49 protein-coding genes, 5 tRNA genes and 3 riboswitches (1 of these 57 only partly in view) are annotated in these 57,671 nt (G+C 31.6%); of the genes, 8 read left to right on the top strand and 46 right to left on the bottom strand.

What is annotated here, in order from left to right; translation table 11 throughout:
• A protein-coding gene (locus OREMA_RS0111920) for a S1C family serine protease (protein WP_018249491.1) crosses the window boundary here: on the bottom strand, positions 1-477 show its beginning. 711 nt of this gene lie to the left of the window's left edge; only the first 477 of its 1,188 coding nucleotides appear in the window; its start codon is at positions 475-477; the stop codon falls past the left edge of the window.
• A gap of 20 nt (positions 478-497) precedes the next feature.
• Positions 498-1,301, bottom strand: a complete 804-nt coding sequence (locus OREMA_RS0111915; RefSeq protein ID WP_018249490.1) for an MBL fold metallo-hydrolase — start codon at positions 1,299-1,301, stop codon at positions 498-500.
• Between the two features lie 170 nt (positions 1,302-1,471).
• Between OREMA_RS0111915 and OREMA_RS0111910 the strand changes: the two genes are divergently transcribed.
• Positions 1,472-2,245 (top strand): CheR family methyltransferase, encoded by a 774-nt coding sequence (locus OREMA_RS0111910; RefSeq protein WP_018249489.1) that lies wholly within the window; start codon positions 1,472-1,474, stop codon positions 2,243-2,245.
• Between the two features lie 37 nt (positions 2,246-2,282).
• On the opposite strand, the gene OREMA_RS18430 is transcribed toward OREMA_RS0111910, so the two are convergent.
• Together OREMA_RS18430 and OREMA_RS0111900 are read right to left on the bottom strand one after the other, a co-directional pair.
• A complete protein-coding gene (locus OREMA_RS18430; protein WP_018249488.1) occupies positions 2,283-3,959 on the bottom strand; it encodes a methyl-accepting chemotaxis protein in 1,677 nt (558 codons plus the stop codon).
• A 362-nt stretch (positions 3,960-4,321) separates the two neighbouring features.
• Entirely contained in the window at positions 4,322-4,945 is a 624-nt protein-coding gene (locus OREMA_RS0111900) for a redox-sensing transcriptional repressor Rex (RefSeq protein WP_018249487.1), read from the bottom strand.
• Positions 4,946-5,125: 180 nt separating this feature from the next.
• Between OREMA_RS0111900 and lgt the strand changes: the two genes are divergently transcribed.
• On the top strand, positions 5,126-5,908 hold the full coding sequence (lgt, locus tag OREMA_RS0111895; protein WP_018249486.1) for a prolipoprotein diacylglyceryl transferase: 783 nt from the start codon (positions 5,126-5,128) through the stop codon (positions 5,906-5,908).
• A 79-nt stretch (positions 5,909-5,987) separates the two neighbouring features.
• Complete coding sequence (locus OREMA_RS0111890; RefSeq protein ID WP_018249485.1) at positions 5,988-6,905, top strand: P1 family peptidase; 918 nt, start codon at positions 5,988-5,990, stop codon at positions 6,903-6,905.
• On the opposite strand, the gene OREMA_RS0111885 is transcribed toward OREMA_RS0111890, so the two are convergent.
• From OREMA_RS0111885 to OREMA_RS0111830, 12 genes are all read right to left on the bottom strand, one after another.
• The gene (locus OREMA_RS0111885) at positions 6,902-7,504 is read right to left on the bottom strand and encodes a thymidine kinase (RefSeq protein ID WP_018249484.1); all 603 of its coding nucleotides are present in this window, start codon (positions 7,502-7,504) and stop codon (positions 6,902-6,904) included. The two genes, OREMA_RS0111890 and OREMA_RS0111885, sit on opposite strands and share 4 nt — an antisense overlap.
• 200 nt (positions 7,505-7,704) lie before the next feature.
• Positions 7,705-7,780: transfer RNA gene (locus OREMA_RS0111880), tRNA-Phe, on the bottom strand.
• Between the two features lie 31 nt (positions 7,781-7,811).
• Positions 7,812-7,889: transfer RNA gene (locus OREMA_RS0111875), tRNA-Asp, on the bottom strand.
• Between the two features lie 144 nt (positions 7,890-8,033).
• Positions 8,034-8,109, bottom strand: a tRNA-Val gene (locus OREMA_RS0111870).
• Positions 8,110-8,325: 216 nt separating this feature from the next.
• Positions 8,326-8,401 (bottom strand) — tRNA-Glu (locus tag OREMA_RS0111865).
• Positions 8,402-8,493: 92 nt separating this feature from the next.
• Positions 8,494-8,569: transfer RNA gene (locus tag OREMA_RS0111860), tRNA-Lys, on the bottom strand.
• 248 nt (positions 8,570-8,817) lie between these two features.
• Positions 8,818-9,660 carry a sugar ABC transporter permease gene (locus OREMA_RS0111855; protein ID WP_026188987.1) on the bottom strand — a complete coding sequence of 281 codons (843 nt, stop codon included), beginning with the start codon at positions 9,658-9,660 and terminating at the stop codon, positions 8,818-8,820.
• A gap of 11 nt (positions 9,661-9,671) precedes the next feature.
• A complete protein-coding gene (locus OREMA_RS0111850) occupies positions 9,672-10,976 on the bottom strand; it encodes a sugar ABC transporter permease (protein ID WP_018249482.1) in 1,305 nt (434 codons plus the stop codon).
• 87 nt (positions 10,977-11,063) lie between these two features.
• Positions 11,064-12,287 carry an extracellular solute-binding protein gene (locus OREMA_RS17740; RefSeq protein WP_018249481.1) on the bottom strand — a complete coding sequence of 408 codons (1,224 nt, stop codon included), beginning with the start codon at positions 12,285-12,287 and terminating at the stop codon, positions 11,064-11,066.
• A gap of 815 nt (positions 12,288-13,102) precedes the next feature.
• Positions 13,103-13,522: a ferritin-like domain-containing protein gene (locus OREMA_RS0111840; protein ID WP_018249480.1), complete on the bottom strand. Its 420-nt coding sequence runs from the start codon at positions 13,520-13,522 to the stop codon at positions 13,103-13,105.
• Positions 13,523-13,650: 128 nt separating this feature from the next.
• Complete coding sequence (locus OREMA_RS0111835; protein ID WP_018249479.1) at positions 13,651-14,913, bottom strand: patatin-like phospholipase family protein; 1,263 nt, start codon at positions 14,911-14,913, stop codon at positions 13,651-13,653.
• Positions 14,914-15,058: 145 nt separating this feature from the next.
• On the bottom strand, positions 15,059-18,838 hold the full coding sequence (locus OREMA_RS0111830) for a phosphoribosylformylglycinamidine synthase (protein WP_018249478.1): 3,780 nt from the start codon (positions 18,836-18,838) through the stop codon (positions 15,059-15,061).
• 385 nt (positions 18,839-19,223) lie between these two features.
• Here OREMA_RS0111830 and OREMA_RS0111825 point away from each other — a divergent pair, with 385 nt between their 5' ends.
• Positions 19,224-20,105: a LysR family transcriptional regulator gene (locus tag OREMA_RS0111825; RefSeq protein WP_018249477.1), complete on the top strand. Its 882-nt coding sequence runs from the start codon at positions 19,224-19,226 to the stop codon at positions 20,103-20,105.
• Between the two features lie 402 nt (positions 20,106-20,507).
• On the opposite strand, the gene OREMA_RS0111820 is transcribed toward OREMA_RS0111825, so the two are convergent.
• The 7 genes from OREMA_RS0111820 to OREMA_RS0111790 form a co-directional block, all read right to left on the bottom strand.
• Positions 20,508-21,491: an aldo/keto reductase gene (locus OREMA_RS0111820; RefSeq protein ID WP_018249476.1), complete on the bottom strand. Its 984-nt coding sequence runs from the start codon at positions 21,489-21,491 to the stop codon at positions 20,508-20,510.
• 24 nt (positions 21,492-21,515) lie between these two features.
• The gene (locus OREMA_RS0111815; RefSeq protein ID WP_018249475.1) at positions 21,516-22,298 is read right to left on the bottom strand and encodes an EFR1 family ferrodoxin; all 783 of its coding nucleotides are present in this window, start codon (positions 22,296-22,298) and stop codon (positions 21,516-21,518) included.
• Between the two features lie 18 nt (positions 22,299-22,316).
• Positions 22,317-22,997: a flavodoxin family protein gene (locus OREMA_RS18425; protein WP_018249474.1), complete on the bottom strand. Its 681-nt coding sequence runs from the start codon at positions 22,995-22,997 to the stop codon at positions 22,317-22,319.
• A gap of 141 nt (positions 22,998-23,138) precedes the next feature.
• Positions 23,139-23,570: a MarR family winged helix-turn-helix transcriptional regulator gene (locus OREMA_RS17730; RefSeq protein ID WP_018249473.1), complete on the bottom strand. Its 432-nt coding sequence runs from the start codon at positions 23,568-23,570 to the stop codon at positions 23,139-23,141.
• Between the two features lie 421 nt (positions 23,571-23,991).
• A complete protein-coding gene (locus OREMA_RS0111800; protein WP_018249472.1) occupies positions 23,992-24,249 on the bottom strand; it encodes a hypothetical protein in 258 nt (85 codons plus the stop codon).
• A 145-nt stretch (positions 24,250-24,394) separates the two neighbouring features.
• A complete protein-coding gene (locus tag OREMA_RS0111795; protein WP_018249471.1) occupies positions 24,395-24,655 on the bottom strand; it encodes a stage V sporulation protein S in 261 nt (86 codons plus the stop codon).
• A gap of 210 nt (positions 24,656-24,865) precedes the next feature.
• The gene (locus OREMA_RS0111790) at positions 24,866-25,060 is read right to left on the bottom strand and encodes a YwbE family protein (RefSeq protein WP_018249470.1); all 195 of its coding nucleotides are present in this window, start codon (positions 25,058-25,060) and stop codon (positions 24,866-24,868) included.
• Between the two features lie 222 nt (positions 25,061-25,282).
• Between OREMA_RS0111790 and OREMA_RS0111785 the strand changes: the two genes are divergently transcribed.
• Both OREMA_RS0111785 and OREMA_RS0111780 read left to right on the top strand, forming a co-directional pair.
• Positions 25,283-25,984 carry a TrmB family transcriptional regulator gene (locus OREMA_RS0111785; protein WP_018249469.1) on the top strand — a complete coding sequence of 234 codons (702 nt, stop codon included), beginning with the start codon at positions 25,283-25,285 and terminating at the stop codon, positions 25,982-25,984.
• A 1-nt stretch (position 25,985) separates the two neighbouring features.
• Positions 25,986-27,224, top strand: a complete 1,239-nt coding sequence (locus OREMA_RS0111780; protein ID WP_026188985.1) for a diaminopimelate decarboxylase — start codon at positions 25,986-25,988, stop codon at positions 27,222-27,224.
• A 49-nt stretch (positions 27,225-27,273) separates the two neighbouring features.
• On the opposite strand, the gene OREMA_RS0111775 is transcribed toward OREMA_RS0111780, so the two are convergent.
• From OREMA_RS0111775 to OREMA_RS0111760, 4 genes are all read right to left on the bottom strand, one after another.
• Positions 27,274-27,615: a DUF3024 domain-containing protein gene (locus OREMA_RS0111775; RefSeq protein WP_018249467.1), complete on the bottom strand. Its 342-nt coding sequence runs from the start codon at positions 27,613-27,615 to the stop codon at positions 27,274-27,276.
• A gap of 72 nt (positions 27,616-27,687) precedes the next feature.
• Positions 27,688-27,993: an AzlD domain-containing protein gene (locus OREMA_RS0111770; RefSeq protein ID WP_018249466.1), complete on the bottom strand. Its 306-nt coding sequence runs from the start codon at positions 27,991-27,993 to the stop codon at positions 27,688-27,690.
• A complete protein-coding gene (locus tag OREMA_RS0111765) occupies positions 27,990-28,709 on the bottom strand; it encodes an AzlC family ABC transporter permease (RefSeq protein WP_018249465.1) in 720 nt (239 codons plus the stop codon). The genes OREMA_RS0111770 and OREMA_RS0111765 overlap by 4 nt, the downstream gene beginning before the upstream one ends.
• Positions 28,710-28,832: 123 nt before the next feature.
• Positions 28,833-30,224: an ISLre2 family transposase gene (locus OREMA_RS0111760; RefSeq protein WP_018248361.1), complete on the bottom strand. Its 1,392-nt coding sequence runs from the start codon at positions 30,222-30,224 to the stop codon at positions 28,833-28,835.
• A gap of 254 nt (positions 30,225-30,478) precedes the next feature.
• Between OREMA_RS0111760 and OREMA_RS0111755 the strand changes: the two genes are divergently transcribed.
• Positions 30,479-31,291, top strand: coding sequence for a hypothetical protein (locus OREMA_RS0111755; RefSeq protein ID WP_018249464.1), 813 nt, complete (start codon positions 30,479-30,481; stop codon positions 31,289-31,291).
• Positions 31,292-31,828: 537 nt separating this feature from the next.
• Here the strand turns inward: OREMA_RS0111755 and purH are convergent.
• From purH to purB, 19 genes are all read right to left on the bottom strand, one after another.
• A complete protein-coding gene (gene purH, locus OREMA_RS0111745) occupies positions 31,829-33,397 on the bottom strand; it encodes a bifunctional phosphoribosylaminoimidazolecarboxamide formyltransferase/IMP cyclohydrolase (protein ID WP_018249463.1) in 1,569 nt (522 codons plus the stop codon).
• 255 nt (positions 33,398-33,652) lie between these two features.
• A complete protein-coding gene (purN, locus tag OREMA_RS0111740; RefSeq protein WP_018249462.1) occupies positions 33,653-34,261 on the bottom strand; it encodes a phosphoribosylglycinamide formyltransferase in 609 nt (202 codons plus the stop codon).
• A 95-nt stretch (positions 34,262-34,356) separates the two neighbouring features.
• Positions 34,357-35,394, bottom strand: a complete 1,038-nt coding sequence (gene purM / locus OREMA_RS0111735) for a phosphoribosylformylglycinamidine cyclo-ligase (protein ID WP_018249461.1) — start codon at positions 35,392-35,394, stop codon at positions 34,357-34,359.
• Between the two features lie 199 nt (positions 35,395-35,593).
• Positions 35,594-37,024, bottom strand: a complete 1,431-nt coding sequence (gene purF / locus OREMA_RS0111730; protein WP_018249460.1) for an amidophosphoribosyltransferase — start codon at positions 37,022-37,024, stop codon at positions 35,594-35,596.
• A gap of 113 nt (positions 37,025-37,137) precedes the next feature.
• The gene (purC, locus tag OREMA_RS0111725; RefSeq protein ID WP_018249459.1) at positions 37,138-37,854 is read right to left on the bottom strand and encodes a phosphoribosylaminoimidazolesuccinocarboxamide synthase; all 717 of its coding nucleotides are present in this window, start codon (positions 37,852-37,854) and stop codon (positions 37,138-37,140) included.
• Positions 37,855-37,884: 30 nt separating this feature from the next.
• Entirely contained in the window at positions 37,885-39,285 is a 1,401-nt protein-coding gene (locus tag OREMA_RS0111720; RefSeq protein ID WP_018249458.1) for a lyase family protein, read from the bottom strand.
• Between the two features lie 186 nt (positions 39,286-39,471).
• A riboswitch (purine riboswitch) is annotated at positions 39,472-39,574 on the bottom strand.
• 90 nt (positions 39,575-39,664) lie between these two features.
• A complete protein-coding gene (gene purE, locus OREMA_RS0111715) occupies positions 39,665-40,186 on the bottom strand; it encodes a 5-(carboxyamino)imidazole ribonucleotide mutase (RefSeq protein WP_018249457.1) in 522 nt (173 codons plus the stop codon).
• A gap of 121 nt (positions 40,187-40,307) precedes the next feature.
• A complete protein-coding gene (locus OREMA_RS0111710) occupies positions 40,308-41,465 on the bottom strand; it encodes a 5-(carboxyamino)imidazole ribonucleotide synthase (RefSeq protein WP_018249456.1) in 1,158 nt (385 codons plus the stop codon).
• A 111-nt stretch (positions 41,466-41,576) separates the two neighbouring features.
• The gene (gene purD, locus OREMA_RS0111705) at positions 41,577-42,842 is read right to left on the bottom strand and encodes a phosphoribosylamine--glycine ligase (RefSeq protein ID WP_018249455.1); all 1,266 of its coding nucleotides are present in this window, start codon (positions 42,840-42,842) and stop codon (positions 41,577-41,579) included.
• A gap of 326 nt (positions 42,843-43,168) precedes the next feature.
• A riboswitch (purine riboswitch) is annotated at positions 43,169-43,270 on the bottom strand.
• Between the two features lie 89 nt (positions 43,271-43,359).
• On the bottom strand, positions 43,360-43,890 hold the full coding sequence (locus OREMA_RS18420) for a tetratricopeptide repeat protein (protein ID WP_018249454.1): 531 nt from the start codon (positions 43,888-43,890) through the stop codon (positions 43,360-43,362).
• A gap of 106 nt (positions 43,891-43,996) precedes the next feature.
• Positions 43,997-44,527, bottom strand: coding sequence for a hypothetical protein (locus tag OREMA_RS17720; protein ID WP_018249453.1), 531 nt, complete (start codon positions 44,525-44,527; stop codon positions 43,997-43,999).
• A 55-nt stretch (positions 44,528-44,582) separates the two neighbouring features.
• A complete protein-coding gene (yidD, locus tag OREMA_RS17715) occupies positions 44,583-45,812 on the bottom strand; it encodes a membrane protein insertion efficiency factor YidD (protein WP_018249452.1) in 1,230 nt (409 codons plus the stop codon).
• 190 nt (positions 45,813-46,002) lie between these two features.
• Complete coding sequence (gdhA, locus tag OREMA_RS0111685; RefSeq protein WP_018249451.1) at positions 46,003-47,343, bottom strand: NADP-specific glutamate dehydrogenase; 1,341 nt, start codon at positions 47,341-47,343, stop codon at positions 46,003-46,005.
• 238 nt (positions 47,344-47,581) lie between these two features.
• Complete coding sequence (locus OREMA_RS0111680; protein ID WP_018249450.1) at positions 47,582-48,418, bottom strand: hypothetical protein; 837 nt, start codon at positions 48,416-48,418, stop codon at positions 47,582-47,584.
• Between the two features lie 106 nt (positions 48,419-48,524).
• Positions 48,525-49,259 (bottom strand): pyruvate formate-lyase-activating protein, encoded by a 735-nt coding sequence (gene pflA, locus OREMA_RS0111675; RefSeq protein WP_018249449.1) that lies wholly within the window; start codon positions 49,257-49,259, stop codon positions 48,525-48,527.
• 260 nt (positions 49,260-49,519) lie between these two features.
• Positions 49,520-51,736 carry a formate C-acetyltransferase gene (pflB, locus tag OREMA_RS0111670; protein ID WP_018249448.1) on the bottom strand — a complete coding sequence of 739 codons (2,217 nt, stop codon included), beginning with the start codon at positions 51,734-51,736 and terminating at the stop codon, positions 49,520-49,522.
• 603 nt (positions 51,737-52,339) lie between these two features.
• Positions 52,340-53,503 (bottom strand): group II intron reverse transcriptase/maturase, encoded by a 1,164-nt coding sequence (gene ltrA / locus OREMA_RS0111665; protein ID WP_018247545.1) that lies wholly within the window; start codon positions 53,501-53,503, stop codon positions 52,340-52,342.
• Positions 53,504-54,287: 784 nt separating this feature from the next.
• A riboswitch (ZMP/ZTP riboswitch) is annotated at positions 54,288-54,372 on the bottom strand.
• 69 nt (positions 54,373-54,441) lie between these two features.
• Entirely contained in the window at positions 54,442-55,731 is a 1,290-nt protein-coding gene (locus OREMA_RS0111660; RefSeq protein ID WP_018249447.1) for an adenylosuccinate synthase, read from the bottom strand.
• Between the two features lie 48 nt (positions 55,732-55,779).
• Positions 55,780-57,075: an adenylosuccinate lyase gene (gene purB, locus OREMA_RS0111655; RefSeq protein ID WP_018249446.1), complete on the bottom strand. Its 1,296-nt coding sequence runs from the start codon at positions 57,073-57,075 to the stop codon at positions 55,780-55,782.
• A gap of 413 nt (positions 57,076-57,488) precedes the next feature.
• On the opposite strand from purB, the gene OREMA_RS0111650 reads away from it, so the two are divergent.
• The coding region (locus OREMA_RS0111650; protein ID WP_018249445.1) for a helix-turn-helix domain-containing protein at positions 57,489-57,671 on the top strand (183 nt) is incomplete at its 3' end.

The following is a 57,671-nucleotide window of genomic DNA, read 5'->3' as shown; positions in this document are numbered from 1 at the left end:
CAAATATTCTTGATCATTTTTGGGAAGAATTACTTTAATCTTATTAGCACCTTCAACTACGTGATTATTAGTAATGATATACCCTTCTTGATTAAGAATAACTCCTGAACCTTCTCCTTCAACCTGCTGTTCAGTTTTACGGGCAAAAAAATCATAAATTATCCGTTCTCTCACAGTTTTTATTTTTACTATTCCAGGTCCAACTTTCTTTACCACGTCAATTACATTCAAATTCCCCTCTTTAGAAATTACTTCTTGTTGCTTAGGTAGATCTTGATTTGTTTCTTCCTTATCTTTTAAATTAGAATTTTGAATTACTTCTCCTAGTTCTTTTTCCTTTTCCATACTAGCAGTTGTCTGTTGAGAAAAAAAATAAATTAAGCTTACACCCAATAATATACCCATTATTGCAATAATAATATAGGATTTAATAGTAGATTTATGCTCATAATAATCATTTTGAGAGAATAATTCCATCATTTTCACCTCTTTTTAATTTAGCCAACTTGATAGAGAGGGCTAACCTTATCTTGTAAAGCAAAACCTAGCTTTATATCTTTGTCTAACTTAATACCTGCATCAACAAGCATATTTTTGATAGTCAGATAAGCCAATTCAGGCACATTATTATCTTTGCTTAAATGAGCTAATAATATACGAGAAACAGCATTTTGAGCTAATTCCACTACTGCAGCCCCTGCATCATCATTTGATAAATGACCTTTAACCCCCATCACTCTCTTCTTAAGTGACCAAGGGTAAGGACCTATCTTTAGCATTTCTAAATCATGGTTTGATTCTAATACAACTAAATCAGAATCAATAATTTGAGATTTTACTTCTTGGGTAATCTCACCCATATCAGTAGCTATAGCTACTTTAGCTTTTTCTGAAGTAATAGCATAACCAACAGGTTCCTTCGCATCATGAGAGATATTAAAAGGATTAATATAACAGTCGCCAATATCAAAACCATTAGTATCAATAATAAATTTATTCTTATCAGCTATGTTTCCTAACTTAGACTCAGCTTCTTCCCAAGTGCCTTTGCTTGCATAAATAGGCAAATCACATCTTCTAGACAGAACTCCTGCTCCTTGAATATGGTCATTATGTTCATGAGTGATTAAGATTGCATCTAACTCATTCACATTTAAATTAATTTCCTTCAATTTATTATTAATCCTCTTTCCACTTAACCCAGCATCAACTAATATTTTATTATTTTTAGAGCCTATATAGATAGCATTACCAGAGCTACCACTGGCTAAAGTACATACTTCTAAACTAATTACAATCATCTCCTTTAATATATATAAATTAAAATAACAATTTTGATTATTTCTCTATTAAAAAAAGGATTTAAAGAATTCAAAAGGAAACTATTAATATATCAAGTATATTAAATAAATAAAACAAAATAAACATAATATTATATCTGTTGTGACAAATATTACCAAGGAGGTTAATAATGAAATTCCCTGAATTTTTAGATAAAGCATCAAATAAAATCAAATTAGACCTTAATAGCTATAAAGAAAACCGAGTTAAAAGGCGAATTAATAATTTAATGAAAAAACACAATATAAAAGATTATAAAAGTTGCTTGAATAAACTTGGTAGTAATTCAGATTTTCAAGAAGCCTTTTTAGAGCATATGACAATTAATACATCTGAATTTTTCCGGAATCCAAAAAACTATGAATATTTACAAAATAAAATTTTCCCAGAATTATTTAATAAGAAGAATAAGATTAAGATTTGGAGCGCTGCAGCATCTAATGGTTGTGAGGCTTATACTTTAGCTATTATTCTTAATGAATTAGGTATCAAAGCAAACAGGTATCAAATTAAAGCGACAGACATTGATCCTAGTATATTAGCAGAAGCGAAAGCTGGAAAATATAAAGATAATGCCCTAAAAAAAGTACCAAAAGAGATTCTTAATAAGTATTTTACTAAAAAAGATGACCATTATCAACTAGATTCTAAAATTATGAGTAGAGTTCAATTTAGTAGACTTGATCTATTAAAAGACAGATATGATAATAACTTAGATCTTATCCTATGTAGAAATGTATTTATCTACTTTACAAAAGAAGTAAAGGATCAATTAACAACCAAACTAAGTAATTCTCTGGTAAATGACGGTATCTTGTTTTTGGGTAATACAGAATACCTTCTTAAACCAGATCAATTCAATTTAAACAAAGTATATAATTCATTTTATCAAAAGAAACAGTAAAAAAATGAGAAATTGGGTTCCCCCAATTTCTCATTTTTTAAACCTTAAATTGTGAAATCATATTTTCTAATTTTTCAGCTTTATTATCTAAATCAGTAGATGTATTTGAAATTGCCCTTGAAATCTCTTCTAAATCACCCACCACCTTAACTACTTCCCCAGCGCTAGCAGCTAATTCTTGAGTAGCTCTAGTAGTTTCATCCATCTGTATTGCTGTTTCATTTGTTGCCTCTTTAATACCTTCAAAAGCCTTACCAGCTCTACTAATAACCTTTTCACCATTTTCTACTTCTTCGGTTCCTTTTTGAATCGCTTCCACTGCCTTATCAGATTCATCCTGAGTTTCACCAATTAAGCCCTGTATCTTATCTGCTGCCCTGGCAGATTGACTTGCTAAATCTCTAATTTCATCTGCTACAACAGCAAATCCTTTTCCTGCCTCGCCTGCTCTAGCCGCCTCAATAGCAGCATTTAATGCTAATAAATTAGTCTGCTCAGAAATTGAAGTAATTAATTCTACAATTTCACCAATTTGCAATGATTTCTTATCTAGATTGCCAATTACCTCAACTGAATTCTCTACTGTCTGCTTTATCTTAGCCATCTGTTCTACAACAAGTTTAATTGCTTTGTTACCATCACCAACAATATCCTTAGTCTGTTCTGCCATTGAACCTACTTGTTCACTACTTGCTGATACCTGTTGAGTAGAAGCGGATATTTTATTAACCTGATCCAAAGTAGAGTTTACATCATGGGTAAAATCATCTAAAGTTACTGTTAACTCACTACTAGAAGAATTTAAACTATCTATAATGCCCTTGATATCATTAATCATCTTAGATTGTTGTTCACTCATCTTATTGAAACTAGTTGCTAACATACCTAATTCATCTTTGCGATCAATATCTAAAGTGGCTGTAAAATCACCCTTAGCCATTTTCTTCATACCTTCAACAGTCTTCTTAAGTGGATTAGATAATCTCTTTGCTAACCAAGCAGCAATCAAACCAACAACTAATATAGCAATAATCCCTAATAGAACAACAATATTTCTAACCTTATGAGCAGCAGCTACAATATCTTCTGTTTCTGCATCTACAACAACTGTCCAGTCTAAAGAAGCTATTTTAGCATATGCTGCTGTATATTCAATACCATTTTCACTTCTTTCAACATAGTCACTAGTTGATACCCTAGCTAAGCCTTTACTTTGATCCTCTGTATCATAAGTGATCTTATTTCTCTTATCTTCAGAAATAACTTTAAAGAATTCATTATCAGCATAACTTTCAACCTTATTATCTGAACGACTATGCATCAAAACCTTTCCATCTTTATCAAGAACAAATATATTTCCCTTTAAATTTAATGGTTCAAATACTTCACGGGTAATATTGGTCAACGTTTCTGTTAAATCAGTCATATTCATAAATAAAATCATAGCTGGCTTAATTTGATCTGCCCTCTTATTTCTCATTGAGTTTTCAACAATTCTATGCATATTAGAAGCCGTTGATCTAGCAATCATCATTAATTGCTTTTTAGATGTGTCTAATAAGGATCCTTTAAAATTAAAGTAGGAAAAAGAACCTATTAGAATAGTAATTATAAGAGTTATCCCTAATAAAATTGATAATAATTTATTAAAGATTGTATTTCCCTTAAAATGCTTCTTACTTTTAGCCCCAGATTTATTAAACAGTTGAATCACCCCATTCTTTAGAATAATTTTTTATAATAGTAGATTTTTAATAATTCAATAACATGTTATTAAATTTCTATATTTACTTGTATATACCTTCTTAATTTCCAAATAATTTTAAAAAAACTAGAGATATGAATTCATATCTCTAGTTTTTGATATTACTATAATTTTTTCTTTTTTATCAAAATTTTAAAAATAAAACTATATAATTATCCAAAACTAAAAAGAAATTTAATGACTATAAAAAGACAGCAACAAGTGACAAGTAACAGCTAACAAGTTAAATTACTTACTGGTTACTAAAATCTCTTAATCTCTTTCTATAAATATAGATTTAGATTTCATTCTAACCTTTGATGACTATATATCTAATTTGACAAATAATAAGATAAACTAATCAGCCCAATTGATAAATCTTCATCTCTAACCTTTATATCTTCAGGAAGCTTTAAATGAGTAGGTGCAAAATTCCAAATTGCTTCAACACCAGACTCAATCAATTTATTAGCAACTTCTTGTGCTCCCTCTGCTGGCACAGCAATAATAGCTATTTTTATATTGTTATCTTTTATCACTTCGTTTAATTTCTCCATTGGATATATCTCAATCTCATCTAAATTACCTTCAATTTCATCTGGTGCAATATCTAAAACATAATTTATATTTAATCCTAACTTTTTAAAGCCTCCATAATTAACTAGAGCCTGACCCAAATTACCTGCTCCTACAAGAACAATCTCCCAATTATTATTTAGCCCCAGTATTTTTTTTAAATTTTTCATTAGCACATCTACCTCATAGCCTACCCCTCTTCTGCCAAACTCACCATAATAAGATAAATCTTTTCTAACTTGAGTTGATGGTATTCCCAAACCATCGCCCAACTGTTTAGAAGATATAACTTCTATCCCCTCACTATTGACCTTTTCTAAATATCTATAATACAGTGGCAACCTTTCTATAGTAGTGGTTGGAGTCGTTATATTTTTCATAATCAATCCCTTCCTTCCTCTAATTATTCTTTTTATAAATCATATTAATATAAATGATTCTTATGTAATAATATAAATCAGTTCCAAAATGGAAATTAGTGTATATTGCAACTTGACTATCATTTAATTTTATTATAATCTTAAAGTTAATCATGGTCAAATCAAAGGAGGAAAATAATCATGAATTCAAGCTTTTTAGATCCTATTGCATTTAGCTTAGGTCCATTAAAAGTTTATTGGTATGGAATTATTATGGCTTCAGCAGTATTATTTGGACTTATTTTGGCAAGCAAAGAAGCCGAAAGAAGAAAAATGAACCCTGACCTTGTTCTTGATTTAGTAATTTTAGCTATACCCTTTGCTATTGTATGTGCACGTATTTATTATGTCATTTTTGAATGGGATTATTATAGATATAACCCTGATAAGATAATTGCTATTTGGCATGGAGGTATAGCAATACACGGAGCTTTAATTGGATCAATTATAGCTGCTATAATTTTTACCAAGAAAAATAAAGTTAATTTCTGGACATTAGCAGATGTCACAGCTCCTAGTCTTATCTTAGGACAGGCTATTGGACGCTGGGGAAACTTTATGAATCAAGAAGCTCATGGTGGCCCAGTAAGTAAATCATTTTTGGAAGGTTTACACTTACCTACTTGGATCATAGAACAGATGAATATAAACGGTATTTATTATCATCCTACTTTCTTGTATGAATCTATTTGGAACTTAACTATATTCTTATTTTTGTTCTTCTATTGGAAGAAACAGAGCTTTCTAAAAAAAGGAGAAGTATTTTTAACTTATATAAGCCTATACTCCCTAGGAAGATTTTTTATCGAAGGCATGAGAACAGATAGCTTAATGTTAGGACCACTTCGCATAGCACAAGTTATTAGTATTCTTATTATAATAACTTCTATTGGTGTAAGTTATTATAAACGTAAGTTAAAATAAAGAAAGTAAATTCATCATTTAGATAATATTATATTTTTCTTATACGCTTCTACTCATATACATATATAAGGAGGTTAGCATGAAAGATTATATTACTGATATTCCAGGAATTAAAGTTGGCCATGCACATAACAAGGATGGAATGACTGGATGTACAATAATATTAGCAGAAGAAGGAGCAGTAGCTGGAGTAGATGTAAGAGGTTCTGCTCCAGGAACTAGAGAAACAGATTTATTAAACCCGATTAATATGATTGAAAAAGTAAATGCCATCTTATTATCAGGTGGTAGTGCTTTTGGTTTAGCAGCTGCTGATGGGGCAATGTCTGCTTTAGAAGAAGCTAATATTGGATTTGATGTCGGAGTTACAAAGGTACCCATAATTCCAACTGCTGTTCTCTTTGATTTAGGGGTAGGTGATCCTACAATTAGACCAAATTTCAAGATGGGGTATCATGCTGTAAAAGCTGCCTCCTCTAATGAAAAACGTCTTGGAAAAGTAGGCGTTGGAATGGGATGTACTGTAGGAAAGCTATTAGGACAAAAACATGCTACTCCTAGCGGATTAGGAAGTTCCAGCCTCAAATTGAATAATGATATCTATATCGGAGCTATTGTTGGACTAAATGCTTTTGGTGATATTTATAATCATAAAGGAGATATAATTGCTGGTTGCCAAGATGATGAGGGTAGATTCATTAACACTTATCAAGCAATGAAAAAGAAAAAAATTAAAGGCTTTGGAAAGAATACAACTATTGGAGTTATTGCAACTAATGCCAAACTAAGTAAAGCAGAAGCTACAAAAATAGCCCAAGTAGCTCATAATGGTTATGCAAAGCATATTAATCCTGTCCATACTATGTTAGATGGAGATACTATCTTTGCTATGAGCACTGGGCATAAAAATATCGATATTAACTTACTGGCTACTGCCGCTAGTGATGTGATGGGAAGAGCAATTGTAAAAGCCATTCAAGCAGTTAATCTAGGCTAACCTTTCTTTAATTGGTGGCAAGCACGACAACGAGGCTCATACTTCTCATCAGCACCTACTACTACAATTGGATCATTAATACTTGCCGGTTTTCCGTCAATTAACCTTTGATTTCTAGTAGCTGGATTAGAGCATTTAACACAAACTGCATGTAATTTGCTAACATATTCTGCTCTTGCCATTAATTCTGGAATAGGCCCAAAACCCCTTCCAGCAAAATCAGTATCTAGTCCAGCTATAATAACCCGATAACCATCTTCAGCCAATTCATCTGCTAATGAAATAATATCATTTGAAAAGAATTGTCCTTCATCAATAGCTACTACATCTATCTCCTTTTGCTGACTCTCCTCTTTTATTATTCTTCTAATCTGACTAATATTATCAACAATCTGAGCTTTTATAGTAATCCCATTATGTGTTGCTATTTCGGTATCACTATACCTATTATCTATGCTTGGTTTAAAGACTAATACCTCTTGTTTAGCAATAACAGCTCTTTCTATTCTTCTAATTAACTCGCTACTCTTTCCAGAAAACATAACTCCTGTAACTAGTTCTAGCCAACCTGTATTGACACATCCATAATACCCATGCATCTTAATATCATCCCCTTAGTAATTTACATTATTAGATTATCCATGTTCTTGATTAATAAAAAAATAATCTATCAAAAAGACTAAAAAATACTAAATTTATATATTAAAATCAAAAAAAGTTACTCTTTTCTTGAGCAACTTAATCGTTAAATTTATATGTATTATATAAGTATCATTTTATAGTATAGTTTAATTTAAAATGGTGGCAAAACCCGGACTTGAACCGGGGACACGAGGATTTTCAATCCTCTGCTCTACCGACTGAGCTATTTCGCCAAATTTATAAATTAGTTCTCAAAAAATAAAATGGCGAGGATGACGAGACTCGAACTCGCGACCTCCGGCGTGACAGGCCGGCGTGGTAAACCAACTCCACCACATCCCCGTATTGTTAGCTTTTGGCTTCTAGCTGTTGACCTCTGGCTAAATCTTTTAAGATTTTGCTAAAAGCTAATGGCTAAATAAATGGTGTGACGGCCTCGATGGCCTAATACTAAAAATTTCATTGCGTATTAAAATCAGAAATTTTTGGTGGGCGAAACAGGACTTGAACCTGTGACCCCCTGCTTGTAAGGCAGGTGCTCTCCCAACTGAGCTATTCGCCCTTGTTTTAGCTGTTGGCTGCCAGCTTTTGGCTACTGGCTTAGACCTTAAAAAGGTTTTAAGCTAGTGACTAATAGCTAGAAGCTAGTAGCTAGTAGCTAATTAATGGTACCCCTCCGTGTTTTACAAATCTAAAGCACTACGTGTAATTATAAATTATTTTGGTACCCCTTCAGGTTTTTCAAAACAAAAACCCTTCGTGAAATCTTAAAGTATTTTGGTACCCCCAAGGGGATTCGAACCCCTGTCGACGGGATGAAAACCCGTTATCCTAGGCCACTAGACGATGGGGGCATAGGATTAATTTATAATTAATAATTTAAAATCTATAATTAGAAGACCTTTAATTATCAATTATTAATTATACATTGTTAATTGATTTAAAATGGTGAGCCATGGAGGATTTGAACCTCCGACACCCTGATTAAAAGTCAGATGCTCTACCAACTGAGCTAATGGCCCTCACTCACATTTATAAATAATATAATAAAACAAATAGAATGTCAATAACTTTTTATAAAATATTTATTATTTCCTACCTTTAGTATAATTATTCTAGTTAACTAAGTATTTATTAGTAATGTTATAACAATATTAATAAATTAGATTAAAGAAATTCTTAATATCAATATAAATTAATATAAATATTTCTTCTCAAAAGTATAAAAATAAAAACATCTGGCATATGCCAGATGTTTTTATTTTTGTTTCTACCCTTTTGTAGCTCCAGCAGAAAGTCCACCAACAAAATACTTCTGCATGGAAAGAACAAAGATCATAATTGGTACAGCAGCTAATACAGCACCAGCAGAGAATAATGTCCAGTCATTAGAAAACTGAGCACTAATCATTTGGTATAATCCTACTGCCAAAGTCTGTTTTTCTGGACTTCTCAAAATAAGTTGAGCTAATAAGAAGTCATTAAAAGGATTGATAAAGTTAAGCATTGCTACTACAGCTAACATAGGCTTAGCTAACGGCAACATTATCTGCCAAAAGATTCTAAAACGGCTAGCACCATCAATTGTAGCAGCTTCTACAAGGCTTGAAGGAATTGTATCAAAATATCCTTTAATCATCCATGTAGAAAATGGTACAGCTCCCCCAAGATATACAATTAGTATCCCTGTATGTGTGTCTAATAGACCAAACATATTCAACAATACATAAATTGCTACCATTGACATCATCCCAGGAAACATCTGTATGATTAGGAAGGTCATTAATCCATACTTTCTTCCCCAAAATCTAGTCTTAGAGAAAATATAAGCTGTAAGTGCTGTTAAAATTACTGAAAAGAATGAATTAAGTGCACCAATCTTAATACTATTCCAATACCAATATTTAAATTTATATTGTTCACTAGTCAATAATTCTTTAAAGTTCTTTAAACTTGCATTTTCAGGAATAATTCTAGAACTGTATAAACTATTAGCTGGGTTAAGAGCTGATCCAATTATCCACACTGTTGGATAAATAACCGCTATGATAGCTACAAATATAACCGCATAACAGAAAAATAACCCCATTTTCTGCTGAGTTTTCTTGCTCACTGACAACATTATTACATCAACTCCTCTTCTTTAAAGGAATTTGTTCTTCTAAATTGGTAAACACTAAATCCAGCTACTATGAAGAATATTATAATAGAAATAGCAGCAGCATAATTATATTTTAATTTATCCATTGTTAACTTATAAACCCAAGAAATCAAGATATCTGTTCCTCCAGCACCACCTTGATTACCAAAGACAGCTGGATTACCATCATTTAACAGGTATATAATTCCCATATTGTTAAAATGGAAAGCAAATTGCATAATCATCAGTGGAGCAATTTGTCTTAATACCAATGGTAATGTTATTCTTGTAAACTTCTGCCATGGAGTAGCACCATCTACCTCAGCAGCCTCATATAAAGTATCAGAAATACTTTGAATTACTCCTGAACATAAAGCCATAGCAAATGGGAAGGATAACCATAAATTAACCAAAATCACTGCAACCTTCGCCCACATAGCATCTTGTAGCCAGGGAACTTTCCCAAGACCCATAGAAGCTAATATCTTATTAACTTGACCAAAGTTGTAATTTAATAGCCCTCTCCAAATCAAAGTAGAAATAAATGCTGGAATTGCATAAGGAACCATCAAAATTGTTCTTAATATATTTCTTCCTTTTATTGATTTGTGATTTAATACAACAGCTAAAAATAGTCCTAAACCAAAAATTAGAAAAGTATTGGTAATAGCCCAAATAACTGTCCATGTAAATACACCAACAAAAGTTCTTCTCCAACTAGCTAATGTTAAAATACTTTTAAAGTTACCTATCCCAACCCAATCAACTAAGTTTCCTGGAGGAGAATGATATAAATCATAATTAGTAAAAGCTAATGATACTGTAAAGATTAATGGGAATATAGTAGCAATAAATAAGAAAATCATCCCTGGACTCATTGCAGCATATGGAAATCCTATTTCCCAAAAATTCTTAAGAGACTCTCTAAAACTAGGAACCTCTTCACCATTATCTAAAATTTTACCATTTCTATAAGCATCAATAATATTAAAGATATGAATACCTATAACCACTAATAATAAAACTGCAGATACAATACCATAGATTAGTATAAATAATGAGTGGTCTTTTCCAGGTGTTGTTCCTAAAGTAATTAAACCTTTAATATTTTTCATAAAATAAGCTGGTGATTGCAGCCAAAATGCAAGATAATAAAGAAGAAATAAAGCTCCTTTTATGTATTGTCCATTATATATCTGACCTGCTCCCATAATAAAGGTAGACAATATAGCACTATTTCTAGCTTTATTACTATTTGGCCCTGTATTAATACTAGTTTGTGCCTTCACAGAAAAACCTCCTTAAATTTTTTATTTATAAATACTAGCCTTACATGGTCATGTAAGGCTAGCTTAAAAGATATTCAATTATTTAATTTATCTCATTTGCATAATACCTTCTACTATCATATCAACAGTCATTGGCATTATCATTTCTGCCTCTGCTTTTCCATCTAAAACAAAAACCATAGCATTGTTAGCAGGAGACCAAACACTCATCATTTCAGGTACATTTGGCATTGGTACTCCACGTCTAGCTTGAATAATAAATGGTAGAAGATCTCTATCATTCATAATTCTTTCACTAGAAGCAACCTCTTTATGAGGAACAAAAATATTAGCTTCTTTATAGTGATCCATACTCATTTTAGCATTAGTTATGAATTTAAGAAAATCTGCTGCAGCTTCTTTATCTTTAGAAAACTTACTCATATAAAAACCTTTTGCAGTTACGAAAGTTTTTGGATATTTCCCATTTGGTAATTTTGGCAATGGAGCAACACCATAATTCACTCCAGCTTCTTCAAAATCTTTTAGATCCCAGTCTCCTGTAATAATAGCTCCAACCTTACCTTCTGAGAACAATCCTTTTAGAGTATTACCATCAATACCTTTTGGTACTAAGCCTTCATCTCTAAATCTTTTTAAGAATTTAGCTGCTTTAATAGCACCTTCATTACCTAAACCAACATCAGTAACATCAACTGTTCCATCAGGATTTTCTCCAAAGATATAAGCTCCATATCCTAAGAAGAAACCAGCAGTAAAGTAAAAGTCATCTGGTCTGAATAAGAAGCCATATTGATTCTTACTTGGATCAGTTATTTCTTTAGCTTGAGCTATAAAATCTTCAAAGTTTTTAGCTGGTTTTGGCATTAGATCTTTATTATAAACTAAAGCCACACTTTGATATGCATAAGGTAATCCATAGATTTTACCTTCATAAGTCAATGCATCAATAGCATTTTCTAAGTAATTTTCTTTAAAATAACCTTTTGGAAAATAACTTTCAATTGGTTCTAATAATCCTTGAATTACAGATCTACCTAATTTATCATGAGGCCATCCTACTATATCAGCACCTTTTCCAGATGGTCCATCTAGTGATAATCTTTGAGCTTGGTCAAGTTCAGCAACACTTTCAACCTTAATTTTAATACCTGTCTTCTCTTCATAAATCTTAGCAACCCTATTCATCCATTCTGTTTCAGGTCCAGTACTTACCCATACTTTTAATTCTTTTGCAGCAACTGCAGCTGGAGTAATTACTCCTATAGCAAGTGCCATAACAAGTGTTAATACTAATAATCTCTTTTTCATTCTAATTTTCCCTCCTAGATTTCATTTTTTATTTTAAATTGAATTTTGAAAAAACAAACAATAATTAACTATATTAAGATTAGAGTTTGTTTTACTATAAATCTATAATAAAACCCAATAAATCAAAAAATACATCATTAGAAAAATTTACCAGGTGAAGATCTGGTTTATTCCTCTAATATCAGAATATTCCTTAACTTATTGGGGTTATTATCTTATAATTTTAGAATTATCTAATATTCTTTTTAAATTATATACTATTGTATTAATTATTTATTCTCTTTAAAATTATATGCTTATATAAATAAATCCCACCAATAATTGCATCTAACAATCATTGCCGGGGTGCTTGTAGACTTATACAATCTTGCCCTTAAATTTTAATAATTTCATTATATATAATTATAACTATAACTATATATAGTGTCAAGACATATTATTCCAATTATATAACTTAATCTGAAATAATATCTATAGATTTTAAAAAATATAAATTTAACTATAACTTAATTTATTATTTCTACATTGTTAATGATATTCCTGCTTAACTTTCTTTTTTTTGAAATAATTTTTTCTAAGCTCCATTATATAAATTATCTGTTTAAATTTATATAATGAAATTAACAAATCAAGGCACTATATATTTATATTAAAATTAATTGGTAAATATTACAAAAGGATTTATTTTATAAATTTTTTTACCCATCTAACTATTAATAGTTAGATAATTTTTAACTATTTGTTTCTTTCTAAAAATCAAAAAAGATGGCTCTATAGTATAGAGCCATCTTTTTAATATTATAATCTTCATTTAATTATCCAAAATATCTATCTAACATACCCTTTAACATAGCAGCATGTCTAGCTTCATCTTTAGCAGACTCATTAAAGACATCATTAGCTGCAGCTAAATTTTCTTCTGCTGCAGTTACAGCAGCTTTATTCTTCATTTTATTAGCTCCTTGCTCTCCTTGTAACATCTTTTCGATATTCTCTTTAGTAGAAGCAGAAATTTTAGCATTTAATTCAGCAAATCTAGCTGCATGTTCAGCCTCTTCAATCGCAATTCTTTTTAATACTTCTGCTATCTCTGGATACCCTTCTCTTTGAGCCTGTCTTGCCATAGCTAAATATAGACCTGTTTCTTGAGTTTCTCCTTTAAATTGTCCGTCTACCACTTTTTCCAACTCTGTCCCTTTAGTACTTCCTAACTTATTCTCAACAACAAATTCCATATTAAAACTCCCCCTTGATATGTATGATTTCTTATTAGTAATAATTATTGTTAAGTTAATTATATTTATTTTCTATCCAGATGTCAAGACCTTAGCAGAAATAATAACGATTATCATTTAAGTGTTTTTTAAATTATATAATAAGAATAATGAGCATTAAGACAATTACATAATTCACATTTATTTTTTTTATCATTGATAAATGAGAAGGAATCTATAATTTCTATACCTTCTTCTTCTACCTTTTTTATTATCTCCAATAATTCTTTATTTTTATGCTTAAAATTAAGAATAATAACCCTTTCTTCTTTATTAATATAACTATAATTATAATCTAGATTATTTCGATATGGATTAATAGTAGTAAACTTTTTATTCATTTTTGAAGCAACAAAATAGGAAAACAAATAGTGATCATCATTACTTGAAGTTACAATAGTATCAAAAGAATCAACATCTACTTTCTCTATAATATAATCAACCATTTCACTAGCAAATTCTCTTAATTCAGTAGGAGTAGATTTTATATTATTCAAATCTTGAAATTTAAATATACTTTTTCTTAATCTTCTATCCTTAAAGGTTAACAAACTCTTTTCTACATTAGTATATCCTGACTGATATAGCCATTCCTTCTCTTTTCTAGATAAAGAGAAGTCTATTGCTTTAATATCACCTGTAGGAATAGATATAAGATGTGATCGAGATAGTTCAATTTGATGGCGCTCATTTAATGTCATTATCATTTCTACTAGCGCAGATAAGTAATCAATAAAACCATTGATACTATCTGTTTTTTTCTCATCCTGATATAAAACAAAACCTAAATTAGGCAATTTTGATTTATTAAATACTTTTAAAGGAAGATTATTCATTACTCCTCCATCAACATATAAACTAGATAGGTATTTATAAGGCATATAAAACACAGGTATACTCATAGACATTCTTACTGCTTTAGCTACAGAAACATAGGGGGTTTTCTGCCTAGAGAAGATCTCACTTCTTTTATTACTAACATTTGAAGCCACTACTATTACGTCTTTATTAAAGTCCCTAAAGTTTCTAATTCCTTTTACTTCTAATTTTTCTTTAATCCATCTAAAAAAATTATCTCCCTTATATAAACCAAATTTTTTTACTAACCGACTTAAGGAAAATCTATCTTTGAATCTCGCAAATTTCTCTTCAAATAAAATCTCTTTTAACTCACTACAACTATAACCAGCACCATAAAGTGTAGCTATAATTGCCCCTGCTGAAGTCCCTGCAATTCCTGATATTTGAATCTGCTTATCCTCTAAAGCCTTAATTCCACCTACATGTGCTATCCCCTTAACTCCTCCACCACTTAATGAAAGGTTAATCTTTAATTTATTTATTTCAACCACCTCCTAGATAAAACAACTACCTTATAATCAATATATAATTATAAATGTTTATTTGTTATATGTACTTTTTGGAAGATGATCTTTCTATTTTCCTTAAACAAAAAGAGACTGCGAATTAATTCGCAGTCTCTTTCAATTTCACTATTTACTTTTTAAAATACTCTACTCCTGCTTTAAATAACATCTGATCTTTCTTAGCAATTATATTCTTCGATACATTAGTACCGATCCGTTCTGAGTGTCCCATCTTACCTAGAACACGACCATCAGGGCTGGTAATACCTTCAATGGCATAAACTGAACCGTTAGGGTTGAAGGCTATATCTGAGCTTGGCTTACCAGCAAAATCTACATATTGGGTAGCTACCTGTCCATTAGCAAATAACTCTTTTACAACCTCTTTACTTGCTACAAAGCGTCCTTCCCCATGGGATACAGGAATTGAGTGTGTATCTCCTACCTCTACATTAGCAAACCATGGTGATTTATTTGATACTATTTTGGTATTAGTCATACAGGATACATGGCGACCGATTGTATTATAAGTCAGTGTCGGTGCCTCTTCTATCAATTCTCGTATCTCTCCATAAGGCACTAATCCTAGCTTAATTAAAGCTTGGAAACCATTACAGATCCCTAGCATTAATCCATCTCTATTATTTAATAGATTCATGACTGCTTCTTTAATCTTAGGATTTCTAAAGACTGTTGCTATAAATTTACCTGAACCTTCAGGCTCATCTCCAGCACTAAAGCCTCCTACTAATGATACTATTTGAGAACTATTGATTGCTTCTGCCATAGCATCTATTGACTCTTCTATCTGCTGAGGCTTTAAGTTCTTAAATACTAAGGTCTCTACCTCTGCTCCTGCTTGTTCAAATTGTTTTGCTGTATCATACTCACAGTTTGTTCCTGGGAAGACCGGGATTAATACCTTAGGCTTAGCTACCTTAACCTTCGGTTTATAAACCTCTTTAGCATTGTATGGCGTAAATTCATAATCTTTAGTCTCTTCTTCTGTTTTAGTTCGATATACCTTCTCTAAAGGAGCTTCCCAAGCAGTTATAGCTTCATCAATAGCTAAATCTAGACCATTAACTTTGATAGTTTCTTCTACACTTGTTACTCCTAAAACTTCATACTCTACTTTTCCAAATAACTCTGCTAAATCTCCTCCCGCTTTTACTTCTAAGATAATTGCTCCATAATCTGGACTAAATAGTTTATCTTCTTTAATTTTATCTTGGAAAGTAACACCTATCTTATTACCAAAGCTCATCTTCGTTACCGCTTCTGCAATACCACCTAAGGTTATCGCTTGGGCTGCTAAGATTTTATCTTCTTTAATTAAATTTGTTATTGTATTATATGCTTCTATTAATTTATCAAAATCAGGCATTTCAGCTTCATCTTTGGCTACTGGTATATAAACTACCTTACTATCAGCATTTTTAAACTCTGGTGAGATAACATTGTTAACATCTACTGTATCTACTGCAAAAGATACTAAGGTAGGTGGTACATCAATATCATTAAAGCTTCCTGACATACTATCCTTACCACCAATAGCTGGCAAAGCAAATCTCTTCTGTGCATGATAAGCACCTAATAATGCACTAAAAGGTTTACCCCATTTAGCATAATCATTATTTAATCTTTCAAAGTACTCTTGGAAGGTAAATCTTATCTTATCATAGCTTCCACCTGTAGCTACTACCTTTGCCACCGATTCAATTACTGCATATAATGCTCCATGGAAAGGACTCCAAGTCGATAATTTTGAATTATAACCGTGGCTCATAATAGTTCCTGTACTTGTATCACCCTTTAACATAGGAATCTTCGCTACCATACTTTGAGTAGGTGTTAATTGATACTTTCCTCCAAAGGGCATTAAGACAGTTCCTGCTCCAATTGAGCTATCGAACTTCTCTACCAATCCCTTTTGGCTACATACATTGATATCTGATAGATTATCTAGCCATTTTGATTTTAAACCTTTATCTGCTGTTAATCTAGTTTTAGCTGCTGTTTCAAAGTAGTTTTCTTCCTCTTGAGGATTCTTAACTACTACTTTAGTGCTTTGAGTAGCACCATTAGTATCTAAGAAGTCTCTACTGATATTGACTATATCCTTACCTTGCCAGTTCATGATTAATCTTCTATGACCTTTGACCTCTGCTACAACTGTTGCTTCTAAGTTCTCTGTCTCTGATAACTCGATAAATTCCTCTACATTCTCTTGATCTACTACTACAGCCATCCGTTCTTGAGATTCAGAGATAGCTAATTCAGTTCCATCTAATCCTGCATATTTTTTAGGTACAGCATCTAGATTAATCTCTAAAGCATCTGCTAGTTCACCGATTGCTACTGATACTCCACCAGCACCAAAGTCATTGCAGACCTTAATCATCTTACTTACCTTAGGATTTCTAAATAATCTCTGTATCTTTCTTTCTGTAGGTGGGTTACCTTTCTGTACTTCTGCTCCGCACTCTTCAATTGATTCTTCTGTATGGGCTTTTGATGAACCTGTTGCACCACCACAACCATCACGACCAGTCTGTCCACCTAACAAGATAATGATATCTCCTGGCTCTGCACTTCCTCTAACTACATTCTCTTTAGGCGCTGCTGCCACTACTGCACCTATCTCCATATGCTTAGCTAGATATCTTTCATCATAAATCTCCTGTACCATCCCTGTCGCTAATCCGATCTGATTTCCATAAGAGCTATAACCATGAGATGCTTCTTGAGCTATCTTCTTTTGTGGTAATTTACCTGGGATTGTATCTTCTATTGAAGTTCTTGGATCTCCACTTCCTGTAATTCTCATAGCTTGATAAACATAAGAACGACCTGATAATGGATCACGAATAGCTCCACCTAAGCAGGTTGCTGCTCCACCAAAAGGCTCAATCTCTGTAGGATGGTTATGGGTTTCATTTTTGAACATTACTAACCATTCCTCTTCTTCTCCATCTACATCTACAGGAACTATAATACTAGCTGCATTAACCTCCTCAGATATCTCTAAGTCTTCTAGCTTACCATCTTTTCTTAGCTCTTTCATCCCCATTAAGGCAATATCCATCAAACAGATATCTTTATCTTTACCTTGATATACTCTTTCTCTTCCTGCCAAATACTCTGCATAAGCCTCAGCAATTGGCTTAGTATATTTTCCCTCTTCTATCTCTACACCTTCTATCTTAGTTAAGAAGGTTGTATGGCGACAGTGGTCAGACCAATAGGTATCTAATAATCTTATCTCTGTAATTGTAGGATTTCTCTTCTCTGTATCTCTAAAGTAGTTCTGAGTATGAAGTAAATCCTCTTTACTCATAGCTAGTCCTAATTCTACTAATAAATCCTCTATACCTGCTTCATCGGCTTCAATAAACCCTTCAATAGTCTCTACTTCTGTTGGCACTTCATATTTCATCTCTAGAGTTTCTGGCTTTGCTAAATCTGCCTCTCTTGAATCTACAGGGTTGATATAATACTCTTTAATCTTCTCTACCTCTTCTGCTGTTAAATCTCCCTTTAAGACAATTAATCTTGCCGCTCTAACAATCGGCTTTTCATCGTTATTTAATATCTGTATACACTGCTCTGCTGAATCTGCTCTCTGGTCATATTGTCCTGGTAAATACTCTACTCCAAAAGTAGTTTCTGATTCAGATAACTCTAATTCTTCTTCTGCTAAATTATCTACTGTTGGCTCTGATAAGATTGTGTTACAGGCTTGCTGATAAGCTTCTTCTGATATCTTAGAGATATCATATCTATTGACGATTCTAACATCCTCTAAATTCTCTAGCTGTAAGCTCTCCTTAAAATCAGCTAATAATTGCTTAGCTTCTACATTATACCCTTCTTTCTTCTCGACATAGACTCTTCTGATTTGTGGCATGATGGAGCCTCCCTTTATATTTTAAGTTCAAAACCTTTTGGAACCACGAATAGTCACGAATACACACGAATAAAACCATTAAAATATTTTATAAAAGATATAAATCAAAATCTTTTTTGACACAGATTAAACTCTGATTAAAATCCGATTTAAAATCTTAATTTATTTAATTTTTATATTCTAGTCTGTGTAACTCTATGCTAATAAATCCTTTTGAATTTAAGTTTTTAATGTTCTTTAATTCGTGAAGATTCGTGTACCTTCGTGGTTAAGCTTTCTTTTTGTTTTTAATTGTAAATTATCAATTGTACATTATCATTATAACCTGTTATAATTAAGTAGTAAAATTAATAATTCTAATAATATTAATTAGAGGTGCTTATAAATGAAGATTAACTATGAATTATATAAAGTGTTTTATTATGTAGCAAAACATCTTAGTTTTTCAAAGGCTGCTGATGAACTATTCATATCCCAATCTGCTGTCAGCCAAAGTATTAAATCTTTAGAGAAAGAATTGAGTACATCTTTATTCATCAGAAGTACAAAAAAGGTCAGCCTTAGTAAAGAAGGTGAGATTTTATTAAAGCATATTGAACCTGCTCTTAACTTAATTAAAAATGGTGAGCGAAATATCCAAGAGATTAATTCTTTTGAAAAGGGAGAAATACATATCGGTGCTAATGATACTATTTCTAAAGATTTTTTATTACCTTATTTACAGAGATTTCATCAACTTTATCCTCAAATTCATATTCAAATTACTAATAGAACCTCTAGCACTTGTGTAGAACTATTAAAACAAGGGGCTGTTGATTTAATAATTACTAATCTCCCTAATAATAAGATTACAGATTTTATGGAGGTTACTGAGATTTTCACTTTTAAAGATATCTTTATCAGCGGATATGATTTCAAACAGCTTAAAGGACAAGACATTGAACTTAAAGACTTAGCTGATTATCCTATTCTAATGTTAGAAAAGAAGACAACTACTAGAAGATTTTTTGATGAATTAATGGATAAATTTGAAGTTGAGATTACTCCAGAGGTAGAGTTAGGAAGCATTGACCTTTTGATTGAAATGGCAAAGATAGGACTGGGAATCTCCTTTGTTCCTGATTATTGTATTGATAAAACTAATAAAGAATTATTTCAATTAGATATAAAAGAAGAACTGCCAAAGCGAAAGTTGGCAGTTGTAACTAATAAGAATATTCCCTTTTCTATTGCAAGTAAGAAGTTTATGGAATTAATGCTTAGCTAATTAAATGCTAGCAACTATCTAATTCCACCATAAACGGCATAATTATAATATTTCCAAATTACATCTACATCTTTAAATCCAGTCTCCTGAAGCCAGATCAAATGAATCTAAAGTGAAACTTAATGGGTATAAAGCGACACTTTTAGGTGCTAGGTGATAGGTCATAGGAGTTAGTAATATCTTTCTATGTCCTAGCTCCTAACGCCTAACTCCGAAACTGTCGCTTTATCTTTCTATAACCTTACATTTGAATTTTATTCTAAATTCTCACACCTATAAACTTTAATAGCTGTAACTAATATCAACACTTCACCTTTAATTTAAATTCATTAAACATATTTATTCCTCCTAGCTTATTTTTAGTGATATAATTCTATTTTTAGTTGCTATAATAAAACAAATTTACTCCTCTACCCCTAACATTCCCGATTCTGTATAACGCTCACCTTTAATACCATCAGATAAAATAGTTGCAATCTCTTCTAATTCTTCAGCACTAAATTCAACATCAACTGCTTTTATGTTTTCTATTAAGTATTTAACTCGTTTTGTACCAAGAATAGGTATAATATCTTCACCTCTTGATAGAACCCATGCCAATGAGAGCTGTGCTGGCATAATTTCTTTTCGTGTTGCTATATTTATCAGCTTTCTTACAACTTTCTTATTATGTTCAAAATTTTCACCTTGCAAACGAGGTAACAGTCTTCTAAAATCTCCTTCTTGCTTCAATACATCTTGATTTAACTTTCCAGTTAGCAATCCCCGACTTAATGGACTATATCCAACAAAACCTATACCTAATTCTCTTAAAGTGGGTAGTATCTCTTTTTCAATATGCCTTGTTGCCATTGAATACTCTGATTGCACAGCAGTTAACGGATGAACACTATGAGCACGCCTAATAGTATCCGATGAAGATTCTGAAATACCAATATATCTTACTTTACCTTCCTTAACTAAATCTGCCATTGCACCAATAGTCTCTTCAATAGGAGTATCATTATCCATTCTGTGTAGGTAATATAAATCAATCACCTCACGCCCTAATCTCTTTAGACTAGCCTCAGCAGCTTGCTTGACATATTCTGCTTTACCATTGATTGTACGCTCATATGCTCCAGGTTTTCTTACAATTCCAAATTTAGTAGCTACAAAAGCTTCACCACTCCATTCCTTTAAAATCTTACCTATTAATTCTTCATTATGTCCATTACCATACATATCAGCAGTATCCAAAAAATCAACTCCAGATTCAAGTGCTGTTAAAATAGTATTACGAGAGTCTTCATAAGTACTTTTTCCATAAAATTCGCTCATCCCCATACAACCTAATCCAATTGCTGAGACCTGCGGACCATTTTTTCCTAATCTTCTTTTTTTCATCTTTTCAAACCCCTTTCAATAATTTTATTTAATTATTTCAGCTAAACTAACCGCTGGATGATGATACCTACTCTTATTAAGAGTATTACTTCCTAAATTTATAGCACTTTGTGGACACCAATGAAAACATGCTAAGCATGCCTCGCAATTAGTACCCCATTCTACTCCTTGCTCTTTTAAAGTAATGTTCTCTGTTGGACATACCTTCTTACAGATACCACACATTGTGCACCCTTCTGTCGTCCAAAAATGATTCTGAGGTTTATAAATTTTATAAACAGCTACTTTATAAATTAATCCTTTAATGCTATGCTTTAAAGAAAAATCCCCCTCAATAATCCCACTTTTCTTTTCTTGAATATCTCTTACCATTTCATCTATAATTATTTTAGAATTATTAAGTCTTAATATTTGTTCCTCTCTAGGATTTGTATTATCTTGAATTACTACTGAATTACCTGGCATAACAAGGGTATATCCCAAATCTAGGTTCTGGTCTTTCTCTTTTAGTAGCTTATCAATAGTAGCAAGAGTACAACCAGGCTCCTTGTTATTAGTTGCAATAGAGAATATATATGGCTTACTATTAAAACTTAGTTTTTTTATAAACTCTCTTACTATCTTGGGAGCGTCTAAACAATATACAGGAAATATTATACCAACTATCTCACTATCAATATCATAGCTCTCGTTTTTAACTACCTCTGTGATTGATATAAGCTCACAATTTTCTAATTTCTTTGCTATCGCTTTACTAACAGCCAAGGAATTTCCAGTAGCTGAAAAATAGAATATACTCTTTTTCATCTTATCCTCCTCCTAATTTTAAATTATTCCTTTATTCTTCCAGATTTCTAATACACCTTTGTATTCATCTCTTCTTTTTAAAAATCTAGGCTTCCAAATCAACGGTATTAATATTACCTTTGTAAAAAGAAACTCAAAAAGACTCCTTCTTTTTCTTCTTTTAGCTATCTGATAAAATTTTTCTATCTTCTTTTCTAATTTTAAAATAAATTTTTGATTAGTAAAGGGGGCTTCATTAAATTTTACTCTCTTTAAAATACTCCCTCCTCTTATTGCACCAGAAACAAGGAAAAATTTCTTAACTGAACTTAGTGCTTTATTCCCCTCAGCTATTTCATATGTAGCAACTGAAAAACCATACTTATTATAAAGTGATTGTTCTACAATAAAGTGACCCCGATCCCAAAAAGATTTTAACCGCCCTGTTACATAACTACCAAAGGTTGAACTCCCCATAATAATCCCATCAGCTCTTTTAATTTTATCTGCTAATTTCTCAATCTCATCAGAGATTATAGAGCATTTACCAGTCCTATAGCAAACTCTACATCCAGTACAATACTCAATCTGATAATCAATTAAATCATAATAATTGACCTCTAAGTCATTTTTTTGAGTTAAAATCACAGAAATTTTCCCCAATATCTTTGCTGTTACACCATCTTTTCTAGTACTTCCATTTACAATAGCTATCTTCATTATCTATCTCTCCTCCAAGATAAATTATTTCTTCTAGTTTTATCACCTTGTATTTAGTTAATTAACTTAACTAACTTTATAATTAAAAATATATAAGTTAAACTTATGTAACCTATATATTTTAAATACAAATACTTCAACCTATCTACTTCCTCCTAAAATAATCTTCTCAGAAAGTTCAATAAAATTATCTACCTCATCTTCACTAAGGGAATTCATTACATGATCAACAAAGTTTAGATAACCCTGCTGATATGCCCCAGCAATCTTCTTTCCTTCTTCAGTGAGGTGAATAAAATAAACACGTCTATCTTCAACTGATCGACTCTTATATACAATATCTTGAGATATTAACTTATTAACAATAGCTGTTACTGCTGGTTTACTTAGATTTAATGCTTCAGCCAATTCAGTATATGTGGGATTTTTGAGCTTATCTATCACATTGATATACTCAAAAAACTTTAAAGAAAGATCTCCACCCTTTGTTCCTTTGAACTCATTTTGTTTAAATTTCATTAGTATAGTTGCTAAGCCTTCTGTTACTTTTAATATTTTATTTCCTTTATCCATAACTTTAATTAAAACTCCTTTTGAAATATAGTTAATTTATTTAACTAATTATATTGTAATAGATAGCATCCCATCTGTCAATGATAACAGTGAAAAAGTAAAGATTAAATTAAGTAAAGTCTCAGTCTATATTATTAAAATAATATTTAAAAAGACTAACCCCTAAAATATGATTGACCCTAAAAATTAATATTTACTTTGGTTCAACAACGAACTTTGTGATTACAAATAATAATAAGTTTAAATTATTATCTAGCTACGGGTTTTAACCCGTAGCCTATGCAGAATCCATGGTACCACCACAGGTTAAAACCTGTGGCGGATTAATCACGAAAAGTCTGTAAGACTTGAAGGAAAAGGGTAATAATAGATTTTTACAAAAATCGAGAAAGACCTTTACTTTCTATAATTATTCAATTACTTAAATATAGGAATTTAAAATATAGACTAATAAGATAGCACCACCTACTGTAATAATCATATTCTGCTTCTTTATAATCAAAATACTAGCAAAAAACCCTCCTAAAATCGCTGTTAAAATCGACTCTGTTGAATATAATATCTTAGGAAATAAGAGTGCTCCCATTAGAGAGGCAAAAATGATAATAATGATTATTCTCCAATTTCCAATAAAACCATTTAAAGCTGGGATCCAATAAATAATCGAGCTAATAAACATTGCTAACCCTGCTACTACCGCTATCTTTAACGAGTTGATAATAGTATGGATAAAAAAATAATGATAATGACAATAAAAAGTAAACTAAAAGGACTCGGGATTTCCCGAGTCCTTTACTAATATATAATTATTATTAGTTTATAACTCACTTATGCTCTATAATTAACTTAATAGCTGTTCTTTCTACTCCATCAATTTTAAGATCTATAAAAGCTGGTATACAAATAAGGTCGATTCCACTGGGAGCCATATATCCTCTAGCAATTGCAATAGCTTTAACTCCTTGATTTACAGCACCTGCTCCAATAGCCTGTAACTCAACTCGACTACTATCTCTTAAAACACCAGCAAGTGCACCTGCAACTTTATTAGGGCTTGATGTTGATGCTACTTTCAATATTTCCATATTAGTACCCCCTTGTATTTGTTTAACTATATATATATTATATTAGTCAAAATTTGTAAAAGACCTTTATTTGCTAAATTTATTTTTATTTTTCTTAAGCATTTAATAATCTAAAGATAAAAAAGAAGTATAATATTTTATATTATACTTCTTTAATAAGTTTAAATATTAGATTTTATCTTATCGAAATTACTAATAATTCAAAAATTTCTACTTATGAATAACTTGTACTCTACCAACTTTACCATTTTCAAGGCGTACCTTGATTCCATGGGGATGAGTAGCAGAGTTAGTCAGAATATCTTTGACGATACCCTCTGTTAGTTTACCTGAACGTTGATCTTTCTTTAGTACAATTGAAACCTTTAGTCCTGCTTTAATATCTTTGCGATTCTTTCCATTCATTAGATTCCCTCCTTAATATCTTATCTTTAGTATATCTAGTAAGAAGCCTTATATCAAAGGGAAATTAATTTATTCAAAATCATACCGCCTCAAAACTAACTCTATCTAATATCTTCTAAAAGAAATTTATATTGACATAATTCAACAAATATTATATAGTGTTCTTATAAAGAACCACTAAAATATAATTGCTATCTGATTTAGTAGTTAGGAGGTTTTTTAATGGATATACAAAAATTACTTACATATTTTAATCTTACAAGGCAAGAAGCAACTATCTATATAACATTAGCTATCAATGGTGCTATGACAGGCTATGAGGTGGCTAAAGAGACAGGAATCTCACGTTCCAATGTATATACCAACCTAGCCAGTCTAGTTGAAAAGGGGGCTGCTTATCTAATTGAAGAGAAAGCAAAGAAATATACCCCTGTACCTATTAATGAGTTCTGTAATAATAAAATTAGGCAGATGGAAGAAGTCAAAGTCAAATTAATAAAAAATATGCCTAAGCGCCAGGAAGAGAACAAGGGGTATATCACTATAAAAGGAAAAAGAAATATCTTAAACAAAATCAAAAATATGCTAAATGAGGCTGAAGAACGTATCTATATATCGACATCTAACGAGCTAATGAAAACAATACTTCCTTATCTAAAAGATGCACTGTCAAAAAAACTTAAAGTTGTGTTAATAACCGAAGGCCCATTTAGCCTTCCTGATGCAATAGTTTATACTGCAAAAAGAGAAGAATCTCAAATAAGACTTATTGTTGATTCAACTAAGGTGCTGACAGGAGAAATTTCAAATAAATCTAACTCTACCTGTTTATATTCAAGAAAACAGAACCTAGTAAATTTATTCAAAGAATCATTAAAAAATGAAATTAAACTTATAACATTAACTGAAGGGAATGAAAAATAAGATGAAAAAACCATTTGTAAATTTAGAACAATTAAAAGAAATAACCCAAAAACACCCTACTCCTTTTCATTTATATGATGAACAAGGTATTAGAGAAAATGCACGTAAACTTAATGAAGCTTTTGCTTGGAATGAAGGATTTAAAGAGTATTTTGCTGTAAAAGCTACACCTAACCCTACAATTTTAAAGATACTACAAGAAGAAGGGTGTGGAGTAGACTGTTCTTCATTAACTGAGCTTATGATGTCTGAAAAGGTTGGCTTTAATGGTGAGGATATTATGTTCTCATCAAATGTTACACCTAAAGAGGATTTTGAATTAGCCAGTCAATTAAATGCTATTATAAATCTTGATGATATCACTCATATTGAATTTCTAGAAGAAGTTGCAGGTATTCCAGAAATAATTAGTTGTCGTTTCAATCCAGGAAATAACTTTGATAGCGATAATGATATTATGGACAACCCTGCAGAAGCCAAATATGGATTTACTTATGAACAATTAGTAGAAGGGTTTAATACTCTACAAGAAAAAGGAGCTAAACACTTTGGTATTCATGCATTTTTAGCAAGTAATACAGTTGCTAATGAATACTATCCTGCTCTTGCTAAAATTCTATTCGAAACTGCTGTTGAATTAAGCAAAGAAACTGGTGCTCATATCTCATTTATTAATCTATCTGGTGGGGTTGGCATCCCTTATCATCCTGATGAAGAAGCAGCTGATATTATGGCTATTGGCGAAGGAGTGCGTAAAGCCTATGAAGAGATACTTGTTCCAGCAGGAATGGATGATGTAGCTATCTATACTGAATTAGGTAGATTTATGTTAGGTCCTTATGGTCATCTTGTTACTACTGCTATTCATGAAAAGAATATCCACAAAGATTATATTGGATTAGACGCTTGTGCAGCAAACTTAATGCGTCCTGCTATGTATGGTGCTTATCACCATATTACAGTAATGGGTAAAGAGAATCAGCCTCATAATCATAAATATGATGTAACTGGTGGATTATGTGAGAATAATGATAAATTTGCAATAGATCGTATGCTACCAAAAGTGGATAAAGGTGATTTAGTAGTAATCCATGATACTGGTGCCCATGGTTTTGCAATGGGATACAACTATAATGGAAAGCTGCGCTCTGCTGAAGTCTTATTAAAAGAAGATAGTTCAACACAACTAATTCGTCGAGCAGAAACACCAGCTGATTACTTTGCAACATTAGATATATAAATTTAAATTACCGATAAGAAAAGAAGACTCTTTAAAGAGTCTTCTTTTCTTATCCCCAAAATATGCAGATCGGATCTTCTTCAACTTCATCTAGCAAAACTTGAAAATCAGAATTAGCTTCTATCTCCTCATATTTATACCATCTACCAGTATGTCTCCACCAATACAAAGACCATTTATTATCCTCAGGATTATATCTAAATTGAGCAATCTTCATTTTTACCCATTCATCACTCTTGAAGGATGGTCTTTCTTCAAATAATGTTACATTATTCCCCCTGATTCCATAGCCCAATTTAATCTGATCTCTCACATGGACTGGAATACGATTATCACAATACTCTCCCAATATCTTCCCTACTCTTTTTCTCATTAATTCATTTAATGCCATTATAATCTCCCTTCTAATATCATTTTATTTAATAAGTCCAACTATAAAATTATAACTTGATTAGCCACCTACTTAAATATAAAAATTTAAAATATAAACTAAGAAGATTGTACCAGCAACCACAACAATCATATTCTGCTGCTTAAGAATTAAAATACTAGCAAATATCCCACCTAATAAAGCTGTAAAAATAGATGGAGTAGAATATAATATCTCAGGAAATAATAATGCTCCCAAGGCTGAATATGGAATATATTCTAGAAAAGAACGAATAAATCTTGATGGCTCTTTGCCTTTATATACTAACACTGGAACAAGCCTAGATAAATAAGTTACTAATCCAGTAAGTATAATCATTAACAGTGCTTTATTAGTCATCTCTCTTCACCCACTGGTAAAAAGATTGCACCTAATAATGATGCTATAATAATAGTAATAATTATTCTCCAATTCCCAATAAGATTATTCAAATTTGGAATCCAATAAATAGTTGAACTGATAACCATTGCTAATACAGACACTATTGCTACCTTTAGCGACTTAATAATAGCGGAAATCAATAATCCTAAAAACATAATATAAATTGCAATTCCAATACTACTTATAATAGAGGCTGGTAATATATCTGCTAATAACACCCCCATTAAAGTTCCAACAACCCAACCACTATAGAAAATAATTTGTGCACCAAAGGTATATGATGTTCCTAACTTTTCTTTAGTCATAGAGATAACAAAAACTTCATCGGTAATCCCAAAAGCTAAGAAAGGTTTCTCTTTATTAGATAGCCTACCTTTTAATTTATCAGCAAAACAAAAAGACATCAATAAATATCTGGCATTAATCATAAAGGTGGTTAAGACTATATTTCCAATCCCAATTCCTTGGGCTAACATATTAACTCCAATAAATTGGGTGGCACCAGTAAAATTTGTCAATGACATAAAGACCGCTAAAAAAGCAGATAATCCTGTTGCTTTAGCAATTAATCCAAAAGTAAATGAAATTGGGAAATACCCCATAAAGACTGGTATTCCAGCTCTAATTCCATCCTTAAATTCTTGCCTATTATCTAAATAAATACCTTGCTCCATCTTCTACCCCCTCATTGAATATCTTTACATTATATAACATTATTATTATTTATTCCAACTTTAATTACCTTGTGATAGTGTCAAGTTTCTGTAGGTAAAAGTTTAAAACTCCTCTTTTGATAATTAAAGCAATGACTTTACTGCTTTAAACAGTCTAGTTCTTACTCCTTTATTTATACTTGGGATATTATTGCTTGGTTCAGCAAATTTCTTTTTCAAATTATTTTTCACTACTTTTGATTCTATTTCCACTATTTTTTCTTCTTTTTGCTCTTTTCTTGCTTTCTCTAGAATAATTTCTTTTAATTCGTATTCTGTTCCTCCATTAAATTTAAAAGACCTTAATCTTGCCATCTGATCTACTCCTACTTCAGACCAACCCATTGGTCTTGAACTTAATCTATCTGATAATATATGACTAACATGACCTTCAGCACTACAACCAATAGCATTTTCATCTTTATAATAGTTTACTATTCCAGCCCAGTTATTATAAATATAGCTTCTACTTTGTCTTATCGCTTTCTTCTTAGATTCCTTTTCAGCTTGAGATATCAATTCACTAAATATCTCTTTTATCTGTACTTTATCTAAATTATTTATTCCTTGCCAAAGATCAAATCTAAGCTTTTGGGCATGTCCTGTAGCCTTTAAAACATACTTATTTAAATGATATCTATCTAGTATCTGCTTACTTTTAGGCAACCACTTTAAACCCTCTTTAATCCAAAGTGCCCCATCTCCTGCAATATAAATCTGCTTTATGCTATCAAAGTCGTAATTATCCTCTATATAGTCCATAATTTCTAGCCACAAGTCTTCCGACTTGTTATACATACCTGAAAAGGAATAACTGTTCTTTAACTTATTTCTACCATTTTCTTTAATAATTCCTTCATGAACATAAACTAATCTTGGTACAGCATTCTTCCCGTTTTGCAAAGAAACATGGTCTTCATCAGCTTCTATATATAAATAATCAATCTTTCTTTTTGCTTTCGGATTACTTAATTTATCGTTTTCTATTTTACCTAATTTTCTTATTTTATTCATAACTGTTTGACCTGTTATAGTTAAATTATTCACTACTTCCTCTCCTACTTTGGCGTAAGATTTATCAATTGATAAATCTACTATCTTTGCTTCTAAGCCAGTATCTATCCTTTGATACTTATCTATACCTAATTTTTTATCTGCTAAATGTTCATACTCTTTATTGAACTTAGATTTATAATACCTTCTCTCAAATTCAACTTCACCAAACTCTGTTATCAATTTTCTCTTCTTTTTTCTTACTATCTTCCAATTCTTTTTACGCTCAGGACTTTCCTTAATTACTTCATCTATTACTTCTATAATATACTTACACAACTCTTTACCTAATTCATCAAAGTCTTTTCTTAGAGTATTTATAAAGTCTGAAATATCTTCTTTATCACTCAATAGAATATTTTTTAAAAATTCTTCTGAATTATCCTTAATTTTTTCTCCAAACTGCTGTATAATTGTATCCATAGGGACTCCTCCTTGATGTGTTTTGATTAGGTACTTAACACTTTATCAAAAGAGGAGTCCTTTTTCTAATTTTTTGATTAAATTTACCTACACTTATTTTACACTAAGTTACCTTGTTATTTCTTCTAAGCACTTGATTTTATTGTTAAATAATAACACAAATAAATTATATTGCTTAATATTCCAATTGTTATTTACAGATAAAGTATTATACTGTATAATATATACATAAGACTATAAGGAGGTTTTATTCAATGTTTAAAACTAGAAGTTCTATTGCTTTAATGTTGGTTTTGGTTTTGATGTTGGCTGTCAATATTGTTAATGCACAAGAAGTAAAGGTCGGGAATGGGAAAGATGCAAAGATAGAGGAAGATTCAAATCCAATTGATTTCTATTATGCAAAGATTAATCTTCTTTCTGAGCAGGGAATTTCAAAGACTTATAATATTTCAGGTTATATTGGAGTTAAAAACAATAGCTTTCCTACTAAAGTAACGATACATTATACCTATGATATTTATGGTAATTCTATTTGGAAAGATGTCGATGCTAAATATATGGGAGTAGCACCTGATGGTAACCATATCTGGCACTTTGAAACCCCTAAAATCACTAGAGATTATTACCCTTACTTTAATTGTGATTGTCAATTTGCTATTAAATATGAAAGTAATGGACAAGTATATTGGGATAATAATCATCAACAGAATTATTTAATTAAAAACACAAATGTTCCAGGTGTTAATAACATTCCTATATTGCTTAAAAGAAGTAGAGTTATTTTAGATAAGGTACGCAGAGAGAACAATACAATAGTTGGAAGTGTAGCTTTAAAAAATCTTGATTATTCTAAAGATATTAGAATAGTGTATACGCTAGATAATTGGCAAACAAGCAATACGGTATCAGCCAATTATAATATAAGTTATGATAATAATATAGAAAATTGGAAGTTTATAATTAATAATATTCCAAACGATACAAAAGTTAAGTATTATATAGATTATAAAGTTAACGGAATCCACTACTATGATAATAATTTTGGTGCAAATTATAAAATATAATAAAAAATATCCTTCAATATAAATTAATATATTTTAAATATAAAAGGCTATCAGTTAACTGATAGCCTTTTTCAATCTATCAATGAAATAATTAACAATCTGATTAGAACAATAACTTAACAATAAATCCAATATTTAACTTGACATAAACAGTAAAAAAGATTATAATATTGATAATAATAATCATTACTATAAGATTATAAGTTTATAAGGAGGTAATAACAATGAATGCGAATTACACTTATTTTGCAACCGCTCTATTCTTAATGAATAGAAGAAATAATGATAATGACAACGGAAAATAATTAAAAGGACTCGGGGATTCCCGAGTCCTTTCTTATAGTATAGTCTAATAAAATTGAGTGATAAATTACTTTTCTCCTATCAATCTTTGTGTTTTCAGGGCATAGGTTAATTTCATAGGACTAAATAACAAAATTCATTAAAATATCTTTAGCAAAACTTTATATTAACTTAACTTAGCATATTCTTTAGTACAATCAAAAAGATCTTTTTCATCTCTAATCTGACTATATTCTAATGTTTAAAATGTCTTCTACCTGTAAATACCATCGCAATTCCATGCTGATTACAAGCTTCGATTACTTTTTCATCTCTGATAGAACCACCTGGTTGAATTACAGCTTTGATTCCCTTCTTAGCAGCTTCTTCGATAGCATCTGGGAATGGGAAGAAAGCATCTGAGGCTACTACTCCACCCTCTTGGCGTCCATCAGCTTTACGTCCAGCGATAATCATGGAGTCAACACGGCTCATTTGACCAGCACCTACACCTACTACCATCTCATCCTTTGCCATTACAATAGCATTAGATTTAACATGTTTAACTACCTTCCAAGCAAATAATAAGTCCTTCAACTGCTCTTCTGTTGGCTTAACCTCAGTTACTACTTCTAACTCATCTTCAGTAGTTTCAACTACATCTCTATCTTGAACTAGCATTCCACCAGTTACCTTCTTCATATCGTAACCAGGATTCTCACGATTGATAAATAGGTCTCCTGTCTCTAAAATTCTTAAATTCTTCCATCTTGCTTTAAGAATTTTTAATGCATCTTCAGTATAGGAAGGAGCAATTACAACCTCGACAAATTTCCCTTCGCCTGTAATCTCTTTAGCTACATCTTCTGTTACCTTACGATTAAGTGCAACAATACTACCATAAGCAGACAATGGATCTCCAGCATAACCTTTTTCATAAGCTTCTAATAAGGTCTCTCCAACTCCCATACCACAAGGGTTAGCATGCTTAATTACTGCTACAGCAGGCTTATCACTAAACTCCTTTACTAACTCTAAAGCTCCATTAGTATCATTAATATTATTAAAAGATAATTCTTTACCATGATACTGCTTAGCAGTAGTAATTGAAGGTTCAGTAATCTCTTTTTCTTTATAAAAAGCAGCTTTTTGGTGAGGGTTCTCTCCATATCTTAAATCAGAAATCTTTTCATATCGATCAAGCATAGCCTCTGGCAAAGAATCATCACTTTTTAACTGTTTAGCTAAATAATCTTGGATTAAATGATCATATTGTGCTGTATGATGAAAAGCCTTATAAGATAACTCCATCTTCTTATTAACAGCTAAAGAAGCATCGTTTGCCTCTAACTCTTCTAAAATACCACTATAATCTCTTGGATCAACAACTACTGCTACATCATTGTAGTTCTTAGCAGCAGAACGAATCATAGTTGGGCCGCCAATATCGATATTCTCTATAGCTTCCTCTAAAGTAACATCTCCCTTAGCAATAGTCTCAGCAAAAGGATATAAGTTACATACAATTAAATCAATTGGCTTAATACCTTCAGCTTTAATCTGTTTCATATGCTCATCATTATCTCTAACTGCTAAAATACCACCATGTACCGCTGGATGTAAGGTCTTAACTCTACCATCCATCATTTCTGGAAAATTAGTCACCTCACTAATTCCTACTACAGGTAAACCCTCTTCTTTCAACTTCCTAGCAGTTCCACCAGTAGAAATTAAAGTTACACCTAACTTATTTAATCCTTTAGCAAACTCAACAATACCCTCTTTGTTAGAAACACTTAACAATGCTTGACGAATCTTAGCCATTAATTCCCACTCCCCCTTATATTAATTGACAATTGATAATATACAATTTTATAATGCTAAACATTTACTTCTATACTCTATCTGTTTAATCCTTTACTGAGCTAAAATAATTATTGCCCTAAAAATTCTTTGAACTCTCCATGATGGAAAAATATCCAGTCTAATTTTTCCTATCTTCTCAATTCTCAATTCTCAATTCTCAATTCTCAATTCTCAATTCTCAATTCTCAATTATTAATTATTAATTATTAATTATTAATTATTAATTATTAGAACCTTCCCATCCTTAACTTCTATTCTGCCTTCACTAAATAACTTAATTGCTTTAGGATAAATTCTATGCTCTTCTTCTAAAATTCTTTTGGATAAAGTCTCTTCTGTATCATCATCCATAACCGGAACTGTTGCTTGCAATATAATTGGACCTGTATCCATCCCTTCATCAGCAAAATGAACAGTACACCCAGCTACCTTCACTCCATAATCTAAAGCTTGCTTTTGAGCATGTAATCCTGTAAATGATGGTAATAAAGATGGATGAATATTCATTACTCTATTTCGATAATGCTTTACAAAATATGGGCTCAATATTCTCATAAAGCCAGCCATTACTACTAAATCTACTTTATTCTCTTCTAAAAGATCTATCATTGCCTGCTCAAAATCTGATTTATTTTCATAAGCTTTAGGATTAATGTACTTATTAGCAATATCACACTTATCTGCTCTAAGCAAGGCCTTGGCTCCTTCTTTATCACTAATAACTACTTTAATCTCAGCCTTCAATTCTCCTACTTCTATACTATCAATAATCGACTGCAAATTACTTCCCCGTCCAGAAGCTAATACTCCAATCTTTAACATCTATTCCACCTCACACTCTAAATTAGCAATTTACAGTGTACAATGTACAATTAAACCCCTAAGTTCTTAAAACAAATGAACTTAATTGTCAATTATCAATTGTCAATTGTAAATTCAACTTTTTGATCTCCTTCTTGAACCTCACCAATTAAATAGGCTTTCTCACCTAAATGATTAGCCTCTTTAATTACAGCATCTGCTTCTTTAGCTGGTACTATTAAGACCATCCCAATTCCCATATTAAAGGTACGGCACATCTCATTCTCTTCTATCTTTCCTAACTTCTGCATAATATTAAATATTTCTGGTACATCCCAGCTATCTTTATCTAAGACAACTTTAGTATTATCAGGTAAAACTCTAGGGATATTCTCGATTAATCCCCCACCAGTAATATGAGCAATACCTTTAACTTGATATTTATTGATTAACTCTAAAACAGGCTTCACATAAATCCTAGTAGGTGTTAATAATTCTTCACCTAAAGTACTCTCCAAACCTTCTAACTTACTCTCAACATCAAAATCTTCTAGATCAAAAAATAGTTTCCGGACTAGAGAATAACCATTACTATGAATACCATTAGAAGCCAAGCCAATCACTTTATCTCCAGTTTTAATATTTTCTCCTGTAATAACCTTAGACTTATCAACGATTCCAACTACAAAACCACCTGCATCATACTCGCCTTCACTATAAAAATCTGGCATTTCAGCAGTCTCTCCACCGATTAGAGCGGCACCTGACTGCTTACATCCTTCGGCAATTCCCTTAACAATAGCTTCAACTTTATCAGGATTTAATTTACCAGTAGCTAAATAATCTAAGAAAAATAATGGTTTAGCACCTTGAGCTAAAATATCATTAACACACATTGCTACCAAATCTATTCCTATACTATCATGCTTATCCATCATAAATGCTAACTTTAGTTTAGTACCGACACCATCAGTTCCTGATACCAATACAGGCTCCTCATAACCACTTAAATTTGGTGCAAACATACCACCAAACCCACCTAAATCAGTTAATACTTCTGGACCAAAGGTAGCCTTAACATGCTTGCCCATCTTACTTACTGCAGACTCTCCAGCCTCTATATCTACTCCAGCATCTTTATAAGATAACCCCATCTTATTCACCCACCTTTTATAATATAAAATCTATATACAAACTTATTTTCGCTTCCCTCTTAAGATTAAGAGAGGTTTGGGGCGTTGTGATGTTTTAAAAGCTCAAACTCTCCCCTACACCATCTCTTTATCTAAAGCAAAGGGGATAATATCTTAAACTCTTTACTATTCACTTTTCACCCGTTACTATTCACTGCCCTTATCTATTCTCTATAGCTAATTTATCTGTACCTTTTCCAATAGGATAGTTTCCATCAAAACAAGCTGTACAGAAACCATAACCATTAGCTTGAATAGAATCTAATAACCCCTCTTTACTTAAATAAGTTAAAGAATCGGCACCAATATAATCAGCAATCTCCTCTACACTCTTTTGTGTAGCTATCAATTCTTTCCTTCTTGATGTATCTAAACCATAATAACAAGAATCAATTACAGGTGGTGAAGATATAGCCAAATGTACCTCTTTAGCACCTGCTTCTCTCACCATTCTAATAATTCTTTTACTTGTGGTCCCTCTTACGATAGAGTCATCAATTAAAACTATTTTCTTACCCTTAATTATATCTCTAATAGGATTAAGCTTAATCCTTACCTTTAAATCTCTAATTTCTTGTGTAGGTTGAATAAAGGTTCTTCCTACATATCTATTTCTCAATATTCCTTTTTGATATGGTAGTCCTGATTCTTGTGCAAAACCTAAAGCTGCTGAAATTCCCGAGCTAGGCACGGGAACTACCATATCAGCCTCAACATCCATCTCTCTAGCTAATTGTCTTCCTAATTCTTGACGAGCCAGATGAACATTCTGCCCACCTATTACACTATCGGGACGAGCAAAGTAAATAAACTCAAAAATACAGAAATTATAAGGCTTACGTTCACTATAATAAGAGCTCTTAATTCCTTCTTCATTAATAATTAACATCTCACCAGGCTCAATTTCTCTAATTAATGTAGCACCAATAATATCTAAAGCACAACTTTCTGAAGCAACAATATAACTATCCCCTAATTTCCCTAGGGATAAAGGCCTAAAACCATGGGGATCTCTAGCAGCTATTAAACTATCTTTAGTCATAGCTACTATGCTGAAAGCACCCTTGATCTGCTGTAAGCTATGAGTAAAAGCTTCTATAATATTATCCTTAAAAGAACGTGCCACTAAATGAGCTAAAACTTCGGTATCAAGAGTTGAATGAAAAATTGATCCTTGCCGTTCAAGATTCAATCTCATTTCAGCACCATTAATGAGGTTACCATTATGAGCTATAGCCAAATCACCTTTAATAGAGTTAGTCAAAATTGGTTGAGCATTAGCTAATAAGCTTGACCCTGTTGTAGAATAGCGAACATGACCAATCCCTATCTTACCATCTAAACTCTTTAATTTATCTTCATCAAATACATTAGTTACTAATCCCATTCCTTTGTGTAAATTAAATTGACCGTCATTATTCACACAAATTCCTGCACTTTCCTGCCCCCTATGCTGTAAAGCATGGAGTCCTAAATAAGTTAAGTTGGCTACATTATATTTTTTAGTAGAAGAGTAAACTCCAAAAACTCCACACTCTTCTTCCATCTTATCTAGTTTAATTCTTTCTTGGAGTGGATATTCTCTTACCATCTTTTCATCTCCTTTTAAGTTCAGCAAGTAGTAACTAGTGACAAGTAATTAATTGAAAAAATTTAATAATTATTATCAAACTTCATTACTGCTTACTCATCACCTACTAATCATTACCCGTTACTGTCTTTAAGTCTTCTTAAAATTTCTTGATAAGCTCCTTCTACCTCTCCTAAATCTCTACGAAAACGATCCTTATCTAATTTCTTTTTAGTTTTACTATCCCAAAATCGACAAGTATCAGGTGAGATCTCATCCCCTAAATAAATCTTTCCATCTGTACCTTTACCGAACTCTAATTTAAAATCAACTAAATCTATGCCCTTATCGGCTAAAAATTCTGCTAATATTTCATTAATTTTAAAAGCTAAGTCTTTAATTGTATCTAACTCTTCTTTTGTAGCCAATTCTTCTGCATAAATGTGATACTCATTAATCATTGGATCGCCCAATTCATCATCTTTATAATAGAACTCAAGTACTGGCTGCTTTAACTTGCTTCCTTCTTCTAATCCTAATCTTTTCGCCAAGCTTCCAGCAGCAATATTTCTCATAACTACTTCTACTAAAATAATATCTAATTTCTTAGTTAAAACATCTGTATCATTAAGCTGTTCTACTAAGTGGGTTGGAATCCCTTTATCCTCTAATAATTCAAAAAATATAGTAGAAATCTTAGCATTCAATTTACCCTTTTCACTGATTTGCCCTTTCTTCTCACCATTAAAAGCTGTCGCATCATCTTTATATTCAACTATTACTTTAGTATCATCTTCAGTTGTATATATCTTCTTAGCTTTACCTTCATAAATCATAGCTAACTTTTCCATAATATAAGTCCCCCCTAAAAATATTTATAATTAGTCCAAATCAACATTTAAAACCTTCGACCAATATTCAACTACCTTCTCTGTCTTCTCAGCTGCAATACCTGTATATTTTTCTGGTCTAGTTAGTAATTCTATCTGCTTCTTAGTTAGTCTATCCCAATATGGCTTTAGCTCATCTTTATCTTTAATTAGCTCTCTTAAAGTACTATTATTTTCTTGTGCTTCTAAAGTTAATCTTCTTACTGCTTCATGCGCGTCAGGATGACCATATGACGCTAATAAAATATAAAGCGGCTCAGCTACAATCATCTCTTTATTCATATCAAAATTCTTCTCAATATTCTTATGATCTACAACTAGTTTACTACATACCCTAATCAAACGATTAGCTGAAGATAATAAACCTACAATAATCTCAGGAATAAATCTACTTGAAGCTGAATTAGTTAAGTCACGTTGATGCTCTGATAATTGATCTTGATACTGAGTTACCATGCGAGGCATAAACTCTTTCCACATACTTTTTACATTTTCATAATTAATAGGGTTTCGTTTATGAGGCATTGTCGAAGAACCAACTTGATCTTTAGCAAAATATTCACCAACCTCACCAATTTCCGAACGTTGTAGATGTCTCATATCATCACTAAAGCTAGCTAATACACTGAAACAAGAAACTAATGAGTGAACAAAATCTGTCATATACTCCGGCTCCACAATTTGGGTAGAATGAGTAGCAGCTTCTAAGTTCAGTTCTTTTAATACATCATCTTCAAATTTTTCTGGATCATCAAAGAAAAGATGACTTGCGTTATAAGCTCCAACAGCTCCTGCTATCTTCCCACGCAAATTATTTCCAGCTAACTTAATAGCTTGGATTCTATTTCCTAGTCTACTTACATACTCAGCAACAGCAAAGCCAAAAGTAATTGGTACTGCATGCTGACCGTGGGTTCTCCCTACTTGTACTGTATCCTTTTCTCGTAAAGCAATTTCCATTAATATTTTTAGTAAGTCTTTTAAAATTGGTAAGATCAAACCCTCTGTTGCTTCTTTATATCTTACCGCATTAGCTGTATCTACAATATCAAATGAGGTAGTAGTAAAATGAACATAAGGCTTAGCCTCTTCACTGACTCTTTTCTGGATACAATTAACTAGAGCACGAATATTATGTCTAGTCTTCTTCTCTTCATTATAAACCTCTTCTACATTTAACTTACCAGTAGCTTTCTCTACTTCATCAGCTACCTCTTGAGAACAAACATCTCCTTTAGCTAAAGCTTTAACTAAGGCAACCTCAACTGCTGCTTGATATCTTACCTTGGCCTTTTCCGATAGATATTGACCATAACTTTCAAACTCCTCTTTTCGCAATGAATAACGATGATCTAACGGACTTATATTATCAAACACACTACGACTTATCATCTTATTCCTCCTTATATATTGAACTCAATTTTATATTAACAAGATATTATAATAACTAATTTATTAAAGTTATATAACTACAATGTATAACACATATTTAACTATTTAAAAAATAATATTCTAAATCAAAAAACCTAATTAAACCTTCTTTGACTACATTTAGAAGGCTTAATTAGGTCTAGAATCCCCTAAGTCACTCTCCTCAAGTAGTCAAACAGTTTAAGGCCGTTTGGTAGAAACGTGTAGGCCATATCCCTACAGATATACCGAGCAATAATATTCGTTTTTAACCTCTTTACAATTTTATAATATCATGTTTTACAGATTATATCAACGGATAAAACGAACATTACTTTTTGTTTTATATAGAATATTCATTTTATTTCTCCTGCTCTTCTAGATACTTTTCAGCACCTAATCTCTCTAACCTCTCTGCTACACCTTCAACCATCTCTCTCATATCATTCTTATATGTTTTGTATTTAGTTCTTAGCTCTTTATCTACTGCTCCTAAGATTTGAACAGCTAATAAGCCTGCATTTTTAGCACCATTAATTGCTACAGTAGCTACTGGAACGCCTCCAGGCATTTGAACAATTGAATATAATGAATCAACACCACTCAGCTTTGAGGTTTTGACTGGAACTCCTATTACAGGAAGACTAGTAATAGAAGCAACCATCCCTGGTAAATGAGCTGCTCCTCCTGCCCCAGCAATAATGACCTCTAAACCTTTCTCCTCTGCATTTTCTGCATAATCATATAAACGATGTGGAGTACGATGAGCCGATACAACTGTAATCTCATAAGGTACTCCAAATTCATCTAAAATCTTTGCTGCATCTTTCATTACTGGTAAATCAGAGTCACTTCCCATAATAATACCCACAAGTGCTTTCATAAACTTAATTCCTCCCTGTTCAAATTTAGAATTCAAAATGTATAATTGATAATTAGATTATTTGAAGGTACTTAAAATCATAATACTACATTATACATTGTCAACTATATATTCTACTACTTTATTCTCCATTAATTTTAATTATCTTACTTGCTTGTAAAGCCTTCTCAAGAGCATCTTCTATTCTATCTGCTGTTACCGTTAAATGCCCCATCTTCCTTTGAGGCTTAGATATCTCCTTACCATAAATATGAACTTTAAGATCAGACTCTTTAAAGGCTTCTTTTATTCCGTATACTATAGCCTTTCCTTGTTCACCTTCTCCTAAAATATTTCTCATTACTATTGGCCTTAATAAGCTTGTTGATCCCAAAGGCAGTCCAGTAATCACCCTAATATGTTGCTCAAACTGAGAAGTAATACACCCCTCAATAGAATAATGTCCAGAGTTATGAGGTCTTGGTGCTATTTCATTAATTAATAATTTTTCATCTTCCGTTACAAACATCTCAATACAGAAAATACCGACACCTTCAAAGACTTCCATTACCTGATAGGCTAATCTAACAGCATCTTCTTTCAAGCTTTCCGAAATCTCAGCTGGAACTTTTGTTTCGATTAAAATACTATCTTGATGCTCATTCTCAGCCACAGGATAAACCGCAATTTCTCCATCAATTCCTCGACAAGCTAAAATAGATATCTCTTTACTAAAAGGTACAAATCTTTCTACCATCAACTCAAACTCTCCTGCCCCTAAGCTCTCATAAGCCGACTTTATCTCATCTAAATTGTTAATTACAGCATTACCCTTACCATCATAGCCACCAGTACAGCTTTTTAACATCATTGGATAAGAAAACTCTTTTCCTGCACTTTTAATATCATCTATATTTGAAACCGATATAAAATCTGGAATTGGGATATTATTTTGAGCTAATAATTTTTTTTGATGATATTTATTCTGAATTATCTCTAAGCTTTTAACAGTAGGATATATTTTACACCCTTCTTCTTCAAGTTTCTTTAGTGCTTCTACACCTATATGCTCAAATTCATAAGTTAAAACATCAGATTTATCTGCTAACTCTCTAATGGCTTGTTCATTATCAAAATCAGCCACAATATGATCGTCAGCTATACTATGGGCTGGACAGTTAGGTGTAGGATCTAAAATACTAACATAAAAATTCATCTTCTTAGCTTCTAATATCATCATTTTTCCCAGCTGTCCACCACCGACAATTCCAATTTTCTGCTTAGTTGGATCTTCAAACACTTTAACACCTCACTTTTTGTATAGTAACGAGTAAGCAGTGACAGGTAAGCAGTAAAAGATTTAATAGCAATAACTAACTATCAAAAACTCGTTACTCTTCACTCGTCACTACTATTTAACCGCTTTAGCTCCAATATCTGTTCTATAATGTGCAGCAGCAAAGTCTATTTGCTTAACCCCTTCATAAGCCTTATCGATAGTATCTTGATAATCATTACCTAAAGCAGTTACTCCTAAAACCCTTCCTCCTGCTGTTACTAACTTATCATCTTTTAAAGCAGTACCCGCTTGAAATACTACTATATCTTCAGATTCAGCTTCCTCTATACCAGAAATCTCTTTTCCCTTCTCATATCTAACTGGATATCCCCCTGAAGCCATAATTACACATACTGCTGTTTTTTCAAGCCATTCTATATCAACTTGATCTAATCTATCTTCTATTGTTGCTTCTATAACATCTACTAAATCATTTTTTAATAAAGGTAATACCACCTCTGCTTCTGGATCACCGAAACGAACATTATATTCAATCACCTTCGCTTTTCCATCTACAACCATCAATCCACTATAAAGAACTCCTTTGAAAATAATACCTTCTTCCTTTAGGCCTTCAATGGTTGGTACTAAGATCTCCTGATAAACCTTTGACATTAAATTTTCTGTAGCTATTGGTGCTGGTGCATAAGCTCCCATCCCTCCAGTGTTAGGTCCTTGATCTCCATCATAAGCAGGCTTATGATCTTGAGAAGGAATCATTGGAACAATAGTATTTCCATCAGTAAAAGCTAAAACCGTTGCTTCTTCTCCAGCTAAGAATTCTTCAATTACAATTCTCTCTCCAGCCTCGCCAAACTTCTCATTGACCATAATCTCCTCTACAGCTGCAATAGCTTCATCTACTGTTTGAGCTACAATTACTCCTTTACCTGCTGCCAACCCTTCAGCTTTAACTACAATAGGTGCTCCTTCTTCTTTTATATAGCTAATTGCATTATCTACATTTGTAAATGTCTCATACTTTGCTGTAGGTATACTATATTTTTTCATGAAATTTTTAGAAAAAACTTTACTACCTTCTAATTGAGCAGCAGCTTTATTAGGTCCAAATATTTTCAACCCCTCTGCTTCAAAGGCATCCACTATTCCTGTTACTAAAGGAGCTTCTGGGCCAACAACTGTTAGATCAATTTTTTCCTTTTTAACAAAATCAATTAATTTATTAATATCACTTGCCTCTATATCTATATTTTCAGCTAAATTTTTCGTTCCAGCATTTCCCGGAGCAACAAATATCTTCTCTACTCTGTTACTTTGTTTTAACTTCCATACTAAAGCATGCTCACGGCCACCATTTCCTATAACTAAAACTTTCATCTAACCCCTCCATTTTCATAATTTTACTATGCCCGATGAAATTAATATTCTTTCATATTCTTTATTTAAATACAAAAACCCAGGCAGGGGAACTTCTACTAAACTCAGAGTAGAACCTCCCCGCCTGGGCTTTTATCCCTTCGGTGTAATATATAATCAGCTAAGTGTATAGCTATTAAACATTAATACCTGTACCGCTTGGACCAGACAACTTAAAAACAATTGCTAATTAACAATTGATAATTAAAGCCTTAAAAAATTTAAAGGTATTATATCTAAATTATCAATTCTCAATTATACATTTTCAATTGCTCTTTAGTACGGAACCCTAGGTACACTTCCCTCATAGGCAGGTAGTTTACGGCTACCCGGTAGAAACTTGTGAGCCTTATTCTCACTATTATATGAGGTATATTCGACTGTTACAGTCATATAATAACAAATTAAAGTTCTCTAGTCAATATATAATACGAAGATTAAAGTAAAACTAAGAAATAAAATTCACCCTGTGGTTAACTTAATTATTATTATTTTCGTACTCTAATAACTTATTATATATCTCTTTTAGCTTTTTATCATCAGGATTGTTTTTCATCTTTTCTTCTACTTTAGCTTTAGCCTCTTCCAAATCTAATCTCTTTTCTACATAATCTTCATCTATCTTTTTTCCTTTTAAATAATAACGATAAGCAGAAAAATATTTGCCTTTCCAAAAATAACAGGATGCTAAATTAATATAAGCTTTAGTATAATTCTTTTCTAAATCTATAGCTTTCTTAAATTCATCAATAGCTTGTTCATATTTTTTTAACCTATAATAACTAGATCCTAAATTATTATAAGCTACAGCATAATCTGGATTCAACTTGGTAGATTTTAAAAAGAACTCTATAGCTTCTTCATATTGTTCATCTTTTAATAATTTATATCCATATAAATTATTAAGTTGATATTCTTCAATAAAATTATCATAAGCAAGAACCATTATATTAAAAAGTATTAAAAGCAAAAATAAAATTAAGCTAATTTTAATAAATTTTCTAAACATAAGAAGCTCCTCAAATTAAAATTTAATAATAATTAATATAAAAACCCACAATCTGAAATTGTTCAGAGGTGGGCTTTTTAAATCAATTCTCTATCACTTTAAATATCTACTTTACAGTTATAGTATAGGTTCCACTAATTCTAGATTGAATTGTAGTATTAGCTGGAATAACAGCCTCTTCACCTTTCATTAGTAAAAATGGTGCACAAATGAATACTCCAACTACAACTGACATTGTAGATTTATCTTCACCTTGAATAAATCTAGTTCCAGATAAAGCTACACTAGTTCCATCTACTGTAGTTACAGAATTAACTTTTAATCCCATCTTACCTGCTTTACCTAAAAAACCGTTATCTTCAGCCGCAGTAATTGTAGCAAAAGCAGTACTACCAGCCTTAATTACAACTTTACCATCTACAACTACATCTTGAACTACAGTAAGAGCAACTTCATCTCCCATATTCACAGTATCTGCAGTTAATGTATCATTTAATTGCAATAATACAGGTGTTCCTGAACTTAATCTAATTTTTTCTGCTGCCAAAACACCTTGCGGCATCATAAATACTACTGAAAAAGTTAAAATTAATGTAAAAATCATAGCTTTTGAAAATAATTTGTTTGTTCTTAACATTGGAATCCCCCCAAAATTAATTTCTATATTAAGATAAAGAATTGATTATTAACATTTAATAGCCAAAATAAAATTTAAACTTTAATAAATGATCTTTTTTTATCTTCTTATTAGTTCTTTTAGCTGTTTCTATAGAACCATATATATTACCAGCATAAAAACTAACTCCAAAAATTCCAACTAAGGTACCTAAAGATTCATTATCATTATCAAAAGCTTGTTTAGTACTTAGCATAAATAAACTATTAACCAATAAAGAAGATAATGCAGTACTTTTATATCCACTATATAAATATCCTAGTCCTGGAACAATCCCTAAGACTCCAGCTATTTTAGGATTCTTATATTTCAAATACCTTCCTTCTGAAGCTAAAGCAACTGACTTCTGAGCAACTTTATATAACTTAGAAGTAGAGTTAATTTTCTCAAATTTTAATTTTGCTTCTTCCCATTTCTCTTCTTGGGCAAAAGATAAACCGTCTAACAAATAAGCCTTATCCCTTAGAATACCTTTGTCTTTTACTTCAACTTGATTAAAATAATCTCTAGCCAATCTAAAATTAGCAATTCTAAAATAAGCAGCTCCAATAAAAAAATCAAATTCTGTGATATTAACTAATTTTTTATCTTTAGAACTTAAAATTCTTTTACCTAAAGAGATTGCTTCTATGTACTTCTCTTGCTTATATAAGATGTTAAAGATTGATTTTAAAGTATTTGCTCTATAAATACTCTCAGGATAATATGATAATAACCTTTCATATTCAATCAGTGCTCTCTCATATTTTTTATCAACCTCTAACTTTTTAGCAAATTGATATAGTAAATCAGCATTTATATTATCATAATTCTTAACTCTATCCATATTAAATTCATCTTTATAATTATAGCTTAATATAATTTTCTCCTCAGTAGAGCTATAATCTACAGGATCAGCATATCTAGTCATTCCATTTAAATTTACAGTATTATAGTTCCCTACATCATTACCACAACGTAATAATCTATCCGAAGTCTTTAGCAATGCTATTGCTGGATTGTATCTTTTAAAAGCTTCTTTAGCATACCCTGAATCTGTAGGATACATTGGACAACTTGCTTGATTAGAAGGACTAATCAATTTCTGATATCCTGTTAGCAAACCACTAGTTAATACTCTATGATATGGATAAACTAATTTTTGATTATTGTTTGTTTTTTGGGCATCTCCCAACTGACTAAATAATAAGATCATTATAACTACTAATACCATAACTTTTTTATTAAATTGAACTCTATTAATCATTATTACATCTCCTTCTACAATATAGAATATAAAATCAATAAATATATTAATTGTATAAATTATTACATATTATTATATCATTCTATGATAGATAATATTTACCTCCTTTATTTACAAAATTTTATCAATTATATCAGTTAAAAAATTAGACAGCCCATTTCTGAGCTGTTTAATTAGTATATTTATCTTATTATACTACGCCTTGATTAATCATAGCATTTGCTACTTTCAAGAATCCTGCAATATTAGCACCTGCAACTAAATCTCCTGGCTTACCATACTCTTTAGCTGTTGTACTTATAATTTTATAAATATCAACCATAATATCTTCTAATTTTGAATCAACCTTTTTAAAACTCCAAGAATCCCACATAGCATTTTGGGTCATTTCTAGAGCTGAAGTGGCTACACCACCAGCATTAGCTGCTTTTCCTGGTATAAATCCTATTTTACTCTCTTGTAATATCTCAACAGCCTCTGGCGTACAAGGCATATTAGCACCTTCTCCTACAACTATTACATCATTAGCTACAAGAGTCTTAGCTGATTCTCCATCTAACTCATTTTGAGTAGCACATGGTAAAGCAATATCACAATCTATCATCCAAATAGCAGAACTATCTGCAACAAACTCAGCGGAAGGGTGTTCTTTGACATATTCTTTAATTCTACCTCTTTCAACCTCTTTTATTCTTTTAACTGTATCTAATTTAATTCCTTCTGGATCATATACATACCCACCAGAATCACTAACAGCTACTACTTTTCCACCTAATTGCTGTACTTTCTCCGTTGCATAAATGGCAACATTTCCAGAACCAGAAATCACAACAGTCTTATCTGCAAAACTATCAGCATTATCTTTTAGCATCTCTTCTACTATATACACCAAGCCATAGCCAGTAGCTTCTGTTCTAGCAAGACTTCCACCCCAGCCTAAACCTTTACCAGTTAATACTCCTGCATCAAAGGAGTTCTTTATTCTCTTATATTGCCCAAACATATATCCTATTTCACGTCCACCAACACCAATATCTCCAGCAGGAACATCAGTATTTGGACCAATATGTCGACAAAGTTCAGTCATGAAACTTTGACAAAATCTCATAACTTCTCCATCTGATTTACCTTTAGGATTAAAATCACTACCTCCTTTACCACCACCAATTGGGCGACCAGTTAAAGCATTCTTAAAAATCTGCTCAAAACCTAAAAACTTAATAATCCCATCATATACTGAAGGATGAAATCTTAAACCCCCTTTATATGGGCCAAGTACACTATTAAATTCAATTCTAAAACCACGATTAACCTGCACATCTCCATTATCATCTACCCATGGTACCCTAAACATAATCTGTCTTTCAGGTTCAACAATTCTCTCTAAAATACCTAACTCTTCATATTCAGGATGCTTATCAAAAACTACTTCCAAAGATTCTAGTACTTCTTTCACAGCTTGATGAAATTCTGGTTCATTAGGATTTCTTGATACAACCTTCTCAAATACTCTTGATGGATAATTACTCATAATCTCCTCCTCAATTTTTTATCATTAAATGATAAAATTAAAAATAATTAAATAAATCTCTTCTCACTGCCTTAACCCAAATTCCATAAAAATACTATTGTTCTATAAATAGACACGTTTAATTATATTCTACTCTACCTAAAAAAATCCTTGTTCTATAATCTTCTACTATAAAAAATCACATAAAAAAGAGCAGATCAGAGTAATTACTCTGATCTGCTCTTTTTTTGTAGTTAAATTACTTTTTCAATTCCTTAACCTTCTTAGCAACCATTTCTCCCTTAACTTTAACTACTTCCTTAATATCTTCTTGAACAGATTGTTCTAAATCATTTACTGCATTCTTTAACTCCTTAACTTTTTCTTTAGCTTTTTTATCTTCTTCAAACTTAACTTCTAGTCGAGGAATCAATTCTTTAATTTTTGATAAATCTTCTAACTGTTTATTTTTATTTTCTTTATTTTGATTCATATAGCTTAAATAGATTATTTCTTTAGCATAAGACTCTATTTTATTTATATATCCTTTTGCTTTACCATTATAATTCTCATATAAATCTGATATAGTTAAGTTAAATTGGTTAGCTTTAAGTAAAGATGCAAGTATATTTTCAGCACTTGCTATTTCTGTTAAGCTATTTAATTCCTTTTCAATCATATTTACTTGTGTTGCTTCAATCATCTCTTCTTTACTTTCATAACTATTCCAACTTTGATGCAAACTTTTAATTTCTTCATTTATCTTTTTCCAGGTATTATCTAGTTGCTTTTTTTCTTGGCTTTCTGATTCTGATTTATCTTCTGGATTAGACTTTTTATCTTTTTTCTTCTTTTCTTTAGACTGATCTTTACTAGTTTCATTATTAGGTTCTTTCTTCTTTTCTTCTAATTTCTTATATTCTTCTTCCAATTTATTAATTATCTTATCTGCAGTCATACTAATATCTACTAATGAACTTGGTGGCTGATTACTCTTGTTTTGACTTTGATTACTACTTTTATTACCTCCGCTGCACCCAATTAATTGCATAAGCATTAGAGCTATAATTAGTAAAACTAACCTCTTTTTTATCATAACTGCCACTCCTAATTTATATGTTTTTATATTAGTATGACAACAACTAGAGATTAATATTCAAAACAAATCTTTATGATTAAAGAAATAAAATATTGATATCCCTTTACTTAATCACTGTATTAATACCTTTTTTAATAAATATATCTCTAAACTTCTTCATATCTTCTTCTTTTGGTGGTTCTACATCTGCCAGCTCATAATCTAAGCCGATTGTCTCCCACTTATGAACTCCTAATTCATGATAGGCAATTAACTCAACTTTCTCTAAATAATTAAATTCTTCTAATAAATCTGATAACTCTTCAATATATTTAATACTATCATTTATTCCTGGAACCACAACATGTCTAACCCAAAAATTTTTCTGATTATCTTCTAACAATTTCAAAGTCTTTAATATTTTTTCATTACTAACCCCTGTTAATTCTTGATGTTCTACATCATTAATATGTTTAATATCCAATAATACTAAATCAATATCTGGCATTAAGTCTAAAAATTTATCTTGATCAACATAACCTGAAGTATCAACAGCTGTATGAATACCTTCCTCTTGACATCTTCTTAATAATTCAGATAAAAATTCAACCTGTAGTGTTGGCTCTCCACCTGAAATTGTTACTCCACCATTGGATTTATCAATATAACTTTTACAGCGTAAAATTTTATCCAGTAAATCTTCAACTTCAATTTCTTGCCCATCAGTCATACACCAAGTATCAGGATTATGACAATACTTACATCTTAACGGACACCCTTGTGTAAAAATTACATATCTAATCCCAGGCCCATCTTGAGTTCCTAAACTTTCAACTGAATGAATCCAGCCTTTAGTCATATTAACCCCTCCATTTTTATAATTATCATTCTTTGAGACTAATTTTTAGCATAGTATAAAACGACAGTAACGAGTGACTAGCAACAGGTGAGAAGTTAAGTTATTTACTGGTTACTCGTCACTTTTTACTAGTTACTTGAAGTATCGCTTTATCATTCTTAAGTTTAACTTTAAATCTTAATATCTATAACTAAAAATAATATAAAAGAAATTAGGAGATGAACAATTCATCCCCTAATTTCCTAATTAAATCTATTCAATTACATACTCTTATGGAACGTACGAGCAATTACTTCCTGTTGTTGCTCTGGAGTTAATCTAATGAAGTTAACTGCATATCCAGAAACCCTAATTGTTAATTGTGGATATTTCTCTGGATGCTCTACTGCATCTAATAATGTTTCTCTTTGAAGTACATTTACATTCAAGTGATGAGCTTCTTGATCAAAGTATCCATCTAAAATGGAAACTAAGTTATTAACCTGCTCATTCTCATCAGCACCTAAAGCTTTAGGAACAATAGAGAATGTGTTAGAAATACCATCTTGACAATAGTCATATGGTATTTTAGCAACAGAGTTTAATGATGCAATAGCACCAGAAGTATCACGTCCATGCATTGGATTTGCACCTGGAGCAAATGGTTCTCCTAATTTACGTCCATCAGGAGTAGCACCAGTCTTCTTACCATAAACTACATTTGAAGTAATTGTTAAAATAGACATAGAATGTTCAGCATTTCTATACAATTTATGATTTTCTAATTTAGTCATAAATCTCTTAACAACATCTACAGCTAATTTATCAGCACGATCATCATCGTTACCATATTTAGGGAAGTCTCCTTCGATTTCAAAATCAACTATAATTCCTTCATCATTTCTAATTGGCTTAACTGTTGCATATTTAATAGCACTTAAGGAGTCAGCAATAATTGATAGTCCAGCAACACCAAATCCCATAATTCTTCCTACTTCTGTATCATGTAATGCCATTTGTACTGCTTCATAAGCATACTTATCATGCATGTAGTGAATAATATTTAAAGCATCTACATACTTTTCAGTTAACCAATCTAAGAATCTATCAAATTGTTCCATTACTTTATCAAATTCTAAAACATCACCATCATAAGCAGCAAATTCTGGCCCCACTTGTACACCAGTCTTTTCATCTCTACCACCATTTAACGCATAAAGTAATGTTTTAGGTAAGTTACATCTAGCACCAAAGTATTGAATATGCTTACCTGAATCCATAGCAGATACACAACATGCAATACTATAGTCATCACCAAAGTTAGGTCTCATAATACAATCATTTTCATATTGGATTGAACTTGTATCTTTAGAAACCTTAGCACAGAAGTTTTTAAATCCTTCTGGTAATCTTTCAGACCATAAAACTGTTAAGTTTGGTTCTGGTGCTGGTCCTAAGTTATATAATGTATTTAAAATTCTGAAGCTTGTCTTAGTTACTAATGGGCGACCATCAATTCCCATACCTCCAACAACTAATGTTACCCAAAGTGGATCTCCACTGAATAATTCATTATAAGCTGGTGTTCTTAATTGACGAGCTAATCTTAATTTAACTACAAAATCATCAACTAATTCCTGTGCTTCTGACTCTGTTAATTTACCTTCTTTAATATCATTTTCAATATAGATATCGAAGAATTCAGAAACTCTACCTAAAGACATTGCAGCACCATTATTCTCTTGAATAGCTGCTAAATATCCCATATAAGTCCATTGAATTGCTTCATGAGCATTTTCAGCTGGACGACCTAATTCTAATCCATAAGTTTCTCCTAAACCTTTTAATTTCTTCAATGCTTTAATTTGATCACTAACTTCTTCTCGTAAACGAATAACTTCTTCAGTCATTGGACCAGTTAAGTTAGTCTTATCTTGATCTTTATCTTCAATTAATTTATCAATACCATATAAAGCTATACGCCTATAATCACCAATAATTCTTCCACGGCCATAAGCATCTGGTAAACCAGTAATTACACCAGAACGACGAATCTCCCTTAATTCAGGATTATATACATCAAAAACACCATCATTATGAGTTTTTCTATAAGTCGTAAAGATCTCTTTAATCTTATCACTTACTTCATAACCATAAGCTTCAGCTGCTTGATTAGCCATTCTGATTCCACCATAAACATTTAAGGTTCTCTTTAAAGGTGCATCAGTTTGTAACCCAACTATCTTCTCTAAATCTTCATCTATATATCCTGCATCATAAGCATTAATATCAGCTACTGTATTAGCATCTACATCTAATACCCCATCATTTTCGATTTCTTTCCAAATTAATTCAGAACACTTTTCCCAAATCTTTGTAGTTCTTTCAGTTGGACCTGCTAAAAAAGAATCATCACCTTCATATGGAAGATAATTTCTCTGAACAAAGTCCCTAACATCAACTTCATCTTGCCATTTACCACTCTTAAATTTACTCATTAGAGTTTCCTCCTTATATTCTTATTAAATGATAATAATTATCGTTACAAACAAATTATAGCATAATCGAATAAGAACTTCAAATATATCATACTCTTCTCATTCAACTGCTAATTAAATTATATAACTATACAAGTCGAATATATATTATCATTACTTTAATTAGTATACTATTAAATACATCACATTATAGAAATTTTTAATTAACTAACTAAAGTTTAAAATCTATCATTGTTAAATATATATCTATTCTTTTTAGTAATGATAATTATTTAACTTGTCTCAATAATAACATAAGCTATTTTTATAGTCAATTAATTTAATTTTTTAGTGAATAAATAAAATTTTCAAACAATTCAGATTCAAATGATAATTTAAACAATATTTTTTGTTATTAATTTATCAATGTTCAATTGAACTTAATTATCTTTAAAAAAAATTAAAATCTTTATATCATAATAAAGTAGGACCAGCCTCACGGCTGGGACCCCTTGTCAAACTGTACGTACGGTTTTCCCGTATACAGCTTTCGGTTATTGGTGCTCCTTATCAGAGAGTAAGTCTTCGACTCTATGTTACCATAGATGTATATTTTACCCTTAATTAGAGCACATCAGTAAGTAATGATTGAAGTCCTTTATCTCTTAGATAACTATTTGAAAAGCGATAATTTTGATACATTATCGCCTTTTTCTTTTCGATAAACGAACGCATTCTCATTCTAATCCATTTATCCAACCTCGTAAACAAAGTCTTCACATTTCCTATCTTGAAATAGTTACCCCAACCTCTCAAAACTGGATTTAATTTTGCAATTATTACTTCTACAGGAAAAGGTCTAGTTCTTCTAGTAATCTTTCTTACTTTGTTTTTGAATTTTGTTATTGCTTTATCTTTAGGTCTCTTGTATTCAGAATGGTGAAATTTGAATCCTAGAAATTCAAATCCATCATAAAAGTTAGTTACTACCGTCTTACGAGGATGAAGTTTCAACTTCAATTCATCCTCTATAATTTTACGGGTAACTTTTAACGCTCTCTTTGCTTTGCGCTTATTTTTAGTTAAGATTACAAAGTCGTCAGCAAAGCGGACTATTTTGTAACCTCGACGAGTCATTTTCTTATCAAAGTAATGTAAATAGATATTAGCTAATAGAGGAGAGATGACACCTCCTTGAGGTGTCCCTTCTCTAGTTTCTTCTCTACCTTCTTCAGTCATAACTCCAATTGTCAGCCATGACCTGATAATATCTAATACCCAACCATCACTTATATATTCCGCTATAAAATCCATTAATAACTCATGGTCTATAGTATCAAAATAAGATTTAATGTCTGCGTCTACCACCCAGTAGTAACCTTGTTCTTTATATTTCTCTATCTTTTCTATCGCATCGTGAGCAGACCTATTAGGTCTGAAACCAAAGGAACATTCACAAAATTCTCGCTCAAAGTATATTTCTAGTACTTGCCTCACTGCTTGTTGAGCAATTCTATCTTTGATTACTGGAATACCTAGTGGTCTCTTTTCTCCATTTCCTTTGGAAATGTACGTCCGTAACACTGGTAATGGCTCGTAAGTATTCTCTATCAGCTGTCTATGAAGTTCTCGCATATTCATCTTGTAATTATTTTTAAACTCTTCTATGCTTACATTATCAACTCCACCACAGCCACCATTATCCAGTACTTTTTGTCCTGCAATATATAAGTGAAATTTCTTTGTGATTTTATCCTTCAAACTATATAGAGTTCGAAATTTTAACACCTATCCTAACTTCACTACTTACTAGTTCTTCCTGTCTCACCTTAATATCTTAATCCCTATATTCATAGCACTCCTGAGCACGTCTCTAAGCTCTCACCAATCGCACCTCTCAGTTTACCATTACTTAGGTTATGGTGTTCTCTAGGTTATCCATACTTTACAGTTATGATTTCCTGTTTGTAATTCTACTAGAACCCACTATAGTACTAGTGTTTAAACCACTCAAAATTAAGATATCATTAGTAATCAAATCTTAAACTTCAATAACCTAGATATCCTTCGCTATAATCAACTTTCGTTGATTTTTTTCTCACTACTATGATATCTTCTGAACTCTAATATATCATCACTCTGGCTTTCCTGTTGGAGTTATACCATCACTTATCTCTATAGATTTCTATAAAGAATTATATTAGAGATTCCCTCGGTCAATTACGTAAACCCTACAATCATTCCGACCCTAATCACACCTAGTTTTCTAACATGGGCACTTCCAGTTACACGTATTTACCAGCGCTACCTGTCTCTCCTTTGTACAGAGCCCCAAGCTAACATTGGACTTCCCCGTTTTTATGGCGGGTCGCCAAAGCTAAATGCCACCTCTGGTTCACATATTGTTCCGGACTGATTGCTCATCTCAAACTCTTCAGATTCTACCTCACGGTAGACACCCTGCTACTGTTGATTTCACACACCGTACTGGCGAAAACAGCATGGATAGGATTTTCACCTACTGTTTACTAAATCTACGAGGCACACACAAAAACCCACCTGGATAATGAATATTTATTATCCAGGTGGGCGATTTAACTAAAGATTATACTTCCCCATGGTTAATTCCATGTAATCCACCAGTTATATAATCTTGTATTTTATTTTGTTTATTATACTTTATACTTCTATACTACCTAAAATATTAATTATTGTCAACTAAACTACTATTTATTTAATAGATTATCTAATACTATTGTTTGATTTCTTTTAGGACCTATAGACAAAATTGATATCTTAGTATCTGTCAATTCAGAAATCCTAGCTAAATATTTTTTAGCATTCTCAGGTAACTTATCATAATCTTTAATATCACTTGTTTTAGATTTCCATCCAGGCAAAGTTTCATATACTGGCTTACATTCTTTTAGAACTTCCTCTTTAGTTGGGAATTCTGTAATCACTTCACCTTTATACTCATAACCGGTACAAATTTTGATCTCTTCTAAATCATCTAATACATCTAACTTAGTAATTGCTAAACCTGTTAATCCATTGATACGAGCTGCATATTTAACAATTATTGCATCAAACCAACCACAACGCCTTGCCCTCCCTGTAGTCGTTCCAAATTCATGACCTTTCTCTCTTAAATACTCACCAATATTATCTTCTAATTCGGTAGGAAAAGGACCTTCTCCTACTCTAGTAGTGTAAGCCTTGACAATACCTAAAATTTCATCTATTTTAGTTGGGCCTACACCTGTACCACTACAAACTCCTCCAGCAGTTGGATTAGATGAAGTTACAAACGGATAAGTACCATGATCAATGTCAAGTAAAGTTCCTTGAGCTCCTTCAAATAAGATATTATTCCCTGCCTCTATCTCTTGGTTAATCAATAAAGAAGTATCAGTAATATAATCTTCAATACGACTAACATATCCTAAATACTCCTCTACTATATCCTCAGCCTCAAAAGTATCTAAACCATAAACTTTTTCTAAAATTAAATTCTTTAATTCAATTGCTTCTACAACCTTTGCTCTAAAGACATTTTCATCTAGTAAATCTTCTACTCTAATTCCAAAGCGTCCAATCTTATCCATATAAACTGGTCCAATACCCTTTCCAGTTGTACCAATCTTAGCATTAGCTTTTCTAATCTCTTCTGCTTTATCTAATGATCTGTGATAAGGCATAATCAAATGTGCTTTTGAACTTATATATAAATTATTAACCTCTACACCTTTTTCAGCTAAATAATCTAACTCTTCAATTAGTACTTTAGGATCAATAACTACCCCATTACCAATTACACATTTTGTATTATCATATAAAATTCCAGAAGGAATCAAATGCAGTTTATATTCTTTATCTCCTACTACAACAGTATGTCCAGCATTATTACCACCTTGATATCGAACTACTGCATCAGTTTCTTCACCTATCATATCTGTGATCTTACCTTTTCCCTCATCTCCCCATTGGGTTCCTACTACAACTATAGTTGACATTTATAAATCCCCCTATACAATCACATAATAAATTTTTATTGTATAATATTAACTTAATCCTAATCTATCATAAATAACATCTATATTTTGTAAATGATACTTGTAATCAAAGATATCTTCTACTTCTTTCTTATTCATATGTTTTACTAATTCACTATCAGCCAATAATAGTTCTTTAAAAGTCTTCTTACTATTCCAAGCTTCAAGAGCATTACGCTGTACAATAGCATAAGCATCATCTCTTAATAGACCTTTATCTACTAAAGATAACATAACTTTTTGCGAAAAGATAAGACCTTTTGTTTTGGCTAAATTTGCCTCCATATTATCTTCATGTACAGCTAGATTCTTAACTACATCAGCAAATTTAGTTAACATGTAATCAATTAAAATACTACTATCTGGTAGCACTACACGTTCTGGTGAAGAATGAGTTAAATCTCTTTCATGCCACAAATTAACATTGTCAAAACCAACATTAGTATTAGCTTTTACAACTCTAGATAATCCAGAAATTCTTTCACAAACAATTGGATTCTTCTTATGAGGCATTGCCGAAGAACCCTTTTGACCTTTCTTAAAGCTTTCTTCAATTTCTAAGATGTCTGTTCGTTGTAAGTTTCTAATCTCAGTAGCAAATTTATCTAAAGAACTAGCTATAATTGCCAAAACACTTAAATATTCAGCATGCCTATCTCTTTGTAAAATTTGAGAAGATATTGCTGCAGCTTTAATCCCTAACTTTTCACAAGCTATCTCTTCTACTTTAGGACTTATATTAGCAAAGGTTCCTACAGCACCTGAAATTTTGCCAATACTAACTCTAGTTAATAATTCCTTAGCTCTTTCTATATTTCTATTTATTTCAGAATACCAGTTAGCTAATTTCAAACCTAAGGTTACAGGCTCAGCATGAACTCCATGAGTTCGACCAATCATTACCCTCATCTTATATTTCTTAGCTTGCTCTGCTAAAACATCTTTAACTAAAACTAAATCTTTTAAAATTAATTCTACAGATTCTTTCATCTGTAGAGCCCTAGCAGTATCTTTAATATCTGAAGAAGTTAGTCCCATATGTATATATTTAGACTCTTCACCTAAACTCTCTGCTACAGCTGTCAAAAAAGCTAAAATATCATGTCTAGTCTCTTGTTCTATCTCCTTAATCCTATCTACCTCAAAGGTAGCATTCTTCTTAATATTTTCCACATCTGCTTTAGGAATCTCTCCTACTTCTGCTAAAGCTTCACAGACAGCAATCTCAATTTCTAACCATTTTTCAAACTTGTTTTCTTCACTCCAAACTTTTTCCATCTTATCTAATGAATAACGGGTAATCATTTACTTGATCCTCCTAGCGATTAATTTTATCACTCTTTCATTAAAAACTTCAGTTACTAACTACAATTTATAAAATTTAAATTAATAACTATTTATAAACAATAATTAATAACCAAAATCTAATGTTAGGAAATTATTATCCAACATTAATATGATAGCAAATTACAAAATAAATGTCAACGATAAGTCGAATTTTTATTGTTCCAACATTTATTAATATTCGTTTATTTTATTGTTTTAGTGTAGTAAAGTAAAACTTCTATATATTAATTATATTATGTTGATATTTTAATAAATTATTAATTTGGTTGATTGTATAATTAAATTGAACTAATAAAAAAATGCCCATAGTGGACCAAACTGTAATATAATTGAATCACCACAAAACAAAAAATTACAGGAGGGTGCACACTATGGACTACTTAAATGATACACCAAAATCCCGAAAAAATAAACACCTAAATGCTTATGAGCGTGGTCAAATTGCATTGTTACATTCCGAAGGAATGTCGCCTTATGCTATTGCAAAACGTCTAGGTAGAGCTTCTAATACAATTAGAAACGAGTTAAAGCGTGGTACAGTTTCCCAAATTAAA

This window comes from Orenia marismortui DSM 5156 (assembly GCF_000379025.1).
Classification (GTDB): Bacteria; Bacillota; Halanaerobiia; order Halobacteroidales; family Halobacteroidaceae; genus Orenia; species Orenia marismortui.
The sequence above is the reverse complement of the archived record's forward strand: the minus strand, read 5'-3'. Positions and strand labels throughout refer to the sequence as shown.

Excerpts from the sequence above, each read along its gene's own strand:
- OREMA_RS0111915 (WP_018249490.1), bottom strand. The coding sequence starts at position 1,301 with ATGATTGTAATTAGTTTAGAAGTATGTACTTTAGCCAGTGGTAGCTCT.
- OREMA_RS0111910 (WP_018249489.1), top strand. The coding sequence starts at position 1,472 with ATGAAATTCCCTGAATTTTTAGATAAAGCATCAAATAAAATCAAATTA.
- OREMA_RS0111900 (WP_018249487.1), bottom strand. The coding sequence starts at position 4,945 with ATGAAAAATATAACGACTCCAACCACTACTATAGAAAGGTTGCCACTG.
- lgt (WP_018249486.1), top strand. The coding sequence starts at position 5,126 with ATGAATTCAAGCTTTTTAGATCCTATTGCATTTAGCTTAGGTCCATTA.
- OREMA_RS0111890 (WP_018249485.1), top strand. The coding sequence starts at position 5,988 with ATGAAAGATTATATTACTGATATTCCAGGAATTAAAGTTGGCCATGCA.
- OREMA_RS0111885 (WP_018249484.1), bottom strand. The coding sequence starts at position 7,504 with ATGCATGGGTATTATGGATGTGTCAATACAGGTTGGCTAGAACTAGTT.
- OREMA_RS17740 (WP_018249481.1), bottom strand. The coding sequence starts at position 12,287 with ATGAAAAAGAGATTATTAGTATTAACACTTGTTATGGCACTTGCTATA.
- OREMA_RS0111840 (WP_018249480.1), bottom strand. The coding sequence starts at position 13,522 with ATGGAATTTGTTGTTGAGAATAAGTTAGGAAGTACTAAAGGGACAGAG.
- OREMA_RS0111830 (WP_018249478.1), bottom strand. The coding sequence starts at position 18,838 with ATGCCACAAATCAGAAGAGTCTATGTCGAGAAGAAAGAAGGGTATAAT.
- OREMA_RS0111825 (WP_018249477.1), top strand. The coding sequence starts at position 19,224 with ATGAAGATTAACTATGAATTATATAAAGTGTTTTATTATGTAGCAAAA.
- OREMA_RS0111820 (WP_018249476.1), bottom strand. The coding sequence starts at position 21,491 with ATGAAAAAAAGAAGATTAGGAAAAAATGGTCCGCAGGTCTCAGCAATT.
- OREMA_RS0111815 (WP_018249475.1), bottom strand. The coding sequence starts at position 22,298 with ATGAAAAAGAGTATATTCTATTTTTCAGCTACTGGAAATTCCTTGGCT.
- OREMA_RS18425 (WP_018249474.1), bottom strand. The coding sequence starts at position 22,997 with ATGAAGATAGCTATTGTAAATGGAAGTACTAGAAAAGATGGTGTAACA.
- OREMA_RS17730 (WP_018249473.1), bottom strand. The coding sequence starts at position 23,570 with ATGGATAAAGGAAATAAAATATTAAAAGTAACAGAAGGCTTAGCAACT.
- OREMA_RS0111800 (WP_018249472.1), bottom strand. The coding sequence starts at position 24,249 with ATGTTTATTAGCTCGATTATTTATTGGATCCCAGCTTTAAATGGTTTT.
- OREMA_RS0111795 (WP_018249471.1), bottom strand. The coding sequence starts at position 24,655 with ATGGAAATATTGAAAGTAGCATCAACATCAAGCCCTAATAAAGTTGCA.
- OREMA_RS0111790 (WP_018249470.1), bottom strand. The coding sequence starts at position 25,060 with ATGAATGGAAAGAATCGCAAAGATATTAAAGCAGGACTAAAGGTTTCA.
- OREMA_RS0111785 (WP_018249469.1), top strand. The coding sequence starts at position 25,283 with ATGGATATACAAAAATTACTTACATATTTTAATCTTACAAGGCAAGAA.
- OREMA_RS0111780 (WP_026188985.1), top strand. The coding sequence starts at position 25,986 with ATGAAAAAACCATTTGTAAATTTAGAACAATTAAAAGAAATAACCCAA.
- OREMA_RS0111775 (WP_018249467.1), bottom strand. The coding sequence starts at position 27,615 with ATGGCATTAAATGAATTAATGAGAAAAAGAGTAGGGAAGATATTGGGA.
- OREMA_RS0111770 (WP_018249466.1), bottom strand. The coding sequence starts at position 27,993 with ATGACTAATAAAGCACTGTTAATGATTATACTTACTGGATTAGTAACT.
- OREMA_RS0111765 (WP_018249465.1), bottom strand. The coding sequence starts at position 28,709 with ATGGAGCAAGGTATTTATTTAGATAATAGGCAAGAATTTAAGGATGGA.
- OREMA_RS0111760 (WP_018248361.1), bottom strand. The coding sequence starts at position 30,224 with ATGGATACAATTATACAGCAGTTTGGAGAAAAAATTAAGGATAATTCA.
- OREMA_RS0111755 (WP_018249464.1), top strand. The coding sequence starts at position 30,479 with ATGTTTAAAACTAGAAGTTCTATTGCTTTAATGTTGGTTTTGGTTTTG.
- purH (WP_018249463.1), bottom strand. The coding sequence starts at position 33,397 with ATGGCTAAGATTCGTCAAGCATTGTTAAGTGTTTCTAACAAAGAGGGT.
- purN (WP_018249462.1), bottom strand. The coding sequence starts at position 34,261 with ATGTTAAAGATTGGAGTATTAGCTTCTGGACGGGGAAGTAATTTGCAG.
- purM (WP_018249461.1), bottom strand. The coding sequence starts at position 35,394 with ATGGGGTTATCTTATAAAGATGCTGGAGTAGATATAGAGGCTGGAGAG.
- purF (WP_018249460.1), bottom strand. The coding sequence starts at position 37,024 with ATGGTAAGAGAATATCCACTCCAAGAAAGAATTAAACTAGATAAGATG.
- purC (WP_018249459.1), bottom strand. The coding sequence starts at position 37,854 with ATGGAAAAGTTAGCTATGATTTATGAAGGTAAAGCTAAGAAGATATAT.
- OREMA_RS0111720 (WP_018249458.1), bottom strand. The coding sequence starts at position 39,285 with ATGATAAGTCGTAGTGTGTTTGATAATATAAGTCCGTTAGATCATCGT.
- purE (WP_018249457.1), bottom strand. The coding sequence starts at position 40,186 with ATGAAAGCACTTGTGGGTATTATTATGGGAAGTGACTCTGATTTACCA.
- purD (WP_018249455.1), bottom strand. The coding sequence starts at position 42,842 with ATGAAAGTTTTAGTTATAGGAAATGGTGGCCGTGAGCATGCTTTAGTA.
- OREMA_RS18420 (WP_018249454.1), bottom strand. The coding sequence starts at position 43,890 with ATGTTTAGAAAATTTATTAAAATTAGCTTAATTTTATTTTTGCTTTTA.
- OREMA_RS17720 (WP_018249453.1), bottom strand. The coding sequence starts at position 44,527 with ATGTTAAGAACAAACAAATTATTTTCAAAAGCTATGATTTTTACATTA.
- yidD (WP_018249452.1), bottom strand. The coding sequence starts at position 45,812 with ATGATTAATAGAGTTCAATTTAATAAAAAAGTTATGGTATTAGTAGTT.
- gdhA (WP_018249451.1), bottom strand. The coding sequence starts at position 47,343 with ATGAGTAATTATCCATCAAGAGTATTTGAGAAGGTTGTATCAAGAAAT.
- OREMA_RS0111680 (WP_018249450.1), bottom strand. The coding sequence starts at position 48,418 with ATGATAAAAAAGAGGTTAGTTTTACTAATTATAGCTCTAATGCTTATG.
- pflA (WP_018249449.1), bottom strand. The coding sequence starts at position 49,259 with ATGACTAAAGGCTGGATTCATTCAGTTGAAAGTTTAGGAACTCAAGAT.
- pflB (WP_018249448.1), bottom strand. The coding sequence starts at position 51,736 with ATGAGTAAATTTAAGAGTGGTAAATGGCAAGATGAAGTTGATGTTAGG.
- OREMA_RS0111660 (WP_018249447.1), bottom strand. The coding sequence starts at position 55,731 with ATGTCAACTATAGTTGTAGTAGGAACCCAATGGGGAGATGAGGGAAAA.
- purB (WP_018249446.1), bottom strand. The coding sequence starts at position 57,075 with ATGATTACCCGTTATTCATTAGATAAGATGGAAAAAGTTTGGAGTGAA.